Source organism: Deltaproteobacteria bacterium, from assembly GCA_026712905.1.
Taxonomy (GTDB): domain Bacteria; phylum Desulfobacterota; class Binatia; order UBA9968; family JAJDTQ01; genus JAJDTQ01.
The window spans coordinates 1-57,671 of the sequence record JAPOPM010000188.1; the positions used below are offsets into that span (position 1 = coordinate 1).

48 protein-coding genes (1 of these 48 running past the window's edge) are annotated in these 57,671 nt (G+C 66.5%); 25 read left to right on the forward strand and 23 right to left on the reverse strand.

The window, feature by feature from the left end:
* The 3 genes from OXF11_15480 to OXF11_15490 all read right to left on the reverse strand — a co-directional run.
* A partial coding sequence (locus OXF11_15480; protein MCY4488492.1) for an ABC transporter substrate-binding protein occupies positions 1-501 on the reverse strand: 501 nt, incomplete at its 3' end.
* A 46-nt stretch (positions 502-547) separates the two neighbouring features.
* On the reverse strand, positions 548-1,321 hold the full coding sequence (locus tag OXF11_15485) for an ABC transporter ATP-binding protein (protein MCY4488493.1): 774 nt from the start codon (positions 1,319-1,321) through the stop codon (positions 548-550).
* Positions 1,322-1,387: 66 nt separating this feature from the next.
* Positions 1,388-2,173, reverse strand: a complete 786-nt coding sequence (locus OXF11_15490; GenBank protein ID MCY4488494.1) for an ABC transporter permease — start codon at positions 2,171-2,173, stop codon at positions 1,388-1,390.
* Between the two features lie 213 nt (positions 2,174-2,386).
* Between OXF11_15490 and OXF11_15495 the strand changes: the two genes are divergently transcribed.
* The 6 genes from OXF11_15495 (at position 2,387) to OXF11_15520 (ending at position 10,359) form a co-directional block, all read left to right on the forward strand.
* Positions 2,387-2,602 (forward strand): Uxx-star family glutaredoxin-like (seleno)protein, encoded by a 216-nt coding sequence (locus OXF11_15495; GenBank protein MCY4488495.1) that lies wholly within the window; start codon positions 2,387-2,389, stop codon positions 2,600-2,602.
* Between the two features lie 135 nt (positions 2,603-2,737).
* A complete protein-coding gene (locus OXF11_15500; GenBank protein MCY4488496.1) occupies positions 2,738-4,546 on the forward strand; it encodes a BamA/TamA family outer membrane protein in 1,809 nt (602 codons plus the stop codon).
* The gene (locus tag OXF11_15505; GenBank protein ID MCY4488497.1) at positions 4,546-7,128 is read left to right on the forward strand and encodes a translocation/assembly module TamB domain-containing protein; all 2,583 of its coding nucleotides are present in this window, start codon (positions 4,546-4,548) and stop codon (positions 7,126-7,128) included. The genes OXF11_15500 and OXF11_15505 overlap by 1 nt, the downstream gene beginning before the upstream one ends.
* 247 nt (positions 7,129-7,375) lie before the next feature.
* Positions 7,376-8,338: an isochorismatase family protein gene (locus OXF11_15510; GenBank protein ID MCY4488498.1), complete on the forward strand. Its 963-nt coding sequence runs from the start codon at positions 7,376-7,378 to the stop codon at positions 8,336-8,338.
* 76 nt (positions 8,339-8,414) lie between these two features.
* Complete coding sequence (locus OXF11_15515; protein MCY4488499.1) at positions 8,415-9,236, forward strand: CmcJ/NvfI family oxidoreductase; 822 nt, start codon at positions 8,415-8,417, stop codon at positions 9,234-9,236.
* A gap of 49 nt (positions 9,237-9,285) precedes the next feature.
* Positions 9,286-10,359 carry a spermidine/putrescine ABC transporter substrate-binding protein gene (locus OXF11_15520; GenBank protein MCY4488500.1) on the forward strand — a complete coding sequence of 358 codons (1,074 nt, stop codon included), beginning with the start codon at positions 9,286-9,288 and terminating at the stop codon, positions 10,357-10,359.
* Positions 10,360-10,526: 167 nt separating this feature from the next.
* Here OXF11_15520 and OXF11_15525 read toward each other — a convergent pair whose 3' ends face one another.
* The 5 genes from OXF11_15525 to OXF11_15545 form a co-directional block, all read right to left on the reverse strand.
* Positions 10,527-10,907: a hypothetical protein gene (locus OXF11_15525; protein MCY4488501.1), complete on the reverse strand. Its 381-nt coding sequence runs from the start codon at positions 10,905-10,907 to the stop codon at positions 10,527-10,529.
* 42 nt (positions 10,908-10,949) lie between these two features.
* Positions 10,950-12,734 (reverse strand): thiamine pyrophosphate-binding protein, encoded by a 1,785-nt coding sequence (locus tag OXF11_15530; GenBank protein ID MCY4488502.1) that lies wholly within the window; start codon positions 12,732-12,734, stop codon positions 10,950-10,952.
* A 19-nt stretch (positions 12,735-12,753) separates the two neighbouring features.
* Positions 12,754-14,520, reverse strand: coding sequence for a thiamine pyrophosphate-binding protein (locus tag OXF11_15535; GenBank protein MCY4488503.1), 1,767 nt, complete (start codon positions 14,518-14,520; stop codon positions 12,754-12,756).
* Between the two features lie 179 nt (positions 14,521-14,699).
* A complete protein-coding gene (locus OXF11_15540; GenBank protein MCY4488504.1) occupies positions 14,700-15,032 on the reverse strand; it encodes a type II toxin-antitoxin system HicB family antitoxin in 333 nt (110 codons plus the stop codon).
* Positions 15,029-15,283 (reverse strand): type II toxin-antitoxin system HicA family toxin, encoded by a 255-nt coding sequence (locus OXF11_15545; GenBank protein MCY4488505.1) that lies wholly within the window; start codon positions 15,281-15,283, stop codon positions 15,029-15,031. The genes OXF11_15540 and OXF11_15545 overlap by 4 nt, the downstream gene beginning before the upstream one ends.
* A 157-nt stretch (positions 15,284-15,440) precedes the next feature.
* Between OXF11_15545 and OXF11_15550 the strand changes: the two genes are divergently transcribed.
* Entirely contained in the window at positions 15,441-15,863 is a 423-nt protein-coding gene (locus tag OXF11_15550) for a DUF4399 domain-containing protein (protein MCY4488506.1), read from the forward strand.
* 110 nt (positions 15,864-15,973) lie between these two features.
* Positions 15,974-16,852, forward strand: a complete 879-nt coding sequence (locus OXF11_15555) for an EamA family transporter (GenBank protein MCY4488507.1) — start codon at positions 15,974-15,976, stop codon at positions 16,850-16,852.
* Between the two features lie 55 nt (positions 16,853-16,907).
* Here the strand turns inward: OXF11_15555 and OXF11_15560 are convergent, their stop codons facing one another.
* From OXF11_15560 to gltB, 3 genes are all read right to left on the reverse strand, one after another.
* Positions 16,908-17,123 (reverse strand): YgiT-type zinc finger protein, encoded by a 216-nt coding sequence (locus OXF11_15560; GenBank protein MCY4488508.1) that lies wholly within the window; start codon positions 17,121-17,123, stop codon positions 16,908-16,910.
* Positions 17,124-17,149: 26 nt separating this feature from the next.
* Entirely contained in the window at positions 17,150-18,646 is a 1,497-nt protein-coding gene (locus OXF11_15565) for a glutamate synthase subunit beta (protein ID MCY4488509.1), read from the reverse strand.
* 288 nt (positions 18,647-18,934) lie between these two features.
* Positions 18,935-23,497: a glutamate synthase large subunit gene (gltB, locus tag OXF11_15570; GenBank protein ID MCY4488510.1), complete on the reverse strand. Its 4,563-nt coding sequence runs from the start codon at positions 23,495-23,497 to the stop codon at positions 18,935-18,937.
* A 321-nt stretch (positions 23,498-23,818) separates the two neighbouring features.
* On the opposite strand from gltB, the gene OXF11_15575 reads away from it, so the two are divergent.
* The 8 genes from OXF11_15575 to OXF11_15610 all read left to right on the forward strand — a co-directional run bounded on the left by OXF11_15575 (position 23,819) and on the right by OXF11_15610 (position 32,950).
* A complete protein-coding gene (locus tag OXF11_15575) occupies positions 23,819-26,098 on the forward strand; it encodes a xanthine dehydrogenase family protein molybdopterin-binding subunit (GenBank protein ID MCY4488511.1) in 2,280 nt (759 codons plus the stop codon).
* Positions 26,099-26,108: 10 nt separating this feature from the next.
* Positions 26,109-26,612 carry a hypothetical protein gene (locus tag OXF11_15580; protein ID MCY4488512.1) on the forward strand — a complete coding sequence of 168 codons (504 nt, stop codon included), beginning with the start codon at positions 26,109-26,111 and terminating at the stop codon, positions 26,610-26,612.
* An 82-nt stretch (positions 26,613-26,694) separates the two neighbouring features.
* Positions 26,695-26,886, forward strand: a complete 192-nt coding sequence (locus OXF11_15585) for a hypothetical protein (GenBank protein MCY4488513.1) — start codon at positions 26,695-26,697, stop codon at positions 26,884-26,886.
* Between the two features lie 301 nt (positions 26,887-27,187).
* Positions 27,188-27,529 (forward strand): RNA-binding protein, encoded by a 342-nt coding sequence (locus tag OXF11_15590; protein MCY4488514.1) that lies wholly within the window; start codon positions 27,188-27,190, stop codon positions 27,527-27,529.
* A 160-nt stretch (positions 27,530-27,689) separates the two neighbouring features.
* Positions 27,690-28,991, forward strand: a complete 1,302-nt coding sequence (locus OXF11_15595) for a DEAD/DEAH box helicase (GenBank protein ID MCY4488515.1) — start codon at positions 27,690-27,692, stop codon at positions 28,989-28,991.
* A gap of 232 nt (positions 28,992-29,223) precedes the next feature.
* Complete coding sequence (locus OXF11_15600; protein MCY4488516.1) at positions 29,224-29,700, forward strand: (2Fe-2S)-binding protein; 477 nt, start codon at positions 29,224-29,226, stop codon at positions 29,698-29,700.
* Between the two features lie 4 nt (positions 29,701-29,704).
* A complete protein-coding gene (locus OXF11_15605; protein MCY4488517.1) occupies positions 29,705-30,568 on the forward strand; it encodes a xanthine dehydrogenase family protein subunit M in 864 nt (287 codons plus the stop codon).
* Positions 30,569-30,631: 63 nt separating this feature from the next.
* The gene (locus tag OXF11_15610) at positions 30,632-32,950 is read left to right on the forward strand and encodes a xanthine dehydrogenase family protein molybdopterin-binding subunit (GenBank protein MCY4488518.1); all 2,319 of its coding nucleotides are present in this window, start codon (positions 30,632-30,634) and stop codon (positions 32,948-32,950) included.
* A gap of 135 nt (positions 32,951-33,085) precedes the next feature.
* Here the strand turns inward: OXF11_15610 and OXF11_15615 are convergent, their stop codons facing one another.
* Together OXF11_15615 and OXF11_15620 are read right to left on the reverse strand one after the other, a co-directional pair.
* On the reverse strand, positions 33,086-34,111 hold the full coding sequence (locus OXF11_15615) for a C-terminal binding protein (GenBank protein ID MCY4488519.1): 1,026 nt from the start codon (positions 34,109-34,111) through the stop codon (positions 33,086-33,088).
* Between the two features lie 14 nt (positions 34,112-34,125).
* On the reverse strand, positions 34,126-35,259 hold the full coding sequence (locus OXF11_15620) for an amidohydrolase family protein (protein ID MCY4488520.1): 1,134 nt from the start codon (positions 35,257-35,259) through the stop codon (positions 34,126-34,128).
* A gap of 255 nt (positions 35,260-35,514) precedes the next feature.
* Between OXF11_15620 and OXF11_15625 the strand changes: the two genes are divergently transcribed.
* Entirely contained in the window at positions 35,515-36,756 is a 1,242-nt protein-coding gene (locus tag OXF11_15625) for a cupin domain-containing protein (protein MCY4488521.1), read from the forward strand.
* A gap of 28 nt (positions 36,757-36,784) precedes the next feature.
* Here OXF11_15625 and OXF11_15630 read toward each other — a convergent pair whose 3' ends face one another.
* Complete coding sequence (locus OXF11_15630; protein MCY4488522.1) at positions 36,785-37,705, reverse strand: ABC transporter substrate-binding protein; 921 nt, start codon at positions 37,703-37,705, stop codon at positions 36,785-36,787.
* A 176-nt stretch (positions 37,706-37,881) separates the two neighbouring features.
* Between OXF11_15630 and OXF11_15635 the strand changes: the two genes are divergently transcribed.
* On the forward strand, positions 37,882-39,327 hold the full coding sequence (locus tag OXF11_15635; GenBank protein MCY4488523.1) for an amidase: 1,446 nt from the start codon (positions 37,882-37,884) through the stop codon (positions 39,325-39,327).
* Positions 39,328-39,333: 6 nt separating this feature from the next.
* On the opposite strand, the gene OXF11_15640 is transcribed toward OXF11_15635, so the two are convergent.
* The 3 genes from OXF11_15640 to OXF11_15650 all read right to left on the reverse strand — a co-directional run bounded on the left by OXF11_15640 (position 39,334) and on the right by OXF11_15650 (position 44,038).
* Entirely contained in the window at positions 39,334-40,074 is a 741-nt protein-coding gene (locus tag OXF11_15640) for a dienelactone hydrolase family protein (GenBank protein ID MCY4488524.1), read from the reverse strand.
* Between the two features lie 94 nt (positions 40,075-40,168).
* Positions 40,169-41,932 carry a hydantoinase B/oxoprolinase family protein gene (locus OXF11_15645; protein ID MCY4488525.1) on the reverse strand — a complete coding sequence of 588 codons (1,764 nt, stop codon included), beginning with the start codon at positions 41,930-41,932 and terminating at the stop codon, positions 40,169-40,171.
* A 15-nt stretch (positions 41,933-41,947) separates the two neighbouring features.
* On the reverse strand, positions 41,948-44,038 hold the full coding sequence (locus tag OXF11_15650; GenBank protein ID MCY4488526.1) for a hydantoinase/oxoprolinase family protein: 2,091 nt from the start codon (positions 44,036-44,038) through the stop codon (positions 41,948-41,950).
* A 273-nt stretch (positions 44,039-44,311) separates the two neighbouring features.
* Between OXF11_15650 and OXF11_15655 the strand changes: the two genes are divergently transcribed.
* The 5 genes from OXF11_15655 (at position 44,312) to OXF11_15675 (ending at position 50,342) form a co-directional block, all read left to right on the forward strand.
* Positions 44,312-45,661, forward strand: a complete 1,350-nt coding sequence (locus tag OXF11_15655; GenBank protein ID MCY4488527.1) for a hypothetical protein — start codon at positions 44,312-44,314, stop codon at positions 45,659-45,661.
* A gap of 94 nt (positions 45,662-45,755) precedes the next feature.
* Positions 45,756-48,857 (forward strand): Ig-like domain-containing protein, encoded by a 3,102-nt coding sequence (locus OXF11_15660; protein MCY4488528.1) that lies wholly within the window; start codon positions 45,756-45,758, stop codon positions 48,855-48,857.
* 245 nt (positions 48,858-49,102) lie between these two features.
* Positions 49,103-49,390 (forward strand): type II toxin-antitoxin system RelE/ParE family toxin, encoded by a 288-nt coding sequence (locus OXF11_15665; GenBank protein ID MCY4488529.1) that lies wholly within the window; start codon positions 49,103-49,105, stop codon positions 49,388-49,390.
* 16 nt (positions 49,391-49,406) lie between these two features.
* The gene (locus tag OXF11_15670; protein ID MCY4488530.1) at positions 49,407-49,724 is read left to right on the forward strand and encodes a HigA family addiction module antitoxin; all 318 of its coding nucleotides are present in this window, start codon (positions 49,407-49,409) and stop codon (positions 49,722-49,724) included.
* 210 nt (positions 49,725-49,934) lie between these two features.
* Entirely contained in the window at positions 49,935-50,342 is a 408-nt protein-coding gene (locus tag OXF11_15675) for a hypothetical protein (GenBank protein MCY4488531.1), read from the forward strand.
* A 54-nt stretch (positions 50,343-50,396) separates the two neighbouring features.
* On the opposite strand, the gene OXF11_15680 is transcribed toward OXF11_15675, so the two are convergent.
* Positions 50,397-50,603 (reverse strand): hypothetical protein, encoded by a 207-nt coding sequence (locus OXF11_15680; protein MCY4488532.1) that lies wholly within the window; start codon positions 50,601-50,603, stop codon positions 50,397-50,399.
* A 76-nt stretch (positions 50,604-50,679) separates the two neighbouring features.
* On the reverse strand, positions 50,680-51,453 hold the full coding sequence (locus tag OXF11_15685) for a phytochelatin synthase (GenBank protein ID MCY4488533.1): 774 nt from the start codon (positions 51,451-51,453) through the stop codon (positions 50,680-50,682).
* Between the two features lie 183 nt (positions 51,454-51,636).
* Here OXF11_15685 and OXF11_15690 point away from each other — a divergent pair, with 183 nt between their 5' ends.
* Both OXF11_15690 and OXF11_15695 read left to right on the forward strand, forming a co-directional pair.
* Entirely contained in the window at positions 51,637-52,140 is a 504-nt protein-coding gene (locus tag OXF11_15690) for a hypothetical protein (GenBank protein MCY4488534.1), read from the forward strand.
* A gap of 17 nt (positions 52,141-52,157) precedes the next feature.
* Positions 52,158-53,387: a multidrug effflux MFS transporter gene (locus OXF11_15695; GenBank protein ID MCY4488535.1), complete on the forward strand. Its 1,230-nt coding sequence runs from the start codon at positions 52,158-52,160 to the stop codon at positions 53,385-53,387.
* A gap of 75 nt (positions 53,388-53,462) precedes the next feature.
* Here OXF11_15695 and OXF11_15700 read toward each other — a convergent pair whose 3' ends face one another.
* The 4 genes in view from OXF11_15700 to OXF11_15715 are tightly spaced (at most 37 nt apart) and all read right to left on the reverse strand, a layout consistent with a single transcriptional unit that may run on beyond the window.
* Positions 53,463-54,425 (reverse strand): hypothetical protein, encoded by a 963-nt coding sequence (locus OXF11_15700; protein MCY4488536.1) that lies wholly within the window; start codon positions 54,423-54,425, stop codon positions 53,463-53,465.
* Positions 54,426-54,462: 37 nt separating this feature from the next.
* Positions 54,463-55,683 carry an MFS transporter gene (locus OXF11_15705; protein MCY4488537.1) on the reverse strand — a complete coding sequence of 407 codons (1,221 nt, stop codon included), beginning with the start codon at positions 55,681-55,683 and terminating at the stop codon, positions 54,463-54,465.
* Positions 55,684-55,702: 19 nt separating this feature from the next.
* Positions 55,703-56,713, reverse strand: coding sequence for an LLM class flavin-dependent oxidoreductase (locus OXF11_15710; protein ID MCY4488538.1), 1,011 nt, complete (start codon positions 56,711-56,713; stop codon positions 55,703-55,705).
* Between the two features lie 3 nt (positions 56,714-56,716).
* Positions 56,717-57,671, reverse strand: the 3' portion of a protein-coding gene (locus OXF11_15715; protein MCY4488539.1) for an amidohydrolase family protein. Its footprint extends 122 nt past the window's final position; 955 of the gene's 1,077 nt are visible here — the last part of the coding sequence; its start codon lies beyond the right edge, outside the window; the stop codon is at positions 56,717-56,719.

A 57,671-nucleotide genomic window follows, 5' to 3' on the forward strand; every position in this document is an offset into this window, starting at 1 on the left:
GGTGGCGGGCACCGTCATGTTGACCCAGGTGACCTTCTTGTTGTCGAACTTGTTGATGTTGGCGAAGGCCGGAAAGATGACCCGCGAGGCATTGGCCTCGGGCGAGCCGATCTTCTTCCCCTCGAGGTCGGACGGCTTGGTGATCTTGTTCCCCACCAGCGTGGCCACGGTCTCCAGGGTCTTGTCGTGGATCATGCCGACCATCTTGAGCTCGGCGCCCCGCGACTTGGCTGCGATCATGTTCCCTACGGAGGCGAAGCCGAAGTCGTCGGTGCCCGAGGCGATCCGCTTCACGGTGTCGCCGGAGCCGAAGCCGCGGGTCAACTGGACGTCGAGGCCCGCGTCCTTCCAGAACCCCTGGTCGATGCTGGCATAGAACATGGCGTGCTTGCCGTAGGGGATCCAGTCGAGGGCGAACTTGACCTTGTCGGCGGCGGACGCGCTGCCGGCCGCGGCCAGGGACAGCAAGAGGATTGCAAGGGCGATGGACAAGCGTTTCATGGCATGTACCTCCATATATTGATTGACGACTACTGTTACCACTCGTTTACAGATACTGCAGCCCGATGGTCTTTCCCACCTCTCGCACGCACTCGGTGAACTCCGCCGACAGCCGCATCTCCGGGGTCCGGGGCCGCGGCAGTCCGATGTCGATGATGTCGGTGATGCGGCCCGGCCGGGGCGTCATCACCATGACCCGGTCCGCCAGGAAGACCGCTTCCGGGATGCTGTGGGTGATCAGCAGGCTGGTCTTTTTCTTTTCGCTCCAGATGCGCTGGAGCTCCATGTTCATCTCGCCCCGGGTCATGGCGTCCAGGGCGCCGAAGGGCTCGTCCAGCAACAGCAGCGAGGGGTCGTGCACCAGCGCCCGGCTGATGGACGCGCGCTGCTGCATGCCGCCGGACAGCTCCCGCGGGTACTTGTCCTTGAACTCCGTGAGCCCGGTCAGCTCCAGCAACTCCAGGGCCTTGGGATAGTATTCCTCCTTGGAGAGGCCGAGAATCTCCACCGGCAACAGGACGTTGTCGATGACCGTGCGCCACTGGAACAGCACCGGGGTCTGGAAGACGATGCCGGTGCTGGACTTGGGTCCGGTCACCGGAGCGCCGTTCACCAGCACCTCGCCGCGGGTCTTGTCCAGCAGACCCGCGATGATCTTCATGATGGTGGTCTTGCCGCAGCCGCTGTGACCCACGAGGGAGATGAACTCCTGGTCGTAGACCTCGAACGAGGCCTCCTCCAACGCGACGATGGGGGCATCCTTGGAAGGATACACCTTGGTGAGGTTCCTGACCTCGATGGCTTTCCCGGTTTCCGTCATCGACTTCGGTCCCAAACTCGATACGCCGCAATCTGGCTGGATGCTTCCCGTCCGCCCGGAGCCGGCCTACATGCCGAAGCCCGTCATCTCCTGCTCGTCCTCGCCGATGCTCCACGGGATCAGCCAAAACTCCAGCAGCACCAAGACGCCATACAGGACGAGGCCCAGGGCCGACAGCACGACGAGGGCCGCGAACATGAACGGCGTATTGACCTCGTAGTTGGCGACCATGACCAGATACCCGAGGCCGGTGTTGCCACCCACGAACTCGCCGATGATTGCGCCGATGACCGCCAGCGTGATGGCGATCTTGAGGCCGCCGAAGAACTGCGGCAACGCGTTCGGCAGGCGGACCTTGGTGAAAATCTGCCAGTCCGAGGCCTGGAGCGACTTGACCAAGTCCAGCATCTCGGGCTGCACCATGCGCATGCCCTGGACCGTGGTGACGATGATGGGAAACCACGAGACCAGGAATGCGATGAGCACCTTGGACATCTCGCCGTAACCCACCCAGATCAGCAGCAGCGGCGCGATGGCCACCTTGGGAACGATCTGGGCCACGAGGATCAGCGGGTAGAGAAGATTCTGAAGCAACCGGGAGTAGACGATCATGATGGCCGAGACCACCCCCAGCACGAGCCCCATGAGGAACCCGTAGATGGTTTCCCGGAAGGTCACGAGGCAGTTCTGCATGAGAGGAAGGAACTTTTCGTGGATGGTCAGGGCCACCACCGACGGCGCCGGCAGCAGGAACTCGGAGACCGACAACAACCTCACCGACACCTCCCAAAGCAGCGTGAAGAGGATGAGGCTGAAAGTGATGGTGCCGAGTTCCTTGAAACGTTCGACCATGCGTTCCCTCGCGTGACCGTCGTCCGGCGATAGCGGTCGTCCGGCGGCGGCGGTCCAGCACGCTTCATAGCACAAGTTCCCGTTCAAATAACCCCCGCCGACGGGTTTTTCGGGAACAAACCGCGCGCCGGAAAGCCCGTGCCATTGCCATCGGCGTCTTTAACGGTTAGCCGTGTAGCAAGGGGCTGGCATCCCCGTCGGAAAGGACCAGACATGGCGGACAAGATACTGATCTTCGGACACGACTTCTGACACTACACGTCGAGTGCCCGTGCGGACTACTCGGACCGAAACTTCACCGTCGAATACGTCAACGTCCTGGAAGACGAGGACGGCCTTCAGCGCATGCTCGCCCTGAACGACGGCAACCGTGACATCCCGGTGATTGTGGAGGATGGCAGGGTCACCGTCGGGTTCGGCGGGAGCTGAGCCGTTTAGCGGCCGCGGTCGCGGCCCCGGAAACCACCAACCCGGAACACCTCCACGTTCTTCACGACCCACACCCGTGCAACGATCCCGATGAACCCCTTCGAGTCGCGTTGGCGAAACCGCCTGCATAGACGAATGCGCACGCTGCTCCACGCCGTCTGCTGCTTGGCGGTCGCCGCCTGCACGGTCACGGAGACGCCCGCGCCGGCCACCGCGCCGGCGCCCGAACCGGCGCTAGCCTATGACGTCGTCCTCGAAGGATCGCCGTCGAAGAAAGTCCTGGAGCTTGCCGGCCACACGCTGCTGACCTACCGGCTCAAGGCCGACGGCGCCCCCAGCGAACACTTCCTCCTGCGCCGGGCGCGGGAGGACGAGGCCAGGCTGGTGACCATCCTGCGCTCACTCGGCCATCATGCGGCCTCGGCTTCGGCGCGCGTGGAGGCTGCGGCAGGCAGGCCAACCGTGACCTTTTCCATCGACGCCGGGCCGTCGTTCACCCTGTCGGAGCACGTTTTCCTGCTCGAAGGCGACGGCACGCGCAAGCCTCCCCCGCTGGATGCACGGGGGCTGGGCTCGCCGGTGGGCGGCCGAGCGCTGTCGGCTCCGATCATGGACGCGGAGCGGGCAGCCGTGGAAGCGCTCCGTCGCCAAGGGTTCCCCTACGCGGCCTTCGTCAAGCGATCCGGCTCCGCGGATGCGCAAGCGGCCACGCTGACGGTCGCCAGCACCATCGCCACGGGGCCGGCTTGCGAGTACGGGCGCGTTGTCTTCGCCGGCCTGGAGACGGTCGCGGAGGATTACCTCCTCACCTACTTGCCGTGGGAAGCCGGACAACCCGTCGACACCGAGGCGCTCGCGGAGTACCAGCGCCGCTTGGCGTCCACCGACCTCTTCAAGTCGGTGTCGGTGCGCATTCCGGAAACCGCGCCACGCGACGGGGAGCCATCCGCCTTGCCGGTACACGTGACCCTCGAAGAAGGACCGCGGCGGCGCATCGCCAGCGGTTTGCGCTACGACACCGACACCGGACCGTCCGCGCGCGCCAGCTTCCGCCACCGGAACCTTCTCGGGGCCAACGAACTCCTGCTCCTTTCCGCCGAGGGGGGGCGCGTGGAACAGAGCCTGGGAGTGGAACTGCGCAAGCCCCAGTACCGCCGTCCGGGCCAGGAGCTGCGCACAAGCCTGAACGTGGAGCAGAAGGAGGAAGAGGCCTTCGAGGCACTCACCGGCACCGGTTTCGTGGGACTGTCGCGGCGCCTGGACCGCGAGTGGGAGGTGGGCGCCGGCGCCGAGGTGGAGCTGGGCACGGTGCGCGACGGCGGCACCGAAGCGGAGACCCGGCTTGCTGCCGCGCCGGCCTTCGCGGCCTACGATGGTACCGGTGACCTGCTCGATCCCAAAAGAGGCGCCCGCTTCCGGCTGGATGCCGTGCCGCACGCGGGGCTCTTCCACAAGTCGGGAACCGTTTTTCTCACCCTCGACGCCACCGGGTCCGTCTACTCCCGCCTCGACGAGAACGCCCGCTACGTGGCGGCCGCACGCGGGCGCGGCGCCATGATTGTTTCCGAGCACCTCGACTCGGTACCGGCGAACCGGCGGCTCTATGCCGGTGGCGGCGAGTCGATCCGGGGCTACGGGCGCTACGCCATCGGCCCGCTCGACGCCGACAACAAGCCCGTGGGGGGGCGGCTGGCGCTGGAAGCCGAAGGCGAGCTGCGCGTGCGCTTCAACGACAGCCTCGGCGCCGTCGGGTTCGTCGCCGGGGGCGCGGTTTCCCGGAACATCGACGGCCATGTCTTCGACGGTGTCCTGTGGGCCGCCGGCCTCGGGCTCCGCTACTTCTCCGCCGCCGGACCGATTCGGGTGGATGTCGCCGTCCCTCTGAACCCGCGCGCCGTGGACGACGACTTCCATCTCTACCTTTCCATGGGACAGGCCTTCTGATGCGCCGCGTGGTGCGGATCGCCGTTTTCCTGGCCGTCCTCCTGCCGTTGTGCGGCGGCGTGCAGGCGCAGGTCGAGTTCGCCGCCATCCGCAACAAGCTCATCCGGCTTGCGCTCGACCAGATCAGCTCGCCCGGCTCGTTCGAGATCCAGGTGCGTGCCATCGAGGACGGCGACGACGGCCTGACCAGTCTGGTGGGCGTGGAGGTTTCGGACGGTACGGGCGTGTGGATGGAGGTCGAGCGAGTGGGCTTCGCCTGGGAGCCGCAACGGCTCCTCGACGGCGAGCTGGCCATCCGGCGCCTGGAGTTCTTCGGCGTCACCGTGACGCGCAAGCCGTCCGCGAACGCCGAGCTGCCGCGGTTGAAGCCGCAGCCACCATGGAGGCGCGGCCCGTTCGACTGGCCGCGATCGCCCATCGCCCTCTCCCTCGAAGGAGTCCGGCTGCAACGCGTTTCCATCGCCGAAGGCGTGCTGCCGCGGTCGATCCGCTTCGACGCGGAGGGACGCGCGTCCGACAAGGATGACCTCCAGGAGATCGTGCTGCGCCTGCGCCGCACCGACGCCGTCGAGGGGCGCATTTCCCTGCAACTCCGGCGCGACTTTGCCGCGGGCACGGCACGTCTCGAAGCCGTCGCCGAAGAGGCCGCCGGCGGCATGGTCGCGGCGCTGGCAGGCTTCCCGGATGACGCACCCGTCCGGCTCCAGCTCAACGCGGACGGGCCGCCCGAGGACTGGCGCCTCTCCTTCGACGCCGCGGTAGAGGGGGCATTCGACGCGAAAGGACGCGCCACGGTTTCACATACGGGCGGAGAGGAGGTTCGGGTGGTCGTGGATTCGGCCCAGGCCCGGTTCGCGTCCGAGAGCGTCCGTCTCGGGAAGCCGCTGCACGCGCGCGTCGGCATCGACGGCTTCGAAGTCGCCGGATTCGACCTGAGACTCGCGTCCGGCGGCAACATCACCGGAGACCTCAACGGGACGGCGGCGGGGCTGCACGGCGGCCTCACGGCGCAAGCCCTGTCCCTGGCCGCCATGAGCCGCCTGGCGGGCACGCCTGTCATCACCGGCTCCCTGGACCTGGACGCCGCATTCGACACGCGGCCGCCCAAGCCCCACGCGCGCCTCAAGGCCCGTGGCCGCGACCTCGTCTTCGCGGGGTTCGACGACGGCGGCGTGGTCGACGTGGATCTGGATGGGGAATGGAACGGCGCGCGGCTGGTGACACGGTCGGAGATCAGGGGAAGCTTCGACACACCGGTGCGCGCGCGCCTCGCCATGGCGGCCGGCGCGGACGAGAACGGTTTGCCCACCTTTTCCAGGAACGCGGAACTGGAGGGTTCCCTCGCCTGGAACGGGCGCCTCGAACGGATATGGGCGATGGTTCCGACAACACGGCACCAACTCGACGGCGACGTGGACATCGACGTCCGTGTGGCCGGTTCCCCGGCGAAGCCGCGGCTCTCGGGACACGGGAGCGTGACCGGCGGCGAATACCGCAGCGTCGACGCGGGTACGGTGCTCACGGACCTCGCGATTCAGGCCCAGCTCGCGGGCAACGACCGGATCGGTCTCACGGCCACGGCGTCGGACCAGGACCAGGGCAAGCTCAAGGCCGCCGGAGCGATCCGACTGGGGCACAGCGTGAACGTGGACCTGCGCATCGACGATGCCACACTGATCCGGCGTGACGACATCACCGCGCGCCTGAGCGGCGCCGCGACGCTCGACGGCACGTTCGAGCACCTGGCGCTTCGCGGCGACCTGCGGGTGAACCGGGCCGAGTACCGCCTCGAGGACGCGCCGCCCCCGGAGGTGGTGGCGCTCGAAGGCATCCGCATCGAGGGAGCGCCCGAGGACCGGCGAGAAGACGGACCGGCGCTCCTGTCTCTCGACCTCACGGTGCGGTCCGAGCGCGGCGTGTTCATACGGGGACGCGGCGTCGATTCCGAATGGAACACGGACCTGAGGGTCACGGGAGCGCCCACGGCTCCGGTGCTCACGGGCACGCTCCAGAGCGTCCGCGGGGGGCTCGACTTGCTCGGCAAACCGTTTGACCTGACGCAGGGCCGGATCGTGTTCGACGGCAGCCCCGAACCGGAACCACGCATCGACGTGAGACTGGAACGGACCACGGACACGCATCAGGGCGGACTGCACCTGAACGGCCGCGCGACGAATCCAAGGATACGGTTCGTCTCACAATCGGGACTGCCCGAGGAGGAAGTGCTGCCGCGGCTCCTCTTCGGGGCCTCCCGGCAGTCGCTCACCGTGGCGCAGGCGATCCAGCTTTCCGTGGCCCTCGCCCAACTGTTCGGCGAGGGGACCGGCTTCGGGCTGCAGGAGCGCCTGCGCACGGCGGCACGGCTGGACGACCTGCAACTGTCCGGCACCGACGCCGATTCCGTGTCCGTGACCGTGGGCAAGAACCTCGGGGACGTCTTCGTCGGCGCCAGACAGAGCCTGCTGGGCAGACGCTCGTCCATCGTGGTCGAGTTGAACCTGTCCGACAACCTGATGGTGGACAGCGAGCTCACCAACGAACGGGGCTCGAACATCGGCGTCCGCTGGCACATGGACTTCTGATTTGCGCCCACGGATAAAATTGACTTGTGCCGTGGGTCTCGGATATTGTCTATTCTAGTGTCCTGCGTCACAAATAGCTTGATGAATCCGCGGGTCCTTTTCGCCGTCGGCTGCGTTGCTCTTCCTCGCGTGGTAACGGCCACTGCTCGTCATCGCGCCTTGCCGACGACAAAAATGCCCTCGCGGATTCATCAAGCTATTTGTGACGCAGGACACTAGTTTTCCACGAGCCCATCCGGAGGCGCCGATGATCAAGCACGTCGTTCTCATCAAGCTAAAGCCCGAGGCATCCCCCGATCAGATCGACCGCATGATCGCGGGCTACAACTCCATGAAGGAATCCATCCCGGACCTGCTGAGCTGGTCCATGGGACCCAACCTGCGCCGCGACGGCGACTACGACTACGCCATGGTCGCCGTGTGCGAAGACGCGGAGAGCCTTCAGCGCTACGTCGACCACCCGATGCACCGGAAAGTGGCGCAGGAGCTGGGACGGCCCCTCTTCGAGTCGCGCGAGATCGCGGACTTCGAGTTCGACCCGGAAGAGGAGATGTGGGAGCCCCAGGTGCAGGAGGTGTGGACCGAGCTGTCGGACACGGTGGAGCCCGCGCACACGGCGCTGGTGGTGATCGACGTGCAGAACGACTTCTGCGCTCCCGGGGGCGCGCGCATGAAGGGCGACCTGAGCTTCGTCGAAGCCATGCGCGAGCCCCTGAAAATCATGGTGGAAGCGGCGCGGGCCGCGGGCGTGCCGGTGATCTACACGCAGACCTCGAACGACGAGGTGCACGACAACGGCCCGATCCTGGCGCGGCGCGCGCGGGTGGGATTGGCCAACGCCAAGTATACCGTTCCGGGAACCCCGGGGTGGGACGTCTGTGACTTCGTCGCGCCCGCTCCCGGCGACGTCAGGGTGAAGAAGTGGCACCACAGCGGCTTCACCAACCCCAAGATGGACGCCACGCTGGGCCGCTTGGGCATCAAGACCCTGGTGTTCACCGGCGCCGCCACCAACGGCTGCGTCGAGGCCACGGTGCGGGACGCCTTCGCCCGGGGCTACTACAACGTGGTGCTGGAGGACTGCGTGGCCGCCTACGACGCCGACCTGCAGCGCTACTCGCTCAAGAACATGGCCACGCATTTCGCCCTCGTAAGCACGAGCCGGGAGGTGCAGCGCGTGTGGGCGGAACAGGGCGTGCTGGCGGGCTAGTGTCAATGGCAACGATGGTAGGGGCGACCCGCGGTCGCCCTTGCGGGTGTTCACCGGAATCCCAAAGGAGATGAAAATGGCCACAGCCGCAGCCGAGAACCTCGAAGACATGGTCGAAACGAGCTTCAACTACATGGTTCACAGGGGCCCCCGGCCCATCACGACGTTCGAGAAACCCAGCCTCGGCTACCCGCACAAGGACCGGGAGTACGAGACCCATACGGCGCTGGTCCGTAACGGGCGCCAGCACCCCGAGCTCTGCATCGAGCGCAACGGCTTCGCCCTGAGACCCCAGCCCACGAAGGTGACCGACTTCTTCGACGAGGACCAGGTCCGCGCGGTGTACTATCCCGAGATGGAAGCGCTGATCAAGGAGCACACCGGTGCCTGCCGGGTGCTGATCTTCGACCACACCCTGCGCTCCGGCTACGAGGAAAAAGGCGCCAAGGGACCGGTGCAGAACGTGCACAACGACTACACCGAGTGGTCCGGCCCCGAGCGCGTGCGCGACCTCCTGCCCGACGAGGCGGAGGAGTTGCTCAAGAAACGGTTCGCGGTGGTCCAGGTGTGGCGCGGCATGCTCAACCCGGTGCTGCGCTCGCCGCTGGCCATGTGCGACGCCCAGAGCATCGCCACCGAGGACCTGATCCCGACGGTACGGCCGCATCCCAACCGGCTCGGCGAGACCTACCACCTGACCTACAACCCGGCGCACCGCTTCTACTACTTCCCGGACATGCAGCCGGACGAGGCCATCGTCTTCAAGTGTTACGACTCGAAGACGGACGGCCGGGCGCGCTTCTCCGCGCACTCCGCCTTCGAGCATCCCAACACACCGGCGGACGCGCCGCCGCGGGAGAGCATCGAGATCCGCACCCTGGCGTTCTTCGACGAATAGCGACACGGAAACGTCGCCCCGAAGGGAACCGCGGCCGAGGAGCATCCCTATGCCTCCGTTTCCCGAATCTCGCCTGACACGCCGCCGCTTCCTCGGGGGAGCGGTGGCGGCGGCAGCCCTCTCGATCCTGCCACGGGACAGCTTCGCCGGGGAGGAGCCCAAGCTCAATTTCTACAATTGGGACGACTATATCGGCGAGACCACCCTGGCGGACTTCAAGGGCCGAACCGGCATCACGGTCCGCCTGGACCTCTTTGTGGACAATGGCGAGCTGTTTGCGAGGCTGAAGGCGGGCAATCCCGGTTACGACGTGATCGTGCCCACCAACGATTTCCTCGAGCGCATGATCGCACACGACATGCTGATGCCCCTGGACCATGCGGCCATCCCGAACATGGCCAATATCGAGCCCGCCTTCCGGGATGCCGCCTTCGACCCCGGCCGCCGCCACTCCGTTCCCTACCTGTGGGGAACGATGGGCATCGGTTACCGCAAGTCCCGTTGCGACGGGATACCCGACAGTTGGCGCTGGCTCTACCAGTCCGACCGCTACAGCGGCCGCGGCGCGCTTCTGAGCGACGCGGGCTCGGTGCTGGGCGCTGCCTTCAAGTACCTGGGGCATCCGCTCAATACGGCGGACCCGAGGATCATCAAGATGGCGGAGGACTTGATTATCGCGCAGAAGCCGCACCTCAAGCGGTTCGCGCCGGACACCGGGCAGGACCTGCTGCTCTCGGGCGAGGTGGACATCGTCATGGAGTGGAACGGGGACATCCTCCAGGCGATGGAGGAGGACGACGACATCGCCTACGTCGTGCCCCGCGAGGGGTCGGCGGTGTGGGAGGATGTACTGGCCATCCCGCGCGGCGCGCCGCATCCCGGGAACGCGCACGCCTTCATGAACTTCATCCTGGAAGCCCACGTTGGCGCCGCGATCGCGGACGCCGTGCGCTATGCGACGCCCAATGCCGCGGCCAAGGCGTTGCTACCGCCAAGCTACCGGGAGGATCCCGTGATCTTCCCGAGCGAGGCGACGCTCAAGACCTGCGAGCCAGGCCGCTATGCGGGACCGGAGACGGCGCGGCTCTACGACGCGGCCTGGACCCGGATCCAGGCGGCCTGAGAGCGGGCATTTACGTAACGGAAAGTCATTGCCGCGGAACAGGCTGCGTCAATACTCGTGAAGCTGGGACCCTACGGATCGTCATTCCCGCGGAAGCGGGAAGGTGGATTCCCGCTTCCGCGGGAATGACGGTAAGGGGCGTCGGTGCATAGCCGGACACCCCCGCATCAGGCCTCGTCGTCGAAGCCGCGCTTGAAACGGCGGCGCCAGTAGGCGTCCAGCGCTTCGTACAGGCCCGGGTCGGCCTTCTTGTTCTTGACGAACCAGTCGCCCAGGATGTCGATGCTGTGGTCCACGTCCACCGCCGGGTTGGACGCGAACAGCACCATCTGGGACAGCGCCTTGCGGCTGGCGTTCTTCTCCAGCGCGTTTCCCAGCCCGACGAGGAACACCTCCCGCCGATGGTCTTGCAAGCGGTTGTAGAGGCTCCACAGCACGGAGGCGGCGCCGTAGCGCTCCACGTCATCGGCCGTGTCGGGGTCGAGCCCCAGGGTGATGCGGACGATGAGGCGCTCGTAGCCTCTTATGTCGTAGTAGTCATACGGCATTACCGTCAAAGCAGCCCGGCAATGCCGGAATCCGCGATCCGTTCAGCGTCGCTGGGTCACCGTGTCCACCAGCGCCGGCTTCCCCTGCTTGACCTGCGCGATGGCGCGGTCCAGGGCCGGCCGGAGATCGGCGGCGTCCTCGATGGGCCCCTCACCGTACCAGCCCATGGAACGGGCCATGGTGGCGAAGTCGGGGTCCGGTCCGCACAGGTCCATGCCGATGTGGGCTCGGTCCGGGTCGGTGCCGCGGTTGCGCGCCATGACGATCTGGTGGTTCCAGTCGTTGTAGTAGGCGCGGTTGTTGTACATGACGATGAGCATCGGGATCTGGTACTTGGCGGCGATCCACAGGCTGCCGGCGTCGAACATCAGGTCGCCGTCGGGCTGGAGGTCCACCACCAGCCTTCCCTTGCCCCGGTGAGCCAGGGCCACCCCCAGGGAGATACCGATCTGCGTGCCGGTGCCCAGCTCGCGGCCGCCGTGGCGGTAGGGTTGGTCGAAGTTCCACAGCCGCCGCGCCCAGTCGTGGAGCGTGCCGGAGGTCAGCACCCAGTCCTCGTCCTTGATGGCGTCCCACACCTCCAGCGCCAGCCGCGGTACGGTCATGGGCACCGCGTCCCAGCGGTCCTCCTTCGCCTGCTTGAGCCATTCAGCTCGGATCTCGGCGTGGCGCTTGCCGACCTCTTCGGTCCTCTTGGCGATCTGCCCGGCCCGGCCCGGGGTGGCGGCGATGCGCTCCTTCAGGAGCTTCGTAAGGGCCGGCGCCGCGGTCACCGGGTCCGCGGTCATGCGCTGGTGCGCGTAGAACGGCCGCGCGTAGGTCATGGCCCACTTGCTGATCTCCGTGTCGGTATAGCCGATGTCGATCCAGGTGGCGTCTTCCGGCACCATGCTCACCACCGTGCGGGTGGCGATGTCGCGCACGTGGGTGGGCTTCTCGAAGTCCGCGATGTCCAGCGTCAGGACCACGTCCGCGTCCTTGTAGCAGCCCTCGCTGTCCATGCTCAGGTTGAGCGGATGCTCGCTGGGGAAGTTGAGGCGCGAGTCGCAGTCCCACACCGCCGCGCCCAGGGTCTCCGCCAGCTCCACCACGTGGTCCCAGCCGTGGGGCGGGCGGGCGGCGAAGTCCGCCACGATGACCGGGCGTTTGGCCGCGGCCAGCGTGTCCGCCGCCTTCTCCAACGCGGTGGGGTCCGCCATGGCCTGCGCCGGCACCTGCACGTTGTCCTCCGGCGGCATGGTCACGTCGTGGTCGAGCGCCGCTTCCTGGAGACCGGCGTCATAGCACATGTAGATGGGCCCCTGCTTGCCGCTCATCATCACCGCATAGGCGCGCGCGAACGCGCCGGGGACGGCGTCGATGGTGGTGGGCTGGGAGTCCCACTTGACGTAGTGGCGGATGGCCTCGCCCTGAACGCTGGCCGAATGGATCCAGTCGATAAACGGCCGCCGCTTGGGCTCTTCCATGGGGCCGGTGGCGCCCATGATGAAGATCGGCGCCCGGTCCAGGTAGGCGTAGTAGATCCCCATGGGCGCGTGCAGCAGCCCCACGAGGTTATGGACGATGGCGATCATCGGCTTGCCGCTGGCGCGGGCGTAGCCGTGGGCGATCTGCACCGCGATTTTCTCGTGGTTGCACAGCATCATCGGCGGGTCGTTCTCGCCGTAGTTCACCAGCGAGTCGTGTAGCCCCCGGTAGCTGGCCCCGGGATTGAGCGCGATGTACTCGAACCCGTAGCGCTTGACCATGTCCACGATGACGTCCGACTGCCACTTGCGGTCCGACTTCTTGATCTCGGGCGCCTCGATCTTTTCCGCCTTGCTCATTTCCGATTCCTCTCTTGGCTCAGGTGTTGATGTCCCGGCGCCAGACGATGGGGTCTACCAGCGCGGGCTTGCCGGCCTTGACCTGCTCGATGGCCCGGCGCACCGCCGGCACCACCTCGGCGGGGTCCTCGATGGGGCCTTCGGCGTACCAGCCCATGCCCCTTGCGATGTGGGCGAAGTCGGGCGGAGGCGCCTCCAGGTCCATGCCGATGTAAGCCCGGTCGGGGTCGGTGCCGCGCTGGTGGGCCATGTGGATCTGGTGCGCCCAGTCGTTGTAGTAGGCACGGTTGTTGTACATGATCACCAGCATGGGGATGTCGTACTTGATGGGCATCCACAGCGCGCCCAGGTCGAACATCAGGTCGCCGTCGGGCTGGAGGTCCACCACCAGCCTGCCCTGCCCCTTGTGGGCCAGCGCCACGCCGATGGACATGCCGATCTGGGTGCCGGTGCCCAGCTCACGGCCCGGGTGCCGGTAGGGCTTGTCGAAGTCCCAGATCTTCTGGACCCAGTCCTTCAGAGTCCCCGCGGTCAGCACCCAGTCCTCGTCCTTGATCGCCTGCCACACCTCGTAGGCGAGCCGGGATTCCGTCATGGGCCGCTGGTCCATTTCCTTCTCGACCTGCTGCTGCCACTTGGCCCACTGGGTTTCGTGCTTGTCCGCCAGCGCTTTCTTGCGCTCCTCGACGCGCCCCTTCAGCGCCGCGTCGGCGTCGATGAGGGCGCCGCAGGCCTGGGTGAGCGCCGGGATGGTGATGGAGGTGTCCCCCATGACCCGCAGGTCCCAGTTGTTGTGCTTGTTGTAGTCGGTGGCCCACTTGCTGATCTCGATGTCGGCGAAGCCGGCGTCGACCCATTTGCAGTCCGGCGTCGTCACCACCGTGACCTCGCGGGTCTGGGTGTTGAGCTTGTGAGAGCCGCGGGTCCAGTCCACCACGTCCAGCGCCAACACCAGGTCCACGCCCGCGAACGCGTCGGGGTTGAAGCTCATGCTGAGAGGATGGCGGTTGGGGAAACCCAGCCGCTTGCACACATCGAAGACCGACGCCCCTACCGTCTCCGCCAGCGCCACCGTGGGCTCATAGCCCACCGGCATGTGCGCGGCGTACTCGGTGAGCAGCAACGGGTTGTCCGCCTTCACCAGCATCTCCGCGGCCTCGGCCACCACCGCCTGCTCCGGCGCGATGCGCGACGGCACCTTGACCGCGGACGCGGACGGGATCGTGATGTCGTCGGTGAGCGGGGTCTCCTGCAGCGCCGAGTCGTAGCACATGTAGATGGGCCCCTGGGGCTCGCTCATCATGATCGAGTAGGCCCGGGCGAAGGAGTCCGGCACGCCGTGGATGCTGCCGGGCTGATAGTCCCACTTGGTGAAGTTCCGCACGGCGTCACCCTGGGCGAAGGCCGTGTGGATCCAGTCGATGAACGGACGCCGGTATTTCTCGTCCATGGGGCCGGTGGCGCCGATGACGAACACCGGGCAGCGGTCGATGTAGGCGTAGTAGACGCCCATGGGCGCGTGCAGCAGCCCCACCACGTCGTGCACGATGGCGATCATGGGTTTCCCCGAGGCCTTGGCGTAGCCGTGGGCGATCTGCACCGCGATCTTTTCGTGGTTGCACAACAGCATCTCGGGATCGTTCTCGCCGTAGTTCACCATGGAGTCGTGGAGCCCCCGATAGCTCGCCCCCGGGTTGAGGGCGACATAGGGGATGTCGTAGAGCTTCATGAGGTCGACGATGACGTCCGACTGCCAGCGCTGGTCCGATTTCTTGATTTCCGACATGGATATGCCTTTCCCTGACCCGGTGTTCCGAGTCTGTCAATCTTGATTCGCGACTATCGAGTGACGGTGATTCGAACGTCAGGATTCAACAATGCAAAGTCCTGCGAAGCCTAGGCGATGAAACATGGTAAGTCAATTTGACCGAGCAACTTTGAGAGCGCTGAACCGAAGCAACCCGACTAGCCGGCGGCGCGCTCCAGCACTTCTTCGGCCCATTGGTTGAGACTCTTTCCGGACAGTTCAGCGGCAAGCGCGGCCTTGCGGTGAACCTCGGGGCTCACACGGAACATCACTTGCCCGGAGAACGCCTTTTGCGGTTTCTTTCCGATCCTGGCGCAGGTCTCGATGTAGTCCTCGACGGCCTCACGAAAAGCCTTTCGCAGGCCCCTGACCGTATCCGCGTGGAAGCCTACGCCATCGCGAATGCCGGCGACCCTGCCGAAGAAGATTTCGTCGCCGTCGTCATATTCGATTCGGGCCGAATAGCCCTTGTAGGTCATCGTATTGTTCATGGAGTTACTCCAATCCGTTCCAGAAACGCGCGGGCCGCTAGGACCTGGTAGCGTTTCGCTTCCTTCGCAGGATGCGGGCGGTGAAACGTCTCGACCTCACCATCCTTCTCGAATCGAACCCGTGACCCTCGTCCTTCAATCAACCGTGCACCAGCAGCGAGAAGCACGGCCTCAATCGCTGCCCATTCGATGGTCTCCGATACCGGCTCGGTGAAGACCGCGGCAAGGGTCTTGCGGTGCCTGCTATTCATGGGCCGACGTAACATCTGCTTGCATTGTTTGCAAGCAGATGGAACTGGCTTGCCGTCCGCGAGGACCCGCGAGCGGCAGCCGCACGGGGACCTGAGCTTGTGAAGCGTACCAAGGGTTGATACGGTCGGCGTCACTTCAGCGGAAAGGAGTTTCAATATGAACAGACCGGGAATCTGGCAACTTTTCGCCGCGGTATTGCTGGGCTTTCTGGCATTCGCCGGCAATGCGGCGGCACAAGAGCAGCGGGCGTTTTTCATCGAGCCGAAGGACGGGGCGGAAGTCCGGAGCCCGGTGAAGGTCGTGATGGGCGTGGAGGGCATGACCATCAAGGCTTCCGGCGGGGTGGTGGCGGGCACCGGGCATCACCACATCCTCATCAACCAGGGCCCCATGCGCGGGGGAAAGATCATTCCCACGGACAAGACCCACGTGCATTTCGGCAAGGGGCAGACGGAAGCCAGCCTTGAGCTCGCTCCCGGGGACTACACGCTGACCATGCAGTTCGCCGACGGCCTCCATCGCTCCTTCGGCAAGAAGATGGCGCACACGATCAAGATCAAGGTGCTGCCCGCCAAGTGACCGCAGAGGTGCAGGGGCGACCGGCCGGTCGCCCCTGCCGGAGATCGTCTCAACAACCCTCCGCCTGCCGGGTTTGACCCCGAGGCGGGCGTCTGACCACACTGCCCCTGGTGGAAACCGGGATCATCTACGCCATCGCCGGGGGCCTCGTGTGGGGTTTCGTGCCGCCGCTGGTGAAGCGCGGACTGGTCCACTCCGACGTCGACGCCGCCGTCACCGTCCAGCAACTCGCCATGGTGGCGTTCCTGTTGGTGGTCTGGGTGGTCGGCTGGGGCGCCGGCGGACTGCCGATTCCGCTTCCCGCCCTTGTCACCTTCGTCATTCTGGGGGCCATAGGCGCCTTCTTCGGCCGCGTCTTCCTGCTGAGAGCCATCGACCAGATCGGCGCCTCCCGAGCCCAGTCCATCAAGAACGCCTCGCCGCTGCTCACCGCCGTGATCGGCGTCACGTTCCTCGGCGAAAGCGCCACGCTGGGGACGTTCGGCGGCGTCATCGTGATCGTTGCCGGCATCCTCCTCATCACCCACACCAAGGGATCCGAGACCGAACCCGGGGCGCCCCTGGTAGGGTTCGGCAACGCCGCCCTGTCCTTCCTCTTCTACAGCCTGGGCCCGATCCTGAAGCGGCTCGGGGTGCTGCAGGGCGGCGACCCCATCGTCGGCGCGGTGATCACCCAGGTCACCGGCCTGATGTTCATCGGCCTGCTGGGCAAGACGGTTCGCATCCGCATCGTCTGGCGCGGCGTGCCGCTGGCTCCAGCCGTCTACTTCGCCGCCTCCGGCGTCGTCCACGCCATCGGCACCATCCTCACCTTCCTGGCCGTGGTCCACGCCCCGGCGGTGATCGTGGGCCCCATCTGGAACATCCAGCCCCTGGTCACCTTCGCGCTGGCGCACTTCACCCTGAAGGGAATCGAGGTGGTGAGGGTGCAGGACGGCGTGGGCGCGGCGCTGATCGTGGGCGGGGTGTTTGTGCTGGCGTGGGTGTGACCGCTGGTTCGAGTCACACTAGAGACATAGGTTGCCCACAACTTCTCAAGCGACGCTACGCGGCACCCTCTGCAAGCCGTCGCGTCTGCTCATCCAGCGTGTGGATCGTGTCCTGGATGGTGTCGACCTCTCGCTCGTCGAAATAGGGTTCGCCACACTGGCTGCACACCCACGCCGGTACCGCATCGAGCGCCAAATGATAGCCGCTACGCTCGATATGAAGGGACGCCGTCGAGCGTGTCATCGATCCTTTGCAGTGAAGGCAGCTCATGGTCATCCGAGCGAAGTCAAGAGGCCTCAGGGCAGGTCGGTGCTGCCCATGAGGTAGCGGTCCACCTCACGGGCGGCGCCGCGGCCTTCGTGGATGGCCCAGACGACAAGGCTCTGGCCGCGGCGGGCGTCGCCGGCGGCGAAGACGTTGTCCACGTTGGTGGCGTACTTGCCGTACTCGGCCTGGGCGTTGGAGCGGGGGTCGCGCTCGACGTCAAGTTGGGCGAGGACCTCGTCCTCGGGACCGGAGAATCCCATGGCCAGCAGGACCAGGTCGGCGGGCCAGTCCTTCTCGCTCCCCTCCACCGGGCTGAAGGGGGCGCCGTTGGCGGGCTTGCTCCAGTCGAGGTCGATGGTCTGCAGGGCCTTGATGCGGCCGTGGCCGTCGTCGATGAACTTGACGGTGTTGGTGTCGTAGCGCCGGGGGTCGTCGCCGAACAGCGCCTTGCCCTCTTCCTGGCCGTAGTCCAGCTTGTAGACCACCGGCCACTGGGGCCATGGGTTGTTGGGCGCCCGCTCCGGCGGCGGCTTGGGGATCACGTCGAACTGCTGGAGGCTGGCGCATCCATGGCGCAACGCGGTTCCCACACAGTCGGTGCCGGTGTCACCGCCGCCCAGCACGATGGTGTGCTTGCCCTTGGCCGAGATGTAGTTGCCGTCGGCATGACCCGAGTCGAGCAGGCTCTTGGTGTTGGCCAGGAGGAAGTCCATGGCGAAGTGGATGCCGGCGAGTTCGCGACCCGGCGCGTTGCGCACGAAGTCGTTGGGCTTGGTGGCGCCGGTGCAGATCACTACCGCGTCGAACTCCCGTTGCAGGTCGTCGGCCGGGACGTCCTTGCCGATCTCCACGCCGGTGACGAACTCCACGCCCTCGGCCTCCATCTGGTCGAGGCGCCGCCGCACCACCTTCTCCTTGTCGAGCTTCATGTTGGGAATGCCGTACATGAGCAGGCCGCCGGGGCGGTCCGCCCGCTCGTAGACGGTGACCCCGTGGCCGGCGCGATTGAGCTGGGCCGCGCACGCCAGGCCAGCCGGGCCGGAGCCGATGACCGCCACGCGTTTCCCGGTCCGCTGGAGCGGCGGCTCGGGTACGATCCAGCCCTCCGCGAAGCCTCGGTCGACGATGGAGGCCTCGATGGTCTTGATGGTGACGGGATTGCTGTTGATGCCCAGCACGCAGGAGCCCTCGCACGGCGCCGGGCACACGCGTCCGGTGAACTCCGGGAAGTTGTTGGTCTTGTGCAACTGCGCCAGGGCCTCTTTCCAGTGGTCCCGGTAGACCAGATCGTTCCAGTCCGGAATGAGGTTGTTCAGCGGACAGCCCGAGGCGCCCGGCCCGCGCCCCATGGGCACACCCGTGTGGCAGAACGGAATGCCGCAGTCCATGCACCGGGCGCCCTGCTCGCGCAGCGCGTCGCCCGGCATGGGCAGTACGAACTCTTCCCAGTCCTTCAAACGTTCGAGGGGGTCGCGGTAGGCCTGCTTGCCCCGCTCGTATTCCATGAATCCAGTGATTTTTCCCATTTTGACCCAGGGACGTTGCTGCACTGCTAAGCGCAAACGTCCTTACACGTTGTAGCCGCGATTCTCTTTGTCCGTCATTCCATCGAGCTTTGGTTCGTCATTCCGGCCCTCTTCCGTCCTTCCGCGGAAGCGGGAATCCAGGCGGGGTGGAGCGGGGAACATGCCCGTTTGGCCCCTCCCCACCCCTGGATTCCCGCTTTCGCGGGAATGACGGAAGAAGGACGGGTATGACGGAAGGGGCCGCTAATATGACGATCTGGAAGGCCGGCGTATTTGCGTAGCGTCGGCTCAGGCCGAAGCCGCCGTCCCTTCCCGGCTTTCGGCCTCGGCCAGCCGCGCCTGACGGGCGGCCATCTCCTGCAAGGCACGGCGGTAGTCCACCGGCATGACCTTGACGAACGACCCCAGAAGCTCCGTCCAGTGGTCCAGCACGTATTCGGCGCGGTCGCTGCCGGTGAAACGCACGTGGGACTCGACCAGGCGGCGCACGTGGGCGATGTCCTCTTCATCCTCCAGCGGCTCCAGATCCACCATGTCCTGGTTGCACAGCCCGGGGAAGACGCCCTGCTCGTCGAGCACGTAGGCGACACCGCCGCTCATGCCGGCGGCGAAGTTGCGCCCCACCGGCCCGATGACCACCACGCGCCCGCCGGTCATGTACTCGCAGCCGTGGTCGCCCACGCCCTCGATGACGGTCTCGGCGCCGCTGTTGCGCACGGCGAAACGCTCGCCCGCGCGCCCTCGGAAAAAGGCCTGCCCGGCGGTGGCGCCGTACAGCGCGACGTTGCCGATGATGATGTTCTCCGTGGGATCGAACGCGGCGTTCTCGGGCGGGTACACCGCCATGAGGCCGCCCGACAACCCTTTCCCCGTGTAGTCGTTGGACTCGCCCTCGAGAAGGACCGAAACACCCGGCGCCAGGAATGCCCCGAAGCTCTGCCCCGCCGAGCCGAAGAGATTGATGTGGATCGTGTCCGGGGGCAATCCGTCCTCGCCGTAGCGGCGCGACACCTCGGCGCTGAGCATGGTGCCGGCGGTACGGTCGATGTTGTGGATCTCGTGGCGAATCGCGACCGGCTTGCCCTCTTCCAAGGCGTCCCGGGCCGCCTCGATGAGGCGTTGGTCGAGCTTCTTGTCGAGGCCGTGGTCCTGCGCCTCGCAGCAGTAGCGCGCCACCGAGGACGGCGCCTCCACCAAAGTCAGCAGCTTCGAGAAATCCAGCCCCTTCGCCTTCCAGTGTTCGACGGCACTCCGGGTGTCGAGGCAGTCCGCGCGCCCCACCATCTCGTCCACGGTGCGGAATCCCAGTTCCGCCATGATCTCGCGCATCTGTTCAGCGATGAACATCATGAAGGTGACCACGTGCTCGGGCTTGCCGGTGAACTTCTTGCGCAGTTCCTCGTCCTGGGTGGCCACGCCCACGGAGCAGGTGTTGAGGTGGCATTTGCGCAGCATGATGCAGCCGCTCACCACCAGCGCGGTGGTGGCGAAGCCGTACTCCTCGGCTCCCAGCATGCACGCGATGGCCACGTCCCGGCCGGTCTTGAGCTGGCCGTCGGTCTGCACCACGATGCGGCCGCGCAGGTCGTTCTGCACCAGCACCTGCTGCGTTTCGGCCACGCCCAGTTCCCAGGGGATGCCGGCGTGCTTCATGGACGACTCCGGCGAGGCGCCGGTGCCGCCGTCGTAGCCGCTGATGAGCACCACGTCGGCCTTGCCCTTGGAGACGCCGGCCGCCACCGTGCCCACACCCACCTCGGCCACCAGCTTGACGTGGATGCGCGCGCGGTCGTTGGCGCACTTGAGGTCGTGGATGAGCTGGGCCAGGTCCTCGATGGAGTAGATGTCGTGGTGCGGCGGCGGCGAGATGAGCCCTACCCCAGGGGTGGACTTGCGCACCTTCGCGATGGGCTCGAACACCTTGTGGCCGGGCAACTGCCCGCCCTCGCCGGGCTTGGCCCCCTGGGCCATCTTGATCTGCAGGTCGGTGCAGTTCACCAGGTAGTTGCTCGTCACGCCGAAGCGGCCGGAAGCCACCTGCTTGATGGCACTGTTGCGCCAGTCGCCGTTGTCGTCCGGGTAGTAGCGGTCCGGGTCTTCGCCGCCCTCGCCCGAGTTGCTGCGCCCGCCGATGCGGTTCATGGCGATGGCCAGGTTCTCGTGCGCCTCCTTGCTGATGGAGCCGTAGGACATGGCCCCGGTGGAGAAGCGCCTGACGATCTCCTCCGCCGGCTCTACCTCCTCGATGGGTACGGGCGGCTGCATGGGACGGAACTCGAACAGGCCCCGCAACGTGCCCAGGAGCCGGCTCTGGTCGTCGATCTGCTTCGCGTACTCCCGGAAGAGATCGTAGTCCGCCGTGCGCGTGGAGTTCTGCAACAACGCGATGCTGTGCGGGTTGAACAGGTGGTGCTCGCCGTCCTTGCGCCACTGGTAGTAGCCGCCCACGTCCAAGGTGCCGTCGCTCGCCGGCGCGCGCTCGGGATAGCCGTGGTGGTGGTGGCGGCGGTACTCCTGCTCGATCTCGTCGAGACCCACGCCCTCGATGCGCGAGGCCGTCCAGGTGAAGTACTTGTCGATGACCGACTGCCGGAGGCCGATGGCCTCGAAGATCTGCGCGCCGTGGTACGACTTGATGGTGGAGATGCCCATCTTGGACATGGTCTTGAGCACGCCCTTGCACAGCGCCTTGATGAGGTTGGCGCGGGCCTTGTCGCCGGGAATGTCCGTATCGCCGAGCATGCCGTCGCGGCACATCCACTCCACCGTCTCCAGCGTCAGGTACGGGTTCACCGCGTTGGCGCCGTAGCCGATGAGCAGGCAGCAGTGCATCACCTCCCGCGCCTCGCCCGATTCCACTACCAGGGCGGCGCTGGTGCGCAGGCCTTCGCGGATGAGGTAGTGGTGCACCGCCGCGGTGGCCAGCAGAGTGGGGATCTGAACCGAGTCCGGTCCCACGTTCCGGTCGGAGAGGATCAGCACGGTGGCGCCGCGCTCCTTGATGGCCCGGCCGGCTTCCACGCACAGCGCGTCCACCGCCGCCTCCAACGCGCCCACCGAAGCGGACCGCGGGAACACGGCCGGCAGCGTCTCCGCCTTGAGTCCGGGCCGGTCCAGCGCCTTGATCCGGGCCAGATCACGGTTGGAGACGATCGGCCGGTCGAGCTGGAGCTGGCGGCAATGCTCCGCGGTCTCGGCGAAGAGGTCCTGCTCCGAACCGACGGACGTCCGAAGGGCCGTCACCAACTCCTCGCGGAGGGCGTCCAGCGGCGGATTGGTCACCTGAGCGAAGAGCTGTTTGAAGTAGTGGAACAGCAACTGCGGCTTGTCGGACAGCACCGCGAGAGGGGCGTCGTTGCCCATGGAGCCCACGGGCTCCTCGCCGCGCTCCGCCATGGGGCCGATGAGGATCTTCAACTCCTCGCTGGTGTAGCCGAAGGCCCGCTGCCGTTCCGCGAGCGTGTCCGCGTCGTACCCCGGCGCTTCCCCGGGCTCGGGCAGGTCGTCCAGCGTCACCATCTCCCGGTCGAGCCACTGGCGGTAGGGCCGGCGGGTGCTGATCTCGTGCTTGATCTCGTCGTCGGCGATGATGCGCCCTTCCAGTGTGTCGACGAGAAGCAACCGTCCCGGCTGCAGCCGTCCGCGCATCAGGATGCGCTCCGGCGGAAGGTCCAGCACGCCGGCCTCGGAGGCGCCGACGATGAAGTCGTCATCGGTGACCACGTAGCGGAAAGGCCGCAACCCGTTCCGGTCCAGGGTGGTGCACACGCGGTCGCCGTCGCACGCGGCGATCAGCGCCGGACCGTCCCACGGCTCCATGAGGCAGGCATGGTAGGCGTAGAAGGCCTTCTTCTCGTCGGACATGGTCTCGTGGTTTTCCCACGCCTCGGGGATCATCATCATGAGGGCGTGAGGCAGCGAGCGGCCGGTGGACACCAGCAGCTCCAGCGCGTTGTCGAACCCCGCGGTGTCGCTGGCGCCTTCGCGGATGATGGGACTCAGCTTGCCCATGTCGTCGCCGAACAGCGGCGACGAGAACAGCGCCTCGCGCGCACGCATCCAGTTCTGGTTGCCCCGGATCGTGTTGATCTCGCCGTTGTGGCACAGCATGCGGTAGGGATGGGCGAGCCGCCACGACCCCAGTGTGTTGGTGCTGTAGCGCGAGTGCACCAGGGCCAGGGCCGAAATCATGGAGTCGTCGGACAGGTCCCGATAAAAGGAATCCAGTTGATCGGCGCGCAAGAGCCCCTTGTAGACCACGGTCTTGCTGGACAGGCTGGAGATGTAGAAGTCGTCCCGGACCTCCGGGACGAGTCCCGCGTCCACCGCGTTCTCGATGACCTTGCGGACGACGTAGAGCTTGCGCTCGAACTGGTCCTGGGTGGCGATCTCCGGGCCGGCCCCGATGAAGAACTGCCGGATCAGCGGCGCCACCTGAGCGGCCAACTCGCCGCACTGGGTGAAGTCCGCGGGCACGTCGCGCCAGCCCAGGAACTCCTGGCCCTCGTCCCGGACGGTCTTCTCCACCACCTGCTCGCACCAGCCATGGTGTTCCGTCTCCCGCGGCAGGAAGGCCATGCCGACGCCGTACCGGCCCGGATCCGGCAGAGAGATGCCCATGGGCCGGCAATGCCGCTGGAAGAAGGCGTGGGGAATCTGGAACAGGATGCCGGCGCCGTCGCCGGTTTGCGGGTCGCAGCCGCACGCGCCCCGGTGCTCCAGGTTGATCAGGACCTCGACGGCGTGGCGGATGATGTCGTGGGACTTGTGGCCGTTCAGGTTGGCAACGATACCCACGCCGCAGGCGTCGTGGTCGTACGCGGGGTCATAGAGTCCTTGATGCTTCTTCATGTCGAACAGACCTCTGCAAGACGGTTCGCCCCGTCCTGCCGGCACTCGAAACTATCGCGAATACCACAAAACAGACCGGAATTCAGCAGCTACCGCATTTTGGCGAAGGACGCGCTACGGGGTCCGCCGGGGGCGGCCCGTCACCGCGGAGATTCCCTGAACGCTGGTGCCGAGGCGGGCGGTCGGCTGGATTCGCCGATGTCGCTCTCCCAGTCTATCAATGTAGGGCGGTTTCCGCCATTCCCTCGGAATGAGGAGGCCGTTTCCGAAACCCCCGCAGGTTCGTTATAGAGGTACCAACCCAACTCTGGAGCTTTATCGATGAAATACGTCGGCCGATCGGTCCGCAGTCTGGACGCGGACGAAAAGGTCACCGGGAGCGCCGTCTACACGGCGGACCTCACGGTGCCGGGAATGAAGTTCGCCAGGCTCGTCTCGAGCCCCCACGCCCACGCGCGCATCGACGGGTTCGAACTCGAAGCCGCGCGCGCGGTTCCCGGAGTCCACACCATCATCACCTACGACAGTCTGGACATCGGGCGGCTCGGGTGCATTCGCGCCCTCAAGCCCTACGGGCAGTCGGTGAAGGACCGGCCGGTGCTGGCCCACGAGAAGGCCCGCTTCCAGGGTGAGCCGGTGGCCATCGTGGTGGCGGACAACGAAACCGCCGCGGTGGAGGCGGCGGCGCGGGTGGAGGTGCGCTACACGCCGCTGCCGCAGGTGGCGGAGATGCGGTCGGCGATCCAGGGCGGCACGCTGGTGCACGACGCCGACGCCGTCTACGACACCGAGGGCGCCGACGACTTCGAGTACGACTACGCCCACAACCACTGCGGCGGCACCCACTTCACCGCGGGCGACCCGGAAGGGGCCTTCCGCGAGGCCGCCCACGTCATCGAGGACCGCTTCACCTTCCCGTCGCTGTTCCACTACCCCATGGAGCCCCACTGCGCCGTGGCCATGGTCGACGACCAGTCCGTCACCGTTCACACTTCCTCCCAGGCGCCCTTTCCGGTGCGCGACGAGCTGGCGCGCATGTTCGGACTGGAGCCCGGACAGGTCACGGTGAAGGTCCCCTACGTGGGCGGGGGCTTCGGCTCCAAGGGGCACGTGAGCATGGAGCACCTCGCGGTGCTGGCGGCGGCCGCCACCGGGACGCCGGTGCAGCTTCGCCTGTCCATGGAGGAGACCGCGTTCACGGCGCGGCGCCATCCGGCCGACATCGAGATCCGCACCGGGCTGCGCGCGGACGGCACGCTGTTGTGCCGCGAGGCGAAGATCTATCTCGACACCGGCGCCTACGCCGACTTCGGCATCCAGGTCACGCGGAAATCCGCGTTCCGCGCCGTGGGCCCCTACCGCATGGAGCACGCGCGCGCGGACTGCTACTCGGTCTACACCAACAGGGTCCCCGCCGGAGCCTTCCGCGGCATCGGCAGCGTGCAGCTCGGCTGGGCGTGCGAAGCGCACACCGACCGCATCTGCACCGAGCTGGGCTACGACCCCATCGAGTTCCGCCGCAAGAACCTGCTGCGTTCCGGCGAACGGTACGTGCTCGGCGGGCCGCCCCTGGACGGCGATCCGCTGGCCACGTTCCAGGTGTGCCTGGAACGGTTCGAGGCGACCCAACGGGAACACGCTCCGGAATCCCTTGCCCGGCCCGGCGAGAAGATCGGCACCGGCATCGCCTGCGCCATCAAGGACCTGTCCACCACCCAATACAACGCCCGCATCGTGTTCAACGACGACGCCACCTTCTCGGTGCACGCCAACGCCCCGGAGATCGGCGGCGGCGCCAAGACGGTACTGGCCCAGACCGCCGCGGAGGTGCTCGGCGTCGGCATCGAGCGGATCATCATCGCCCCCTACGACACCAGCACCACCCCCGGCGCATCCGGCGTCTACGGGAGCCGCATCACCGTGCTCATGGGCAACGCCGTGAAGCGCGCATCCGAGGAGTTGCGGGAGCTGCTGTTGCAACAGGCCGGGGCCCTCACCGACCGGGACGCCCGGAACCTGTCCCTGGACGACGGCGTATTCTCGAGCGACGGCGATCCGGTGCTGAGCCTTGAGGAGCTGGCCGGGCGCACCACCGGCACGCTGGTGGGCCGGGGCATGGACAAGGCCCTCACCCGTGACCGCATCGACATCCGTACCTGGGAGATCAACGCCGGTATCGCGGTGATGGCGGTGGATGCGGAAACCGGCAAGGCGCGCTGCCTGAGCTACGTTTCCTCGGCGGACATCGGCCAGGCCATGCACCCGCTCCGGTGCGAGGGCCAGGAGCAGGGCTCGGTCATGTTCGGCATGGGCAACTCCCTCACCGAGGAGCAGGTATTCGACGGCGCGCTGCTGCTCAACCCCAGCGCCATCGACTACGCGCTGCCGCGTTTCAAGGACCTGCCCGCGGTGTTCGACTCCGTCCTCATCGAGAACGGCGACGGGCCCGGCCCCTTCGGCAGCAAGGGCATGGCCGAGGGCGGCCTCGCCCCGGTGGCGCCGGCCATCGCCGCGGCCCTGCGCAACGCCGTGGGCATAGTCGTCCGCGATCTGCCCATGAGCCCCGAGCGGGTGTACCGGCTGATGGAGAGCGGGAGCTGAGGCGCACCGCATGACACCGACCGGACACGCTCCCACGGACGTCGAGACGAAGGTCACCGCCGCCCTCGAGGAACTCGGAGTCCCCTGCGAAATCGTGCAAATCGACCCGGACTTCGCCGACACCGCGGCGTTCTGCGAGAAGTACGGCTACCCGCTGGAGACCAGCGGGAATACCATCATCGTGGCGTCCAAGCGCGGCGAGAAAAAGTACTGCGCGTGCATCGTGCAGGCATCCGCACGGCTGGACGTGAACAAGACGGTCAAACGGTTGATGGGAGTGTCGAGGGCCTCGTTCGCCTCCGCCGAAGAGACCGGAAAGTTGACCGGCATGATGATCGGCGGCGTCACTGCGTTCGCGCTGCCGGCGGGCCTGCCGGTGTACGTCGACCCGAACCTGTTGTCGCAAGAATACGTGATCCTCGGCTCCGGGAGCCGTTCCTCCAAGCTCAAGATGGCCCCGAAAGACCTCGACAAGATACCCGGCGCGCAGTTCATCGACGGGCTGACGATGTAGCGCCACCGAACCGGTCGGTTCGTGTGGGCCCCGAATCCGTCACCCATTTGGCGTTCGCGGCGAGAAACGCTAAACTGTGCGAATGGCCCAACCACGAACTACTTTTGCCAAGCGGCAACGGGAACGCGCGAAGCAGGAGAAGAAGGAGGAAAAGGCCAGGCGGCGCGCCGAACGCAAGGAAGCCCGGGAAGACCGGCCGGAACGCGGCGATGATATCGATCCCGACATCGCGGATATCGTCCCCGGTCCGCAACCTCGCATAGAGGACCTCTAATCCCGAGTCGGCCATTCAGTCGTCTGCCAAACTCTCCTTTTCGGTTCACTACCGGTATCGACGCCGGTAGCGGCGCGGCGGGTAGTTGCGACCGAGGGGTCCGCGCTCGTTGACACAGACGCCGGATGCGGCTACACTCCCTCCTTAATCAAGCTGTGTTCCAGCCTAGTCTTCCCGTCGAAGCTCTAGTCCAAAAGCAAAAACTCACCACGTGCAGTGAAAGACGCATGTTCTTGCCCACGGCGGCGATCCCAGGGTCGAACAGACTGGTTTTCTTTTGTCTCAACAATTGGAGAGAAACATGAGTCAGAAATTATATGTGGGCGGTTTGCCCTATTCCGTGACAGATGGCCAGCTCGAGGAGATCTTCACCGAGCACGGGACGGTGGAGTCCGCCACGGTCATCGCGGACAAGTTCACCGGCCAGTCGCGTGGCTTCGGCTTCGTGGAAATGGGCTCGAGCGACGAATGCCAGAAGGCCATCGACGCGCTCAATGGAACGGAGCTTCAGGGCCGTACGCTGACCGTGAACGAGGCACGTCCGCAGGAGCGCAGGTCCGGCGGCTTCGGCAACGCCGGGGGCGGGGGCGGCGGTGGCGGCGGCAACAGACGCTCGGGCGGAGGCAGGCCCGGCCGCTGGTAAGGTAACGCGAGTTATATTCCACGCATCAACCCATTCAGCTTGGCGGTCCCGTGACGGGACGGTGACCGCCAAGCTTTCAAAACCGAAACCCCGTCTGACGAGTGTGCACCTCAACCGTCAGCCATTCTCCCGAGACCGACTTCCGCGCAAAGAAACATTTATGTCAAACTCAGATTCCGCATCGTTCGACACATTCGGTCTGTCCGATCCACTGCTCAGAGACCTCGCCAGGATCGGTTTCACTTCCCCCACTCCCATACAGGCAAAGGCTCTGCCCCCGGCCCTTGAAGGCCGCGACGTCCTCGGCTGCGCACAGACCGGCACCGGCAAGACCGCGGCGTTCGTGATCCCCATGGTGGAGCGGCTCGCGGGCTCGCCGGCCGGACCGCCGCGCGGCTTGATCCTGGCGCCGACGCGTGAGCTGGCGTTCCAGATCCAGGAGACCATCGACGACATCGGACGCTCGCTGCGGGTCTACGCCACCACGGTAGTGGGCGGCGCCGACATGCACGCGCAGATCCGCGGCCTCGGACGTCACCCCGAGATCATCGTAGCCACGCCGGGCCGGCTGCTGGACCTCATGTGGGACGGCCACCTGGACCTGAGAGACGTGGAAGTGGTGGTTTTGGACGAGGCCGACCGCATGCTCGACATGGGCTTCGCCGATCAACTGAACCAGGTCATCGACGCGCTCCCGCCCGAGCGCCAGAGCTTCCTCTACTCCGCCACCCTGCCCACGGACCTGCGGGAGCTGGTGCGCATGTCGTTGCGGGACCCGTTCAAGGCGGTGGTCGCCAAGCCCGCCACCCCCGCGGACGGCGTCACCCACACGCTCCACGACACCACGCCGGGGGCCAAGACATCGCTCCTGCTGTCCCTCCTCAAGGACAACGACGAAGCCGTGCTGGTATTCACCCGCACCAAGAGCCGCGCCGACCTCATCGCCGAGACCCTGCGCCGCAGCGGCCATCGCGCCGCCGAGATCCACGGCAACCTGTCGCTCGAGCGCCGCCGCGGCGCCCTGGAAGGGTTCCGCCGGGGCCGCCACCGCATCCTCGTGGCCACCGACATCGCCGCCCGCGGCCTCGACATCGACAACATCGCCCACGTCATCAACTACGACCTCCCCTACACGCCGGAAGACTACGTGCACCGCATCGGCCGCACCGCGCGCATGGCCGCCGTCGGCCGGGCCACGAGCTTCGCCACCGCCGCCGACAGCAAGTCCGTGGTGGCCATCGAGAAGATCCTCGGCCAGTCCATCCCGAGGCCGTCGGAAGGACAGCCGGACAAGAAGCGCCGGAGCCGCACGGCAAGCCCGGAAGCCGTGGAGGCCAAGCGCGCACGTCCGGCCGGCAAACGCCGCCGGCCGCGCAAGCGCTCCGGCCAGTCGGGCGCACGCCCCGAGCCTCACGCGGAAGCCGCCGCCCTGCAGGCCGCGCCGGTCACGGAACAACCGTAACCAGCCGGCGTCAGGCCCCTTGACGGAGGGGCGCGGGAGTGCTTGAAGTCGGTTGGCGGACCGCTGCAGGGCAACCCTAACACGTCATTCCCGCGGAAGCGGGAATGACGACTCGGGGCGTTGGTGGCAATTCTCATCCGAGCGGAGTTTTGACACAGCCTGTTTCGCGGCTATGACGTGCTTTGCACGACGTGAACCTGCCGGAGGATTGAGCGACCCTGAAGAGGACTCCATGGAACACCCCGCAAGAACCATCAACGTTACCGTGAACGGCACGGCGCGCGCGGCCGAGGTGGAACCGCGGCTGCTGCTGGTGCACTTCCTGCGCGAAAACCTGGGGCTCACCGGCACCCACGTAGGCTGCGACACGAGCCAGTGCGGCGCGTGTACCGTCCACCTGAACGGCGCCGCGGTGAAGTCCTGCACGGTCCTGGCGGTCCAGGCCGACGGCGCCGAGGTCACCACCATCGAGGGCTTGGCCGACGGCGCCACCCTGCACCCTGTCCAGGCGGCCTTTCAGGAAGAACACGGCCTCCAGTGCGGCTTTTGCACGCCGGGCATGGTGATGACCGCCGCGCACCTGCTGGAGACCCAGCCGGACGCGGACGACGACGCCATCAAGCACGCCCTGGAAGGCAACCTGTGCCGCTGCACGGGCTACGTGAACATCGTCAAGGCCATCCGCACGGCGGCCCAGCAACCGAGGTAACAGCATGCATCCAGCCAGCTTCGGATACGAGGCGCCGGGCTCCCTGGCGGAAGCCTTCGGCCTTCTGCGGCAACACGGGGAGGACGCCAAGCTCCTGGCCGGAGGGCACAGCCTGCTGCCGGCCATGAAGCTCCGCCTGACCCAGCCCGAGGTGCTCATCGACCTGAGCCGGATCCCCGGCCTGAGCGGCATCCGGCAAGACGGCGACACCCTGGTCATCGGCGCCCTGACCACCCACACCGAGGTGTCCACGTCGGAGACGGTGCGGAACCTCCTGCCGGGGCTGGCGGACACCGCTTCGGTCATCGGCGACCTGCAGGTGCGCAACCGCGGCACCATGGGCGGCAGCGTCGCCCACGCCGATCCCGGCGCCGATCTTCCGGTGACCCTCACGGCGCTGGACGCGTCGTTCGTGCTGACCTCGGCCGAGGGCGAGCGCACGGTGGCGGCGGAAGACTTCTTCGAGGACTTCTTCACCACCGCGCTGGAGCCCAACGAGATCCTCACGTCGATCCGGATCCCGCTGCCGGCCGCGCCCGCGCGGACGAGCTACGCCAAGCTGCCGCATCCGGCCTCGGGCTACGTGGTGGTGAGCGCGGCGGCGGCGCTGACGGTGGACGGTTCAGGCGCGTGCACCGGCGCGCGTGTGGTGCTGGGGGGCGTGGACGGAATCCCGCACCGGGCCACGGGCACCGAAGCCGCCCTGGAAGGACAAGCGCTCACGCCGGAAGTGATCGCCGCGGCGGCGGAGCGGGCCGCGGACGGCATCGATCCACACGCGGATTCCTACGCCGACGAAGAGTACAAACGCCACATGGCGGCGGTCTACGCGCGGCGCGCCATCGAAGCGGCGGCGGCGCGAGCATAGACCTGTCCGCGCAAACTGCTCCAAGCACGACGCGCCCCACACCCAAGACTTCAAGGACTACCCATGAGCACAGAGCAAAGCAGTCCCAACAGCCTGATCGGCGCTTCCATCCGCCGGGTCGAGGACCCGCCCCTGCTCACCGGCCAGGGATGCTACGTGGACGACGTGAACCTGCCGGGGATCCTGCACGTGGCGATCCACCGGAGCACCCACCCCCACGCCCGCATCCTGTCCATCGACACCGCCGAGGCCGCGGCCATGCCCGGCGTCGTGTGCGTGCTCACGGGCGACGACACCGGCGATTTGGCGTTGCGGGCGCCCATGCTCACGCCGGACATGAACATGCCGGAACATCCGGTGCTGGCTCGGGGCGCGGTGCACGCGGTGGGCGCCCCCATCGCGGCGGTGGTGGCCGAGAGCCGCGCCCTTGCGGAAGACGCCGCGGCGGCCATCGGCGTGACCTACGACCCCCTGCCCGTGGTCACGGACGCCGAGGCCGCGCTGGAGCCGGGCGCGCCCCTGGCTCACGAGGAGCTGGACACCAACCACTGCTACACCATGAGGAAGGAGAACGGCGACGTCGACAAGGCGTTCGCCGAAGCCGACCACATCTCCCGTCTCCACATGAAGAGTCCGCGGCTCGTGGCCATGTCCATGGAGGCGCGGGGGGTGCTGGCGTACCCCGACCCCATCCGCAACGAACTGACGGTATGGATGTCCACCCAGGGACCGCACCGGTCCCGGACCGACCTGGCCAACTCCCTGGGCTTCCCCGAGAACCGCATCCACGTCATCGCGCCGGACGTGGGCGGCGGCTTCGGCAGCAAGGGCTGCGTCTACCGCGAGGACGTGCTGGTGTGCCACGTGGCCCAGAAGCTGAACCGCCCCGTCAAGTGGATGGCCACCCGCAGCGAGGACTTCCTCACCACCTGCCAGGGACGCGACCAGGCCATGACCTCGGAGCTGGCCCTGAGCAAGGACGGAAAGATGCTGGGCCTCAAGGTGCGGGTGGTGGCGAACCTGGGCGCGTACCTGCACTCCGCCACCGCCGGACCGCCCCAGCGCATGCTGGTGATGGCTCCCGGCTGCTACCAGATCCAGGACGTGCGGGTAGAGATCGTCTCCGCCTTCACCAACACCGTGCCCACGGGGCCGTACCGCGGCGCCGGCCGGCCGGAGGCGGTTCTCAACATCGAGCGGCTGGCGGACAAGGCCGCGCGCGACTTGGGCATGGACCCCCTGGAGATCCGCCGCAAGAACTACATCCAGCCGGACCAGTTCCCTTACCGCACCGGCGTGGGCGTAGAATACGACTCGGGAGACTACGAAAAGTCGCTGGACGAGGCGCTGAGGCTGTCGGACTACGACCAGCTCATCCGCATGCGCGACGAGGCGCGGGCGCGGGGCGAGTTGGTGGGCGTCGGCGTCTCCACCTTCGTGGAGCCCAGCGGCGGCGCCGGGTTCGAGAGCGGCGCCGTGCGGGTGGACCGCACCGGCGCGGTCACGGTGCTGACCGGTTCCAGCTCCCACGGACAGGGACACGAGACCGTGTGGGCCCAGGTGGCCGCGGACAAGCTCATGGTCTCCATGGACGACGTCGTGGTGCGCCACGGCGACACGACCGCCATCCAACAGGGCACCGGCACCTTCGGCAGCCGCAGCGCGGTCATGGGCGGCGGCGCCCTGGCAATCGCCGCCGAACGCGTGGTCGCCAAGGCCAAGGCCATCGCCGGCAACCTCATGGAGGCGTCGGCGGACGACGTGGTCCAGGTGGAGGGCGGTTTCGCCGTGGCCGGCGTGCCGGAACGGAGCGTGACTTGGCGCCAGGTGGCCGGCGCGGCCCACGCCAAGGGCACGCCGGCGGGAATGGATCCCGGTCTTCACGAGATCGCCTTCTTCGATCCCAACCGCGAGGCCTGGGGCTTCGGTGCCCACGTGGCCCTCGTGCGCATCGACGCCGACACCGGCGAGCTGACCATCGAGAAGCTCGTGCTGGTGGACGACATCGGCGTGGTCCTGAACCCCATGGTCGTCGAGGCCCAGGTCCACGGCGGCCTTGCCCAAGGCCTCGGCGAGGCCCTGTGCGAGGAAATGGTCTTCGACGAGGAAGGCCAGCCCCGCACCGGCACCCTCATGGACTACGCCGTCCCCCGCGCCAGCACCATGCCGCCCCTCATCATCGGCGAAACGGAAACCCCCAACCCCTTCAACCCCCTGGGCGTCAAGGGCGTCGGCGAAGCCGGCACCAACGGCGCACCGCCGGCGGTGGCCAATGCCGTGATGGACGCGTTGTCGCCGCTGGGCATCGACCACATCGACATGCCGTACACGGCGCCGAAGCTGTGGCGGGCGGTCCGGGAGGCGCGGAAGGCCAGCGGCTAGGCTACCGCACTGACCGCGACATTAGGCTCAATCATCTCCAAGTATCGAAGTGTGACGTGGACGCTTCCGTCGCGTTCTATGATCGCGGGTAAGGGAACCGCGTCGAGGTGGGCTGCTGGTATCCGGGTTGAAGCCTCAAACCCCTCCAAACCCCTGATCCTGCGCCTCGCTCACCAGCCACGGATCGTTGATCTCCGTTGTCGGGGGCTCGCCCTGTAGCACCCGCACGACTTCCCTGGCGGCGTGGGTTTGGCAGTCCACGTACGACTCGTTGGAGTTGGCGGCGGTGTGGCACGTGACGATGACGTTGGGGAGGGTGAGGATCGGGTGGTCGGCGGGCATGGGTTCGGGGTCGGTGACGTCGAGGGCGGCGCCGGCGATCTCGTTGGTGGTGAGGGCCTCGTAGAGGGCGTCGGTGTCCACCAGGCCGCCGCGGGCGCAGTTGAGGATGTAGGCCGACTTCTTCATGGCGGTGAACTGGGCCTTGCCGAACATCTTGCGGGTGGCGGACACGAGCGGAGCGTGCAGGCTGATCACGTCCGAAGTGCGCACCAGCTCGTCCAGGGACACCAGCTTCACGCCCATGGCCTCGGCGAGTTCCGGAGCCACGTACGGGTCCACCGCCTGGACGTTCATCTTCATGCCCTGGGCCCGAGGCGCCACCTGGCGCCCCACGTTGCCCAGGCCCACGATTCCCAGGGTCTGCCCGGCGATACGTGACACCGGGCCGCGGTAGGAGTGCAGCTCGGCGGTGTGGCGGCGCCAGCGACCCTCGCGCACGTACTGGTTCATGCGCACGAGCTTGCGAGAGATGGCGATCATGAGGCCGATCATCTGCTCCGACACTTCGATGGAGTTGCAGCCGGCGGCGTTGCACACGGTGACGCCGTGCTCCTTGGCCGCGGCCAAGTCCAGCCGGTCCACGCCCACGCCGGTGCGGCACACCACCTTGCAGCGGTTGAGCTTGGAGATGATCTCGCGGGTGAGCGGCAAGGCCCCATGAAAGATCATGCCGTCGGCGTCGCGCCCGGCCTCGGCCAACTCCTCGTCGTTGGTCGGCCGGGCGATCACCATCTCCGCATCCGCCTCGCGCAGGATGGGCTCGATCAGGTCGACGGGAATATCGTTGCTGCCACAGTAAACGACCCGGTATTTCGCCATCGTTCGTATCCCGCCTACATCCCCAGCCCGAACATCTGCACCGGGTTGTCCCACAGGATCTTGCGGCGCGTCTCCTCCGACAGCTTGTCGTTGGCGCTCAGGGCGCCCACGGTGAGATCCGGCCACTTGTCGATGCAGTCACTGTGGGGATAGTCCGTGGCCATGGTCAGGCGATCGTTGCCGACGTGCTCGACGAAGCTCGGCACCAACTCCTCGCCGGCCTCGCAACTCACCCAGCACTGGCGGTGGAAGTAGAAACTCGGCTTCTCCGGCGTGGTCTTGGCGGAACCGTGAGACTCGTGCTCCCAGTGCTCATCCATGCGCTCCAGCCAGAACGGCACCCAACCGCAACCGGACTCCAGGTAGGCGACCTTCAACGCGGGGAACTTCTCCAGGACGCCGTCGCCGCAGAAGCTCAGGCAGGCGAGCATCTGCTCCATGGGATGACAGGCCACGTGGCGGCCGAACTCACTGTAGCGGTCGCCGCCCGCCTGCTCCAGGACCGTGCGCGCGCCCTCGTGGACGCACACGGTCACGCCCAGGTCCTGGGCCGCCTCGTAGATCGGATAGTAGTCCGGGCTCGCCAGCGTGCGCCCGCAGAGCTTGTTGGGGCGCCAGAAGATCCCCACCAGGCCGAGCTTCTCGCGCGCGTGGCGCAGCTCCTCGACGGCGCGGGCGGGATCCTGCAACGGCAGCAGCATGACGCCGCGCAACCGCGACTCATCGTGGCCGCAGTACTCGGCCAGCCAGGTGTTGTAGGCACGGCAGATGGCCTGGCTCAGTTCGGGGTCGATGTCCGAGCTCCACATGACGTAGAGGCCCATGGTCGGGAACAGCACGCTCAGGTCGATGCCTTCCTTGTCCATGTCGCGCAGGTTGGACACGGGGTCGAAACCGGTGGCGATGGCCTCGGCGAAGGTCTCGCGCCAGGACTCGTTGCTGGCGAAGATGTAGCCGTAGTCGGTGACCTCCCGGTCCGGCCGCCGGTTGGAGTCGGACACGGGCTTGCCGTCGACGAGGCGGTTGGACTGGTTCGGTCCGGTGATCTTTACCCGCCCGTGGAACTTCTTCGGCATGTACCGGTCATACATGTCCGAAGGCTCCATGATGTGCCGATCCGAATCGATTACTCGAAATCCGTCCTTCATGGCTCAACTCCTTCCTCGGAAAGGCGGGGACCGCCCCGTTGGCTGTTGCGTTGTCGCTCGATTGGAAACGCCCGGCCGATGGCGACCGAAGCAGTGCCACTATAAATCAAAGGCCTTACCCTATCAAACGACGAAACCCGTGAATCCACGCGGAGAATTAACCCACCCGGACCCGTGCGGCCAGGCGCTTGACCCTTCCTGGGGCCGCCGCTAACATCCTCCCTGACAGCCACCTGGAAGACCAAGGAGGACATCATGGGAGTGGAGCCCGGCGCGGAACTTTTCGATTTCAACGAGCCCTCGGCCACGGGCAAGGCCGGTTTCGGCACGTGGCAGAACCCGAAATCACCCTACGACCGTTTCATGGAGGACCAGGGCATCTCCATCCACCGGGACATCGGCGTGCACAAGGTCCAGGACCTGCCGCTCAAGCCCTGGAGCCGCCTGGGCGGGCGCGGCATCGGCATCCAGCTCCTGGGCACCGAGCACCTCTGGGGCATGTACGTGGTGGAGGTCCCCGGCGCGGGCTCGCTCAACGCCGAGCGCCATCTCTACGAGGAGACCTACTACGTGGTCGAGGGGCGCGGCACCACCGAGGTGTGGCACGAGAGCGAGAGCAGGAAGCTCACCTTCGAGTGGGGTCCGGGCTCGCTCTTCGGCATCCCGCTCAACGCCTGGCACCGGGTGGTCAACGCCACCTCCGCCCCGGCCATGCTCCTCGCCGCCACCACCGCGCCCAACATCCTGAACCTGACCCGCGACGCCGAGTTCGTGATGAACTGCCCCTACGAATTCAGCAAACGGTTCTCCGGCGATGACGACTACTTCAAGCCCGTGGAAGAAGTACGCGCCGACCCGGTGCGCGGCCTGGCCATGCGCCTCACCAACGTCATCCCGGACATCGTCACCTGCGAGCTGCCGCGGGACAACCGACGCTCCTTCAGCTACCGGCGGGTGGAGCCGCACATGGCCGGGGCCAACTTCTACATGAAGATCGCCCAGTACGAGACCGGCCAATACTCCAAGGCGCACAAGCACAGCTCCGGCGCCATCCTGGTGTGCATCAAGGGCAAGGGTTTCAGCTGCACGTGGCCGGACACCCTGGGCATGCGGCCGTGGGAGGCAGGACGCGGGGACGACGTCAAGCAGCAGACCTACGAGCCGGTGGGCATGATCAGCGCCGCGCCCATGCGCGGCGACTGGTTCCATCAGCACTTCGGCACCGATCCGGAGGGGCTCAGGCTGCTGATCTTCGACGGCCCCTACGGACCGGCCTTCCGGCGCGGCGGCGCCCCCGGCGCCCAGGCCAAGGACGTAGGCGCGGTGGACACCCGCGACGGCGGCAACGCCATCTCCTACATGGACGAGGACCCGCAGATCCGAAAGACCTACGAGGCCGAGCTGGCCGCCAACGGCATGGAGAGCCACATGCCCGAGTGGGCTTACGAGACGCGCACGCCGCCGGAAGGGGCGCTGGAGCCGGCGGCAGGGTTCTGAACGGCGGATCGCGTCGAAGTCGCGCTTCTCACCCCTCCCACAAAGCGCTGAACCGGACCGCCGCCACCTGCTCGTAGGGTACCGGCCCCGGCAGGTGGCCGACGGACTGGGCGAACGCGTTCAGCTTCGTGACCGCCTCCTCGGAAATGGCGGGCTCGTAGAACGGCACGTCCCGCTCCACGATGCCGGTGATGAGCTCGGCCGCGTCCTTCGGGAAGAGCCGCTCCCCCACCAGCGCGGCCTTGGAGGGATCCGCGCGCAGCGCCTTCTGCGCCTTGACGATGGCCCGCACCGCGGCCGCGGCCTGTTCCGGCTCCCGTTCGATGAAGGCGTCGGTCGTTCCCACCCCTGCGAAGGTGCAGTAGCGGACTTCCGCGGGGTCGTCGCCCCGCCGCACGTCCACGTGGACCTTGCCGACCCCGAGCGAAACCGCTGTGGCGCTGCCCATGGCGTTGGACCAGAAGCCGTCGATTTGCCCGGACTCCAGCCCGCGCGCGGCGTAGACGCCAAATGAAACGTCCCGGCCCTCGGAGCCCGGCAGATGCACGATGCTCACGTCACGTTCGGGATCCAGGCCCCCGGCGGCCAGCAGCGTCTTGAACACCAGGTCCGGCCCTTCCGCCGCGGTCAGGCGCAAGCCCTTCAGCCCGCCGATGTCCCCCCGCTCCGCCGCGAGGTCCGCGCGCACCGTCAGGAGCCAGGGCGTCCCCTGAGACAGCGCCACCAACAACTTGGCCCCCCTCCAGCCGGGAAACTCCCGCAACAGGTCGTGCACCGACCCCGCGATCATGGCGTCCGCGTGCCCCTCCCGGAGCGCGCGCGTGGCGCCGATCTGCGAGACCAGCTCGATCTCCACGTCCGCGCCCTCTTCTTGGTAGAAACCCAGCTCCTGGGCGGCCAGGGCCGGAAAACAGGTGTTGCTGACAAGGTCTACGGCTGCGATGCGCATATCAGTCGTTCTCCAGGGCCTGTTGCAAGTCATCCGTGCCTGCGAAGCTCACTCCGTTATAGATCACCGTCCTGGCAAACCGCCAGCTTGAAAGACACCACGGCTCTTGATCCGAGCCCCGCATGTGCTTAGCTTAGGCTTCCCTTCGACCGCAGCGACGCCTTGGAGGATACCTGATGACGGAACAGGACTTGACCGAGCTGACCCTGGCGGATGCATCCGCGAAGATCAGGAGCGGGGTCTTATCCCCGATAGAGCTTGCTGAGCTTGTGCTCGCTCGGATCGAGCGTTTGAACCCGGAACTGGTCGCATACGTCACGGTATCCCGGGACGAGGCGCTGGCGGACGCGCGGGCGGCGGAGACGGAGATACGCGAAGGCAAGTATCGTGGGCCGCTGCACGGCATTCCCTTGTCCATCAAGGACAACATCGCGACACGTGGCATCCGCACGACAGCGGGGTCCAAGGTGCTGGAGGACTGCGTTCCGGATTACGACGCCACTGTGGTGGCGCGGTTGAGGGACGCGGGCGCGGTGATCCTGGGCAAGACCAACATGCACGAGTGGGCCAACGGCGGCACCACCATCAATCCGTTCTACGGCACCACCCGTAACCCCTGGGATACGGAGCGGATCGCCGGGGGCTCCAGCGGCGGGTCGGCGGCGGGAGTGGCCGCGAGCCTGGGCCTCGGCTCTTTGGGCACGGACAACGGCGGCTCGGTGCGGAACCCGGCATCGCTGTGCGGCATCGTGGGGTTGAAACCCACCTATGGCCGCGTCAGCCGCTTCGGGCACGTGCCCGGCGACGGCGGCTTCAGTACCAACCACGTGGGCGTGTTCAGCAAGACGGTGCGGGACTGCGCCCTGATCCTGCGGGCCATCGCGGGAATAGACCCGAAGGACCCCAACAGCGCGGACGAGCCGGTGCCGGACTACGAGGACGGCCTCGACGCCGGTATCAAGGGCCTCCGCGTGGGAGTCGTCAAGGACTACTTCGACCGCTACACGACGCGGTCGGTGCGGGAAGCCTTCGTGGAGGCCCAGCGGCAACTGGAATCCCTCGGTGCCACGCTGGTGGAGGTGGAGGTGCCGCACATCGACACGACGAGGTTCGTGTGGCCGTGCATCACGCGGCCGGAGAACGTCGTGGAGAACCTGCCTTACCTGACGGCGCGGCCGCGGGACTACAGTCCGCGCCTGCTGCTTCAGAACGTCGGCGCCATGCTGATTCCCGCTGAAGCCTACGTGACCGCGCAACGCATCCGCCGGATGTTGTGCCGGGAGTTCGACGAAGCCTTCGAGCAGGTGGACCTCATCGCCGCGCCCACGGCGGCGGTGCCAGCACCCACCATCGAGGAATCCAAGCGGGCGGTGATGGAAGTGGACGGAGAGAAGATCAGCCTCGAAGGCACGGGCGTGAACTTCCGCTCGCTCTTTACCACGCCCTTCAACCTTACCGGCCTGCCGGCCCTGAGCGTCAACTGCGGGTTCACGGACGGCGGCCTGCCCATCGGGCTCCAGGTCGTGGGGCCGCGTTTCCGCGAAGAACGGGTGCTGCGGGCCGCCCACGCCTACGAGCAGGCGGCCGGCTGGCACCGGCGCAAGCCGACGGTTGGCGGGTGATCCGCCTCAGGCCACCGAACGCACGGCGGCGGCCGCGGGTGCGGCTCCCAGCACACGGTCGAGAAAGTTCACGGTCAGCGGCCAGGTGAGCTTGGCCAGGGCCGGGGCGTAGGCGTCGCCGTCGGCCAGGGCGAAGCCGTGGCCCGCCTCGGGAAAGAAATGCCACTCGACCTCAGGGGTGCCCTCCAGGAAGCACGCGCGCAACTTCTCCTGCACCGGCACGGGCGCGACCCGGTCGTGGCCGCCGAAGAACGTCAACGACGGGCAGTGGATCTCCCGAGCGGCCTCGTTGGGATGGCGCGGCCTGAGCTTGCTGGGACCCTCCTCCCGCACCGAGGGATAGTAACCCACGAACGCGGCGGCCTGGGGCGTGGCGGCGGCGAAGTGGATACCGATGCGCCCGCCCATGCACAGGCCCATGACGGCCACGTGCTTGTCGTCCACGTCGTCACGCCCGCAGAGGTAGCGCCAGCCCTGGCCGATGACCTCGACGAAGCGCCCGTCCGTGGTCTGCTTCTGCACGTCGTGGAAATCGGAGAAGCCCAGGATGTCGTAGAGCGCGGGCACCATGGCGGTGTAGCCGGCCTCGGCGAACTCGCAGGCCATGTGCTTGATATGGCCGGTGACGCCGTAGTGGTGATGGACGATGAGAAGCGCCGGGCCAGGCGCCGACCGCTCCGGCGTGGCGATGAAGCCGGGTACGCCGTCCTGCTCCTGCGTGAGCGCGCGCGTGATGATCTTCGACATGATCCCCTCCTGCTAACCCTTCCTTCACGTCTTCTTGATGCGGCCGTTCGTGCGCGACCATTATGCCTCTTTACCGGGTATGCCGGTCAAGCGATCAAGAGCCCAGGGCTTCGCGCGCCGAGCGGCGCCCTTCCCGCAACCTTCGGGTCGCCTCCAGATCCGCGACTCCCGTAACCGCGTCCACCACCACACCGTACTGCAAACGTGCGTTCGCGGGTGACAGCAGCCCGTCGGCCACGTCGTCCAGAACGGCCTCCACGGGTCGCTCGTAGGGGTCGCCGTAGCCTCCACCGCCGGCGGAACGGATTTCGGCGACGTCGCCGGCGTGCGGGTGGTGCATGGCGGCCCGGTGGAACTCCACCTCCCGGCCATCCTGTCCCCGCACGCACACTGTCCCGGCCGCCGCGGTGCCGCCGCCGTCCAGCCCGAACGGCGCCGTCTCCTCGGCGCCGCTACCGATCTGCACGGACAGCGCGGTGCCCTCTTCGTTGAAGCGCAGGGCGAACAGCGCGCCGTACCCGCCTCGCCACTTGCCCGCGCCGGCGCTGTCCGGGCGGTACTCGTACTGGAGGATGCGGTGCGGGAAGGTCAGCTCGTAGAGCTCCGGGTCCGGTACCCGGCTGCCGCCCATGGACGACACCGGACTGATGTGGCTCCAACCGTCGAAGCCGTGGGTGGCGCCCCCGCCGCCCTTGGCGAAATGGAGGATGAAGGCCCCGGGCCGGCCGGTGCGGCGGTTGAGGGCGGTACCCGCGCCGGCGTTGGTGCGCGCCCAGGCGGCCTGCGCCCGCTCCGGCATGGCCTCGGACAGGGCCATCCACACCGCCTCCACGATGGTGGCACAGGTGGCCACGGTGCACTGGGTGGTGGGGGCGCCCTCGCGCGGATTCACCAGCGTCCCCTCCGGCGCCGTCACCGACACCGGGCGCATGGCGCCCTCGTTTACGCCCACGTCCGGCGCGATGGTGGAGAAGAGCCCGATGTAGCAGGACGATACGGTATTGGCGTAGGAGCTGTTGTAATAGACCGGGATCTGGGGGTCGGAGCCGGTGAAGTCCACGTGCAGCCGCTCGCCTTCCACGTCTACCCGGAGCCGTATCGCCGGACGCCGAGCGGCGCCGCCGTCCTCCAGCACGTGGTCAAGCTGTCGCGACGCGTGGTAGACGCCGTCGGGCACCGCGGCGATGCGCTCCCGCATCTGCGCCTCACTCCGGTCCAGCACCTCGTCGATGGCGCGGTCCACGCTGTCGCGGCCGTACCGTTCGAGCATCTGTTGGAGCGCCCGCTCCCCCACGTTGCACGCACCCACCTGGCACTGGAGGTCGCCCTCTACCAGGGCGCGCAGGCGCACGTTCAGCAGGATGATCTCCCACACGTCCCGGTTGTACACGCCGCCCCGGTAGAGCCTCGCCGGCGGTATCCGCAGCCCTTCCTCCCACGCGGTGGCGGCGTGGGGGTTGCGGCCGGCCGCGCCGCCACCGCCGATGTCCGCGTGGTGGCCCCGGCTGAGCACCCAGAACCGGAGCCGCCCCTGGAAGAACACCGGCTTCAGCACCGAGATGTCCGGCGCGTGGTTGTTGCCGTGGTAGGGATCGTTGAGGATCATCACGTCGCCGGGTTCCACGTCGTCGCCGAAGTGGTCGCTGACCGCCTTCACCGCGAAGGGGCTCGCTCCCATGAGCACGGGGATGTACGCGGTCTGCGCCACCAGCCTGAGTTGCCGGTCGAACACCGCGGTGACGAAATCCTTGTTCTCGGCGAAGATGGGCGAGCGCGAGCTGCGCAGCATGCCCGCGCCCATCTCGCGGGTCACGCCCTCGAGACGGTTGGTGATGACGGTGAGGAGGATGGGGTCCATGGTTCCGCGGTGGGTTCACTGGGCGCTTGCGTCACGCCGGCACCGTTCCAGGCTCTCCTCCAGGCTGTGCGTGCTCGGGTGCACGAGATAGTTGCCGTAGACGTCGCAGGTGAGCTGGAACCCGGGCGGCAGCACCACCGTCGTGGTCTCCTGCTCGACGATGGCGGGGCCGCGCACGTTCGCGCCGGCAGCGAGCCGGTGCCCATCGTGGACCGGCACCTCGCGGAATCCGTCGTCGAAGAACGCGTTCCTGCGACCGGTCAAGGAAGCACGGCCGCCGGCGCTCCGGGCAGGCGTCGGCTCCGAGTCGGCAAGCCCCCTTCCCACCACCCGCAGGTTCACGATCTCGGCCGCCGCCTCGGGCATGCCGTAGCCGTTGAGCGACTCGTGAATCCGGTGAAAATCCCGCGCCAGATCGGCCACGGCGTCCTCCGTCAGCGCGGTTCCCGCCACGGGAACCTCCACCTCGCTGAACTGTCCCACGTAGCGCACGTCCGCGGCGCAGCATAGCGCGATTCGATCCCGCGGCACACCCTCGGCGAGCAGCGCTTCCTCGGCCGCGCGGCGCAGATCCCGGTAGTGCGCCTCCACCGCGTGCCGGTCGAGCCGCTCCAGCGACATGACGCAGCTCTTCACGAAATCGTGGCGCAGGTCCGACAGAAGCTGGCCGGCGGCGCACATCACCGATGCCTCCCGCGGCACCATGATCAGGCCGATGTCCAGCTCCCGGGCGATGGCGCACGCGTGGATGGGACCGGCTCCCCCCGCGGCCACCAGCACGAACCGGCGCGGGTCGTGGCCGCGCCGCACCGACACCTCGCGGATGGCGTCCACCATGTTGGCGTTGACCACCTGATGGGCGCCGTAGGCGGCGCGCACGACGTCCATGCCCAAGGGCTCGGCCACCTGCCGGCGAAACGCTTCCCGGGCACCGTCCTCGTCGAGGCGGAGACGCCCGCCCCAGAACCGTTCGGCTCCCAGGTAACCGATCAAGAGATCCGCGTCGGTCACCGTGGGCCGGGTACCGCCCCGGCCGTAGCACACAGGACCTGGAGTGGCGCCCGCGCTCTCGGGCCCCACGCGCAGCAGGCCGCGGCCGTCCACGGTCACGATGCTGCCGCCGCCGGCGCCGATGGTGTGCACCGCCACCATGGGCAGGGCGATGCGGTGCCCGGCGATCTCCATCTCCTTGGTCACCTCCACCTCGCCCCGATTGACCAGGCAGACGTCGAAGCTCGTGCCGCCCATGTCCGTGGTGATGGCGTCGGCCATGCCGTGGAGGCCAGCGTACCAAAGGCCCGCCACCGGCCCGGCGGCGGGCCCCGACAGAATGCTCCGCACCCCGAAGCGGGCGGCCGGTTCCAGGCCCATGACCCCGCCGCTCGACTGCATGACCAGCAACCGGCCGCGGAACCCGTTCTCCGCCAGCCCCCGTTCGAGGGAATCGAGGTGGGCCGCCAGCACCGGGGTCACGTAGGCGTTGACCGCGGTGGTGCTGAGGCGCTCGTAGAGCCGGACCTCCGGCAGCACCTCGCTGGAGAGCGAGACGTGCACTTCCGGCAGAGTCTCCCGGAGCCGCACGCCCACCGCGCGTTCGTGCGCATCGTTGGCAAAGGAGAACAGGAACCCCACGGCGACGCTCTCCACCCCGGCCTGCCGGACCACCGCCACGGCCCGCTCGACCGACTCCTCGCCCACCGCCTCCAACACCGCGCCGTCGCCGTCCACGCGCTCGGCGATGGGATGAATCCGCTGCCTGGGAATGAGCGGATCGGGCGGCGCCTGCTTGGGGTCGTACAGGTCCGAGCGCACCCCGCGCCGCATGTTGAGCACGTCCCGGAAGCCGGCGGTGGTCAGCAGCGCGGTGCGCGCGCCGCCGCGCGTCAGCAGTGCATTGGTGGCGATGGTGCTGCCGTGGATGATCCTGTCGGTGTGCTCCAGGAATTCCCGCAAGGACAGGCCCAGTTCCTCGGCCACGAGTTCGAGGCCGGCGAGCAGCGCGCCCGCGCGGTCGTTGGGATCGGACAGGGTCTTGCGGAGGACGCGGCGGCCGTTGCCGGACACCAGCAGATCGACGAAGGTGCCGCCGACATCCACGCCGACCATGTATCCACCCGGACGTTTTTCCATCATAAGACCCTGGAGTCTGCGCCGTAGAACAGGCAGCAAGGGAGAGCGTAGAGAGTATAGAGAGAGTGGGGAGAAGACAAGGAGAGAGACCTACGATCGGCAGTCCGAAGAGTCGACTATGGCGGCCTGACTCACACCGATTCCCTCCTCAATAGTGGGACATTTTCGATTGCCACAAACGGGACATTTTCGGCTGCCATTGACACTGTATTTCGAATTCGCGCAAAACATTGGAAGGGGGATACGCCGTTGACATTGACAAAGACTCTTGACCACATTTCACGTTTCTCAACACTTGTGTTGGTTCTCGGTTTCGGCGTCCCGTTTGCCGAGGCCGAGGAATCGACCGTGTGGCAAGCGTTCGATCGTCCCGGTGTTTCTTTGCTATCAGGACTTCAAGGTTGTGCACCTGCCCTTCGCGACGGCACATCAGAAGGCTCGCGGTGCTTGGCAGGCTGGTCGGTCAATGATCTCCTCCTCGATGCAATAACCCGTTTGGCAACCGAGAGGGGCCAAGGGATCTTTGGGAAGCATTTCCGAGTCGTCAACAACCTGAGCTACTCCCCGGTCGGAAGCGGCCTGAGGGGCGGGCTTGACGTGGTGCTGCCCTTTGGGTCGTCGACCTCTCCGGGCACCGCACGGCACGAGTCAAGCGCTTTCTTCCTGCAGAATGGCGTGACGCGGTGGGTAGACGACCGTGGATCCAGCCGGAATGACTATCGCGTCGGGGCCGTTCGTCGCTTCGGCCTGTCCGGCCAGGGTGCCGTGTCCGGTATCCTTGGCGTATCCGCATTCGTCCAACAGAGCCGTGAGTACCAGCATACGCGCATGGTCGCCGGGGCAGATTACCGCGGCAAGTGGGGACAGGGAACGATCAATATGTTCGTGCCCACGACCGGCTGGCGTCCCACCTATACAGGGCACAAAGAGCGCGCGCTTGCGGGGGGCGAACTTGCTTTGCAGTTCAACGTCACTACCACGCTGTCCATGAAGACGGCGTTGGCCCGTTGGGCAGACGACGACGGTCTTGGGGGCTGGTCGACAAAGGGGCGGGTGGCTGTCGAGTGGCGTCCGCATCGCTGGTTCAACATGGGCGCTGCATGGAACGGGGTTGGCACAGATGACGATGCCCATGAGTTTCGTCTGGCCTTCTCCATGCCCTTGGGAGACATGCGCAAGCCGCCACAGTGGGAGGGCGTCGGCGTTGTCGGTGGCGGTCCGACACCGTCTTCAACCGACCCTTGGAGTCCGGTCGAGAATGTTGGCGCAATCCAAGTGGCCACACGTGAAAGCACCGGCGATGATCTCGCCTCGCAGGCGACGGTCCGGTTTCTTCACGACAGCGCGATGACCGGCGACCGAGTAGGCCTCGAAGTCCGCCTCCCCGCCGCTACATCCAGCGACCTGAATCTGATCGTAACTCTCGCACCCGGCAAGGGTCCCAATCCTGCCGTGCCGGGCGTGGACTATGTAGACGAGCCCATCCCGGTCACGATTGCTGCAGGAACCTCCAGCGCCACGGTTACCATCCAACTCCCACTGAATGCGGACCTGAACGAAGCCCGGTCTCTCATGGCTACGGTCACCGCGGCATCCTGACAGGACCGTGCCCTTGGATCGCGAAGCAATGGAACCTGAGCAAATGAGTACTTCACACAGCTTGAAGATGATCGCTTCCATCGCAATCATTGCGATGATCTACACACTCCTTGCGAGTTGTGGTGGTGGTTCTGGTTCGGTTTCCAGAAGCGGCGAAAGCGACCAGCTCACTATCGAACCGCGCCCCCCGCAAGACCGTCCGGACCTGGCGGTGGCGTCGCCCTCGGTGAGCAACGGCAACCCGGCCCCTGGGGCGGGCTTTACGTTGTCCGCGATGGTCAACAACACAGGCAGCGGACAGGCGGCAGCTACGACGTTGCGCTACTATCGCTCCACCGACGCCACCATCACCTCTTCGGACACGGAACTGGGCACCAACGCCGTGCCCGGGCTTGCGCCGTCCGGGAGCGACAGCCAGTCCATGGATCTGACCGCCCCCTCCGCCCCCGGAACATACTACTACGGAGTGTGCGTGGACGCGGTGGCGGGAGAGTCCAATACGTCCAACAACTGCTCCGCGGCCATCGAAATCACCGTGCCGGAGCCGGACCATCCGGAGCTGGCGGTGGTCTCGCCCTCGGTTAGCACCCCGTTCCCGGCCATCGCATCTCGGTTCACTCTGTCGGCAGCGGTACGGAACGGCGGCAAGGGGCAATCGGGGGCGACGACGTTGCGATACTACCGGTCCACCGACGCCACCATCACCTCTTCGGATACGGAAGTTGGCACCGCTGCCGTGGCTGCGCTTGCACCGTCGGGAAGCGACAACCAGTCGGTGGATCTGACCGCCCCCTCCACGCCCGGAACATACTACTATGGGGCGTGTGTCGATGCCCTCGCCGACGAGTCCAATACGGCCAACAACTGCTCCACAGCCGTTGAGATCACTGTACTGGCGACCCAGCAGCAGGTACAGGGCCATCCGGACCTGGAGGTGAGGACACCCACGGTGAGTGACGCGAGCCCGGAGACGGGCGCGACGTTCAATTTGTCAGCGACCGTGAGCAACACCGGTGACGCGGAGTCACCCGCGACGACGCTGCGCTACTACCGCTCGACGGACCCGACGATCACGACATCGGACACCGCGGTGGGGACGGACGACGTGGGCGTGCTGGCAGCCCCAGGAACGAGCTCGGAGTCCATCTCGTTGGCGGCGCCGGTAACCGCCGGCGCGTACTACTACGGGGCGTGTGTGGACTCGGTGACCGACGAGTCCGACTCAACGGACAACTGCTCCGCGTCGGTGAAGGTAGACGTCGAGGAGCCGAAGCATCCGGACCTGGAGGTTGGGACGCCTTCGGTGAGCGACGCAAGCCCGGAGACGGCTGCGAGCTTCACCCTGTCGGCGACGGTGAGCAACACCGGCGACGCGGAGTCGCCCGCGACGACGTTGCGCTACTACCGCTCGACGGACCCGACGATCACGACATCGGACACCGCGGTGGGGACGGACGACGTGGGCGTGCTGGCGGCCCCAGGAACGAGCTCGGAGTCCATCTCGTTGGCGGCGCCGGTAACCGCCGGCGCGTACTACTACGGGGCGTGTGTGGACTCGGTGACCGACGAGTTTGACTCAACGGACAACTGCTCCGCGTCGGTGAAGGTAGACGTCGAGGAGCCGAAGCATCCGGACCTGGAGGTTGGGACGCCTTCGGTGGACGACGCGAGCCCGGAGACGGGTGCGGGCTTCACCCTGTCGGCGACGGTGAGCAACACGGGCGACGGCGAGTCGCCCGCGACGACGTTGCGCTACTACCGCTCGACGGACCCGACGATCACGACGTCGGACACGGCGGTGGGGACGGACGACGTGGGCGTGCTGGCGGCCTCAGGAACGAGCTCGGAGTCCATCTCGTTGACGGCGCCGGCGACGGCCGGTGCGTACTACTACGGTGCGTGCGTGGACTCGGTGACCGATGAGTCCGACACCACCAACAACTGCTCGGCGCCGGTGAAGGTGGAGGCGGTACAGCCGAGTGAGTTGAGCGTGGAGGTGACCGCGCCGCAGGAGTGGGCACCCGTAGGGGAGACCGTGAACTACAAAGCGAAGGTGGTGGACAGCGAGGGAACGGAGATGTCCGGGTACACCTTCGCATGGAAGTCGAATGACACCTCGAAGGCGACCGTCAATTCAAGCGGCGTGGTGACGGCCGTCGCGGTAGGCGACGCGACCATTACCGCCACAGCAAGTACGACTGGCTCGACCACCGTGAAGGCGCGTCCCCTTGCGCGGTCTTCCGGTGACGCGGGCACGAAGCTCCAGTCAACACTCTCGGGTTCGCTCAAGATGAACGTGGTCAAGCCAGTGGACAGAATTGAGTTTTCTCCGAGCTCGCTGAGCTTCGACGCGGTGGGTGAATTGAAGACCGTCACGGCGACCCTCTACGACGCGGACAACAACGAAATGCGCCCAACCCATTGGGGCTGGGGCTCGGCGAATGAGACAGTGGCCGAGGTGTACTCACGGTACTCTAGTTCCAGTGTGCCGGCCAGTGTGCAGTCCATCGGCGAGGGGACCACCACGGTGAGCCTAAGCGCCAACGGGACCAAGGCGTCCATGAACGTGACGGTGACACTGCCGACGGCACGAGTGGATATCAATCCGCGCTCGTTGACGTTTGAGGCGCTGGGAGACACCAAGTCGGTGACCATCCGGGTCCTGGACGAGAACGGTGACGAGGACGAGGACGCGACTTGGTTGGCATTCGGTTTTTTCAGTCCGTGCTGCGTTCCTGACGCTCGCAACTACCGGGGTGGAGTCGCCTTCGAGAGAGTGGGCGATGGCCTGGAAATTACGTCGAAAGGACCGGGAACCGGCCAGATCACGATCAGTTCGACGGACGTGGCATCGGCTATCCTGGGCGTCACCGTTCGCATGAAGCCGGCGACGCTGGAGGTTTCACCGAGTTCACCCAGCTTGGCGGTCAACGGGACGACCACGCTGAGCGCGACGATCAAGGACGCCAACGGCAACTCCATACAGGTGAGCGGGAACGACGGCCAGGGCGGTCTCGTTGTCTATTGGGAAACGAACGACGACACCGTGGCGACAGTTGTGGGCGGGACGGCCAGGGAGGAACACAATACCGGAGCCACTGCCACGGTGACGGCGGTGGGGGCCGGCACGGCGACGATCACCGGCACGTGGGCTAGCAGAGTCAGAGGCACCGCCACGGTAACCGTGACGGAGTGATACTCAGACCGGCTGTTCCTGGAGTGCCCCTTCTACGGCAGCCGCCAGATGGTCTGTCATCTGTGGCGGGAGGGCGTCTGTGTGGGGCGTCACCGGGTGCGCCGTCTATTCAATCGAGACTTCGCGTGGGTCCACCTTTCGACCGCCCTGTTCATAACTTGACCAGCCCGAGAAACGCACCGACACACCAGCTTCGGATAGTGTACTCTTGACGTACATCGTCTAACTTGTCATCTTGGCAGGGGATGATCCTCGGTTATCGAGACAGAAAGACGCGAGCGTTTGCCGAAGGGCGGTCAGTCAAGGCGTTCCGGAGCTTCGAAACCCAAGCAGCAAAACGGCTGGCCATCCTGAACGCCGCGCCTTCGCTCGACACCCTGCGTTCCTTACCGGGAAACCATCTTGAAGCCCTCCGGGGTGAGAGGAAGGGCCAGTACTCCATTCGCATCAACCGGCAGTGGAGACTGTGTTTCGAGTGGCCGGACGGGCATGCAGGACCGGACAACGTTGAGATCGTCGACTACCACGGATGAGAAGGAGGAGAACGGTATGTTCATGAGAGCTGTCCATCCCGGTGAGATCCTGAAGGGCGAGTTGGAAGAACTGGGTATCACACCGACGGAGTTGGCGCGGCAGATCGAGGTGCCCGCTAACCGGGTGAGCCAGATCATCGCCGGCAAGCGTTCAGTCACCGGCGACACCGCGCTACGCTTGGGCCACTGGTTCGGTGTCGATCCTCAATTTTGGCTTAACCTTCAGGCACAGTACGACTTGGTTCAGGCCAACAGGGAAACGGGTGCCCAGATCCGCCATCTGCCGACTAGGCCGGGTGTTTTGGGAAAGGGCGCCGCTCCGGGGTTTGCATGACCAGAGAAGGAGCAAGGACGCCACTCGGCCGAAACCGACCGGTATTTCGGATGAAACGATCCCGTTTAGCGACCGTCCGCAAGGCATTCGAAAGGGTCCGGGAGGCTGAACGGTGAGCGATGGCAGGCCGTTTCAGGGGAGCCTCTTGCCGAGGATTTCCTTCGCGAGTCCATCGTCGAGCTTCCTGATTGGCAGGATCTCGACGAATTGATGCTCGACGGCGTCGAGTCCGCCTTACAGGATATATTCGCCCGCTTCCCGGCAGACCGGTCACCCACTGAGAGTCAGACGGAGGACGATCTGATCTGGTCCGTTTTCGGCCAGCTCGGGTGGACAGCGAACTTGCGCCAGCAGAACCTGTCAGCCCATAGTCGCGAGGCCGTACCCGACGGTCTGTTGTTCGCGCACAATGCAGCGAAGGAACGGGCCAACGACTTCGCGGAGGAGTGGAAGCGTTATCAACATGGCCTCGCCATCGTGGAATCGAAACACTGGCTACGTCCCCTCGACCGGCGGTCGGGACGACGCGGCGAGGAGACAGCACCCTCCACGCAAATGCTGCGCTACTTGCGGCGGGTCGATGATCTGACAACCGGAAGGCTCCGCTGGGGATACTGATCAACGGGGCGAGATGGCGCCTCTATTGGCAGCGCGCTCTATCCGTCTCGGAACTCACGCAGCCTCACCGACGGTCACGCTGACACGCTTCCCCAACCGGCGCAGGGCCCGGTCGATGGTGGCTGCCTTGGTGACATGATCCGGATTCAGCATGCGCCGCACCTCGCTCTCCGCGACGTCGAGGTCGCGCGCGAGACGGCGTTTCGACACGCCGGCCTTGCGGAACGCCTCGTAGAGGGCCGCCTTCAGCGCAATCGGCACCGGAGGAACGACGATCGGCCGGCGTCGGGTCGCGCGCGACGGCTCCGGCAGGTCCTTGCAGAGTGGACGCCGTGAACTATCGTCCCTCGGCGATCAACAGGTAGCCGCGGTTCTCCACGGTATCGAAGGTGCGCATGGCCTTGATCAGGTGGGCTGCGCTGACCCAGACCCACGGGGCCCGGTTCGGGTTCACGTCCATGATCAGAAAGGAATCGCTCGCCTCATCATAGGCTCCGAGGGGGGAAATGTGCCCGCCGCCCTTCTGGCCCAGTGTCTTGCGGTGGTAGTTCACGAGCACGTAGTCACCTGGGGCAGCCAGGTTCTTCGCGATCTCGCGCTTGATCACCTCGTCGTTCATCTCCTCATCGACCACGCGGATCCTCACATCGAGATCGTGGGCACTCAGGGCTTGAGCCAGTTGTCGGAGCTGCAGGCCGAAGTCCTTTTTCATGGCACCCTGGATCGCGATGGGCTTGCCAAGCACCTCGATCTTGGTCTTGGTCTGGCCGGTGAGGACGTTGTTCGGAGTGTATTTCCCGAAGAAGGGGTTGAAGCCCGTGGGGAGCCATGCGCGTTCATCCTCCGCGATGGAGTAGGTGTCCTGAGGAAGCCCCTTTTTCTTGCCAAGCCTCAGCGCGTCCAAGACGATGGCCGAGGAGACCGGCCCACAGAAGATCTTGTTGTCCTGGCTGATGAAGTGGTTGCTGAGCCGGAAGAAGTCCGCCTTGTGGGTGGAGCGCGACAGGCGCCGGGAACTCTCTTCGGACTCCCACTCTACCAGGCCGCTCGCGGCGCCGGCCTGGCACAGGACAACGCCCGCCAGGAGCAACACCGTCAGAACGTGTTTCATGGGACCTCCTTGTTTCGGATCATCCGCGAACTCAACACACACCCTTCGCGCATTCTTGGACGCACGTGGTATGGTCCTCTTCCGTTAAAGATTAACCTCTAGGTGAGGACATTCAAGGGGATTCGACCGGGCGGGCGTGAGTCTCATCGGCAAGCGATGGGGGCGCTACAAGGAGGCCAAGTCGTGAAAGGAAGAATTCTGGCGTTCGCGGGGATACTGTTGTTGATGAGCCCGGCCTACGCCCAAGGGGGCAGCTTCACCCTGCTGTTGACCGGAACCCACGCTTACACGACCATCGAGCATTCCACGGGCAGGATGTTCGCCGGCGGGGTAGATGGAGTGGCCACCGTGACGGAGAGCACAGGCGAGCCCTTCGCCAAGGGCATGAGCTTCTACATGACCTGTGTGGCGAACGGCACAAGGTCGGACGCGGGTCTGCAGCTCGAAACGTCTTGTGTCGGGACTGACACGGCCGACGACCGTGCCCGCCTCTACATGTCCGGGGGCCGCGGAAAGGGCACCACGAAAGCGGGCGGCGGCGGTGCGGGCATGATCGAGATCGTGGGCGGGGCGGGCAGGTTTGCCGAGCTCAAGGGGAGTTGCCCCTACGACACGGCCTACCTGAAGGGCGACCGAGTCGTGACTTCCGCCAAATGCACTTGGGAGAAGGCTTCCGCCGGGGGCTGACGCGGAAGCCACCGCCAATGGCGCGACCCGCCCTTCGTTCCGGCGAGTTCGTTTCCCTCGTCGCCCTCTTGATATCGCTCGTCGCGCTCTCGACCGATGCGATGCTTCCGGCGCTTCCCGCCATCGGTCACGACCTCGGGACGCCGCGTCCTAACGACGTCCAGTTCGTCATCACCTCTCTGTTCGTGGGGCTCGGCCTGGGCCAGATCGTCTTCGGCCCGCTCTCGGACAGTATCGGACGCAAGCCCGCCATCCATACCGGCCTTGTCCTGTACATGACCGGATGCCTCATGAGCATCCTTTCACCCACGTTCGCGGTGATGATCGCGGGCCGTGTACTGCAGGGCTTCGGCGTCGCGGGGCCACGCGTCGTGACCGTGGCTCTGGTGCGCGATCAGTACGAAGGACGCCAGATGGCTCGTCTCATGTCGTTCGCCATCTCCGTGTTCATCCTCGTTCCCACCGTCGCACCGGCCCTCGGGCAGGGGATCCTGTGGCTGGGAGGCTGGCGGGCGATTTTCACCACCTTCTTCGCCATCGCCGCGTTCGCTTTCGCATGGGTAGCGCTTCGTCAGCCGGAGACCCTTCCGGCTTCTCGCCGGAGGCCCCTCTCCCCGCGAGCCATTGGCGGAGCCGTCCTGGAGGTCCTGCGGATTCGGCCCGCTCTCGGGTATACCCTCGCCAGCGGATGCGCGTTGGCGCCGTTCGTCGGCTACCTGAGCTCTGCCCAGCAGATCTTCCAGGACGCTTACGGAACCGGCGCCCTGTTCCCCGTCTATTTCGGAGTGCTGGCGCTTGCCATCGGAGTGGCCTCGCTCGTGAACGGCCGCCTCGTGCTGAAGCACGGGATGCGCCCGCTCGTCACGACGGCGACGGTGGCCATCACGCTGGTCTCGATCGTTGGCTGGACACTGGCCTTCCGCTTCGATGGGCTTCCCCCGTTGTGGCTGTTCATGGCCTACCTGCTGGTGGTCTTCTTCTTCTTTGGACTCGTCTTCGGAAATCTCAACGCTCTCGCCATGGGGCCCCTCGGGCACATCGCCGGAGTGGGCGCGGCCGTGGTCGCCGCGCTCTCCACCTTCATCGCGTTGCCGCTCGGAGCCTTCGTGGGTCAAAACTTCGATGGCACCATGTACGCACAGATCGCCGCCTTCGCGATCTTCGGCACCGGGGCCTTCGCCGCAATAAGATGGGCCGAGGCCAAGCCAAGCGTTGGACCCGGTCATGATGCCATCGACCGGTCGTGAGGCTAGTGTGGTGTCTGGGAAGCCGGTTCTCTTGGGGAGGACAGCTTCGGTGTCTGCCGCGCGGAAGGAACGGGTCTACTCGACACGCTGCCGGTTCGCGCCGAAAGAACCCACGAGCTCGCTGCGTTCGAAAACGCCCACGACGCCGGCGTGGTCCTCTCCAATGAAACGGCCCTGGATGTAGTCGCCGCTACCAACCGGCTTTGCCCCGAATGCGCCGCCGTCGAGCGGCATGTTCTGCCAGGGCGGGATGCTCCCGCCGTCGAGCTTCGTGCCGGTTTCCAGATCATGGAGATTGTCGAAGACGACATCGACGTCCGGATTGGCGAGGTCGTCGATGTCGAGGGTGGCGTCACCTCGCACAAACTGGCCGCGGGTCACGCGATCACTGACATCCATGCCGGTCATCATCCCGGTCCAAGTCGCGGACATGCCCGGCGCGGCCGTCGGCGCCGTGGCGCTGGGCACGCCCAGGGCGCTGGAATCGAAGACGGTGCCCAGGCCGACGGGCTGGCCCCGCTCGTCCCTGACCGTCAGGATGGTGCGGTTGACGAAGAAGGCGCCGTCATCAAGCCAACCGCCGTAGAACTCTGCCCTGAACGCCCGTCCAACGGTACGTAAGCCAAACCCTTCCACGACCGGGACACCGCGGACCGTTTCGGTCCGCGGCTTGAGCGTCAGGGAATCCTTCAGGCGCTCCGCGAAGTGTTTGCTTCCAAAGTCCAACCGGGGGTCGCCGAGGGCAAGCTGCAGCGCGGCTTCCAATTCCTCGGCGGTTCGACTGACACCACAGACCGTGCCGTCGCACTTGGAAAATGTGCGATACGACGCCCCATCGAATCGGAACACATGCTGATCGCTTGCAAGCGTCATGGTAGCGGATTCCACTCTCCCGATCGTGCCTGACGTGACCTGTTCCGCCGTCAGAGCGGTACCGGGTCCGGTCTCCATCGACACCATTTTCTCCTGACTCCCACCACTGCATCCGGAAAGGAGAACTGTCGCAACGATGGCAATCAATGTGGCTATGGTGCGCATAGTCCTCTTCAAGCTTACCATTTCCGTGACATCTCCTTCACGCGGTAGCGGGTTGAGCGACGACCACGCCGGCGCGCGGCAGCATCAGGGCGGCGGCAAGGACGCCTCCCCCGGCCACGGCCATCACCACGAACAGGGCGCCGAAGCCCCAGCCCGCATGGATGCCGGCGACCACGGGCAGGGTGGAGGCCATGACGGAGAAGGTCACGATGTAGCGCAGGGCGAAGACGCGACTGCGCCATTCGCTCTTGGTGATGCGGCCGATGAGCACGTCGTTGATGGGGATCTGGCCGAAGACGACGAGCATGAAGGCGACGGAGACCACCAGCGCGGCGACGCCGGTGAGTTGGTACATGAGCGCGAAGAACAGCGCCTGCAGGCCGCCGACGAAGGCGAACACCGTGCGCACGGAGCGGCGGTCGACGAGATAGCCCACCACGAGCTGGGCCATGGCCGCGATGGCGAAGACCAGGAACGCGTAGCCGCCCACGGCGGTGGCGGAGCCGGCGAGGTCGCCGAGCCGCTCGTCGAAGATCTTCGGCAGCGCGAAGGTGGTGCTCTGGAACACCAGGCCGCCGATGGCGGTGGTGAACACGATGATGCAGAGGACGCGGACGAAGGTCGAACGTGCGATGGACGGCGCGTCCACGGTGGGCTTCCCGGCACCCGCGTCGCCCGCACTGTCCGCGGCGGCGGCCCCGCTCCCTTGCCGCGCCCATACAAGCACCGCGTAGGCGGCGCCCAAGACGATGGCGATCGCGCCGGGCACCACGAACGCGTTGCGCCAGCCGCCGGTGTCGATGAGGTAACCCGTGAGCAGCGCGGCGGCGGCGACCCCGAGGTTGCCGAAGACGCCGTTGACGGCGATGGGGATGCCGGTCTTCCGGCGTCCCTGTATGACCATGGCGATGCCGACGGGATGGTAGATGGCGGCGAAGACGCCGACGGCCAGCAGCCCCAGCGCGATCTCGAACGGCGAATCGGCCAGGGCGGTGAGGATCGAGCTCACGCCGATGCCGAAGAAGAAGATGGTGATCATGCCGGGCCGGCTCCACTTGTCCCCGAGCCACCCGGCCACAATGGCGCCGACCCCGAAAGCCACGAACCCGGGCGTGGCATAGGGGATCAACGCCGCGTAGCTCATGTCCCACTCGTGGGCGAGACGCAACGCGGCCACCGTCGCGAAGATCAGCATGAACAGATGATCGAGGAAGTGCGCGGCGGCGAGGAAACCCAGGTTCAGACGGTCGCCCGACATGTCGCCCCCTGGTCGTGAGTCATCGGCCCCCGCGCAGCATGGGCTGCATCACCTGTTCGGCGAAGGCGCGGATCATGCTGGCCCGGGGCCGTCCGTCCACCGCGTAGGGACGGATGGTGATCTGGTCGATGCCGTTGTCGAACATGCGCCGGGCGGTTTCGATGCAGCGGGCGGGGGTGCCGGCCAGGGCGAACTCGGGCACCACCTCGTCGGGCACGGAGTCGGCGTGGGCGGCGTTGGGGTTGAGGTGCTGGTAGTTGTCGTAGCGGCCGGTCATCCGTTCCGCCGCCGCGGCGGCCGCCGGGCTCAGCCCCCAGAACGGCTTGAGGATCGACTGGGCCACGTGCGGCCGCACCACCGACACCGCCTTGGACCCGTCCTCGTCCACCGCCGCGGAGACCGAGAGGAACGTCCGGAACGGCTCCGCCTCTCGACCGCCCTCCCGCCGGCCGTCGTTCACGCACGCCATCATCCGGTCCAGCATGTCCCCTTCCATGGCTACCCGGGCCAGGATCACCCCGTCGCCGATGCGCCCGGCGAGGCGCAGCATCCTGGGTCCGCTGGCCGCCAGCGCGATGGGCGGGCACTTCTCCGGGCCCGCGAACATGAGGCGCATGTCCTCGGCGCCGGCGGGCACGCGCGCGCCGCGGCACAGCGCGCGGACCTCGTCGACGCAGGCTTCCAGCCGTGCGCGCGTGGCGGGACGTTTGCCCATGGTGTTGACCGAGGTGAAGCCGCTGCCGATGCCCAGCGTGAGGCGTCCGCCGGACAGCTCCTGCAGCGTCGCCGCGGCGCTGGCGGTAACCGCGGAGACCCGGGTGACGGGATTGGTGACGCCGCTTCCCAAGAGGATCCGCGAGGTGGCCTGGGCCGCGGCGCCCAGGATCACGTACATCTCGCGCCAGATGAGTTGGGAATCGCCCACCCACACCTGGTCGTAGCCGAGTTCCTCGGCGAGCGTGATCTCCCGCATCAGTTCGGGCACGTCGTAGTAGGGATGGATCTCGACGCCGAAGGAGACTCTCGCCATACGTCAATCCTGCAGGCCGTACAGCCGCGCCGGATTTTCGCTCAGGATCTTGTCTGCCACGCCGCCGGCGAGCACGCCGTCCGTGGACAGCTTGGCGATGGCTTCCATGTCGTTGGAGTAGTCCGCGTGCCCGTAGTCGGTGCCGACGATGATGTTGTCCTCTCCGGCGTACTCCAGCACGTACGACAAATCGTCCGTGGTCTGGCAGGCCACATAGATGCGGTTGTCCTTGAGCAGGTTCTTGTGGGCCAGCTCTCGCGGCGCGCCGCGCACCGCCGCCAGCGGAGTGTCCGCGTGTTGCCGCCGGAACGCCAGCTCCGCCTGGGTGCGGATCATCAGGTCGTTGAGCGCGTAGGGCACCCACTGGGAAGTGGCCTCCACGAAGCACCAGCGCAGGTCCGGGAACTTGTCCGGGACACCCTTGTAGATGAGATTGTTGAACGCGCCCACCGTGGACAGCTTGAAGCGCGAGAACGTGTCCTGGAGGAACAGGTCGTAGTGGTCGAAGCTGCCGCCGCCGGCGTGCACGCACATGGGGATGCCGAGATCGCTGGCCTCCCGGTAGATGGGGAACAGCGTGTCGTCGGAGAGCAGCCGCCCGCCTTCGACGCCGTGCATGAACACGCCGCAGGCGCCGTTCTCCTTGCCGAAGTGGATCTCCTCGATGGCCCGGTCCATGGACCGCAGCGGCGCCAGCACCACCCAGCGCAGGCGGCCGCCGCCCTGCTTCCAGATCTCCGCGAGCCAACGGTTGTAGCCCCGGCAGAGCGCCCGCTCCACCTCGGGCCGCACGGTCAACGGCCGGAGGAACATCGTCGGGTAGAGCACCTGGATGTCCACGGACAGTTCGTCCATGTGGGCGATGCGCGCGTCCACGTTGGTCAGCTCGCGCGATTCCGCGGTGGCGTTGAGGCCGATGTTGGTGTTGGGCACCACCCGCTCGTCGATGCGCCAGTAG

Excerpts from the sequence above, each read along its gene's own strand:
- OXF11_15590 (MCY4488514.1), top strand. The coding sequence starts at position 27,188 with ATGAGTCAGAAATTATATGTGGGCGGTTTGCCCTATTCCGTGACAGAT.
- OXF11_15500 (MCY4488496.1), top strand. The coding sequence starts at position 2,738 with ATGCGCACGCTGCTCCACGCCGTCTGCTGCTTGGCGGTCGCCGCCTGC.
- OXF11_15640 (MCY4488524.1), bottom strand. The coding sequence starts at position 40,074 with ATGTCGAAGATCATCACGCGCGCGCTCACGCAGGAGCAGGACGGCGTA.
- OXF11_15575 (MCY4488511.1), top strand. The coding sequence starts at position 23,819 with ATGAAATACGTCGGCCGATCGGTCCGCAGTCTGGACGCGGACGAAAAG.
- OXF11_15545 (MCY4488505.1), bottom strand. The coding sequence starts at position 15,283 with ATGAATAGCAGGCACCGCAAGACCCTTGCCGCGGTCTTCACCGAGCCG.
- OXF11_15675 (MCY4488531.1), top strand. The coding sequence starts at position 49,935 with ATGCTCGACGGCGTCGAGTCCGCCTTACAGGATATATTCGCCCGCTTC.
- OXF11_15630 (MCY4488522.1), bottom strand. The coding sequence starts at position 37,705 with ATGCGCATCGCAGCCGTAGACCTTGTCAGCAACACCTGTTTTCCGGCC.
- OXF11_15510 (MCY4488498.1), top strand. The coding sequence starts at position 7,376 with ATGATCAAGCACGTCGTTCTCATCAAGCTAAAGCCCGAGGCATCCCCC.
- OXF11_15605 (MCY4488517.1), top strand. The coding sequence starts at position 29,705 with ATGCATCCAGCCAGCTTCGGATACGAGGCGCCGGGCTCCCTGGCGGAA.
- OXF11_15670 (MCY4488530.1), top strand. The coding sequence starts at position 49,407 with ATGTTCATGAGAGCTGTCCATCCCGGTGAGATCCTGAAGGGCGAGTTG.
- gltB (MCY4488510.1), bottom strand. The coding sequence starts at position 23,497 with ATGAAGAAGCATCAAGGACTCTATGACCCCGCGTACGACCACGACGCC.
- OXF11_15530 (MCY4488502.1), bottom strand. The coding sequence starts at position 12,734 with ATGAGCAAGGCGGAAAAGATCGAGGCGCCCGAGATCAAGAAGTCGGAC.
- OXF11_15515 (MCY4488499.1), top strand. The coding sequence starts at position 8,415 with ATGGCCACAGCCGCAGCCGAGAACCTCGAAGACATGGTCGAAACGAGC.
- OXF11_15560 (MCY4488508.1), bottom strand. The coding sequence starts at position 17,123 with ATGAGCTGCCTTCACTGCAAAGGATCGATGACACGCTCGACGGCGTCC.
- OXF11_15635 (MCY4488523.1), top strand. The coding sequence starts at position 37,882 with ATGACGGAACAGGACTTGACCGAGCTGACCCTGGCGGATGCATCCGCG.
- OXF11_15505 (MCY4488497.1), top strand. The coding sequence starts at position 4,546 with ATGCGCCGCGTGGTGCGGATCGCCGTTTTCCTGGCCGTCCTCCTGCCG.
- OXF11_15685 (MCY4488533.1), bottom strand. The coding sequence starts at position 51,453 with ATGAAACACGTTCTGACGGTGTTGCTCCTGGCGGGCGTTGTCCTGTGC.
- OXF11_15595 (MCY4488515.1), top strand. The coding sequence starts at position 27,690 with ATGTCAAACTCAGATTCCGCATCGTTCGACACATTCGGTCTGTCCGAT.
- OXF11_15660 (MCY4488528.1), top strand. The coding sequence starts at position 45,756 with ATGATCTACACACTCCTTGCGAGTTGTGGTGGTGGTTCTGGTTCGGTT.
- OXF11_15625 (MCY4488521.1), top strand. The coding sequence starts at position 35,515 with ATGGGAGTGGAGCCCGGCGCGGAACTTTTCGATTTCAACGAGCCCTCG.
- OXF11_15585 (MCY4488513.1), top strand. The coding sequence starts at position 26,695 with ATGGCCCAACCACGAACTACTTTTGCCAAGCGGCAACGGGAACGCGCG.
- OXF11_15620 (MCY4488520.1), bottom strand. The coding sequence starts at position 35,259 with ATGAAGGACGGATTTCGAGTAATCGATTCGGATCGGCACATCATGGAG.
- OXF11_15540 (MCY4488504.1), bottom strand. The coding sequence starts at position 15,032 with ATGAACAATACGATGACCTACAAGGGCTATTCGGCCCGAATCGAATAT.
- OXF11_15665 (MCY4488529.1), top strand. The coding sequence starts at position 49,103 with ATGATCCTCGGTTATCGAGACAGAAAGACGCGAGCGTTTGCCGAAGGG.
- OXF11_15525 (MCY4488501.1), bottom strand. The coding sequence starts at position 10,907 with ATGCCGTATGACTACTACGACATAAGAGGCTACGAGCGCCTCATCGTC.
- OXF11_15535 (MCY4488503.1), bottom strand. The coding sequence starts at position 14,520 with ATGTCGGAAATCAAGAAATCGGACCAGCGCTGGCAGTCGGACGTCATC.
- OXF11_15520 (MCY4488500.1), top strand. The coding sequence starts at position 9,286 with ATGCCTCCGTTTCCCGAATCTCGCCTGACACGCCGCCGCTTCCTCGGG.
- OXF11_15705 (MCY4488537.1), bottom strand. The coding sequence starts at position 55,683 with ATGTCGGGCGACCGTCTGAACCTGGGTTTCCTCGCCGCCGCGCACTTC.
- OXF11_15600 (MCY4488516.1), top strand. The coding sequence starts at position 29,224 with ATGGAACACCCCGCAAGAACCATCAACGTTACCGTGAACGGCACGGCG.
- OXF11_15565 (MCY4488509.1), bottom strand. The coding sequence starts at position 18,646 with ATGGGAAAAATCACTGGATTCATGGAATACGAGCGGGGCAAGCAGGCC.
- OXF11_15580 (MCY4488512.1), top strand. The coding sequence starts at position 26,109 with ATGACACCGACCGGACACGCTCCCACGGACGTCGAGACGAAGGTCACC.
- OXF11_15710 (MCY4488538.1), bottom strand. The coding sequence starts at position 56,713 with ATGGCGAGAGTCTCCTTCGGCGTCGAGATCCATCCCTACTACGACGTG.
- OXF11_15700 (MCY4488536.1), bottom strand. The coding sequence starts at position 54,425 with ATGCGCACCATAGCCACATTGATTGCCATCGTTGCGACAGTTCTCCTT.
- OXF11_15485 (MCY4488493.1), bottom strand. The coding sequence starts at position 1,321 with ATGACGGAAACCGGGAAAGCCATCGAGGTCAGGAACCTCACCAAGGTG.
- OXF11_15650 (MCY4488526.1), bottom strand. The coding sequence starts at position 44,038 with ATGGTCGGCGTGGATGTCGGCGGCACCTTCGTCGATCTGCTGGTGTCC.
- OXF11_15615 (MCY4488519.1), bottom strand. The coding sequence starts at position 34,111 with ATGGCGAAATACCGGGTCGTTTACTGTGGCAGCAACGATATTCCCGTC.
- OXF11_15645 (MCY4488525.1), bottom strand. The coding sequence starts at position 41,932 with ATGGACCCCATCCTCCTCACCGTCATCACCAACCGTCTCGAGGGCGTG.
- OXF11_15695 (MCY4488535.1), top strand. The coding sequence starts at position 52,158 with ATGGCGCGACCCGCCCTTCGTTCCGGCGAGTTCGTTTCCCTCGTCGCC.
- OXF11_15490 (MCY4488494.1), bottom strand. The coding sequence starts at position 2,173 with ATGGTCGAACGTTTCAAGGAACTCGGCACCATCACTTTCAGCCTCATC.
- OXF11_15550 (MCY4488506.1), top strand. The coding sequence starts at position 15,441 with ATGAACAGACCGGGAATCTGGCAACTTTTCGCCGCGGTATTGCTGGGC.
- OXF11_15610 (MCY4488518.1), top strand. The coding sequence starts at position 30,632 with ATGAGCACAGAGCAAAGCAGTCCCAACAGCCTGATCGGCGCTTCCATC.